Origin of the sequence: Moorena sp. SIO1G6, from assembly GCF_010672795.1 — a bacterium.
Classification (GTDB): Bacteria; Cyanobacteriota; Cyanobacteriia; order Cyanobacteriales; family Coleofasciculaceae; genus Moorena; species Moorena producens.
This window is the reverse complement of the sequence record NZ_JAAHFZ010000049.1, coordinates 1-45,031: the sequence shown is the minus strand read 5'-3', so window position 1 is coordinate 45,031 and position 45,031 is coordinate 1. Positions and strand designations below refer to the sequence as shown.

The 45,031-nt window shown below is 43.3% G+C and carries 40 protein-coding genes and 1 pseudogene; 30 read left to right on the top strand and 11 right to left on the bottom strand.

Features of this window, described 5'->3' with window-relative positions; translation table 11 throughout:
* Positions 1–231: 231 nt before the first annotated feature.
* Positions 232–768: a hypothetical protein gene (locus F6K63_RS28890; RefSeq protein ID WP_008189846.1), complete on the bottom strand. Its 537-nt coding sequence runs from the start codon at positions 766–768 to the stop codon at positions 232–234.
* A gap of 195 nt (positions 769–963) precedes the next feature.
* On the opposite strand from F6K63_RS28890, the gene F6K63_RS28885 reads away from it, so the two are divergent.
* The 16 genes from F6K63_RS28885 to F6K63_RS28810 all read left to right on the top strand — a co-directional run bounded on the left by F6K63_RS28885 (position 964) and on the right by F6K63_RS28810 (position 17,303).
* Complete coding sequence (locus tag F6K63_RS28885) at positions 964–1,923, top strand: YihY/virulence factor BrkB family protein (RefSeq protein ID WP_044495393.1); 960 nt, start codon at positions 964–966, stop codon at positions 1,921–1,923.
* A gap of 394 nt (positions 1,924–2,317) precedes the next feature.
* Positions 2,318–3,613 (top strand): RNA-guided endonuclease IscB, encoded by a 1,296-nt coding sequence (gene iscB, locus F6K63_RS28880; protein WP_071102596.1) that lies wholly within the window; start codon positions 2,318–2,320, stop codon positions 3,611–3,613.
* A gap of 93 nt (positions 3,614–3,706) precedes the next feature.
* Positions 3,707–4,183: a DUF4112 domain-containing protein gene (locus tag F6K63_RS28875; RefSeq protein ID WP_287252417.1), complete on the top strand. Its 477-nt coding sequence runs from the start codon at positions 3,707–3,709 to the stop codon at positions 4,181–4,183.
* Between the two features lie 199 nt (positions 4,184–4,382).
* The gene (locus F6K63_RS28870; RefSeq protein WP_071102597.1) at positions 4,383–4,715 is read left to right on the top strand and encodes a CU044_2847 family protein; all 333 of its coding nucleotides are present in this window, start codon (positions 4,383–4,385) and stop codon (positions 4,713–4,715) included.
* A 228-nt stretch (positions 4,716–4,943) separates the two neighbouring features.
* Positions 4,944–6,230 (top strand): RNA-guided endonuclease IscB, encoded by a 1,287-nt coding sequence (gene iscB / locus F6K63_RS28865; protein ID WP_287252415.1) that lies wholly within the window; start codon positions 4,944–4,946, stop codon positions 6,228–6,230.
* A gap of 222 nt (positions 6,231–6,452) precedes the next feature.
* Positions 6,453–7,313, top strand: coding sequence for a trypsin-like peptidase domain-containing protein (locus F6K63_RS28860; protein ID WP_287313851.1), 861 nt, complete (start codon positions 6,453–6,455; stop codon positions 7,311–7,313).
* Positions 7,314–7,337: 24 nt separating this feature from the next.
* The gene (locus tag F6K63_RS28855) at positions 7,338–8,330 is read left to right on the top strand and encodes a hypothetical protein (RefSeq protein ID WP_287313850.1); all 993 of its coding nucleotides are present in this window, start codon (positions 7,338–7,340) and stop codon (positions 8,328–8,330) included.
* A gap of 9 nt (positions 8,331–8,339) precedes the next feature.
* On the top strand, positions 8,340–9,305 hold the full coding sequence (locus F6K63_RS28850) for an AAA family ATPase (RefSeq protein WP_287313849.1): 966 nt from the start codon (positions 8,340–8,342) through the stop codon (positions 9,303–9,305).
* 303 nt (positions 9,306–9,608) lie between these two features.
* Complete coding sequence (locus F6K63_RS28845; RefSeq protein WP_287313848.1) at positions 9,609–10,661, top strand: VWA containing CoxE family protein; 1,053 nt, start codon at positions 9,609–9,611, stop codon at positions 10,659–10,661.
* A gap of 5 nt (positions 10,662–10,666) precedes the next feature.
* Complete coding sequence (locus F6K63_RS28840) at positions 10,667–12,337, top strand: formylglycine-generating enzyme family protein (RefSeq protein WP_287313847.1); 1,671 nt, start codon at positions 10,667–10,669, stop codon at positions 12,335–12,337.
* 854 nt (positions 12,338–13,191) lie between these two features.
* The gene (locus F6K63_RS28835) at positions 13,192–13,692 is read left to right on the top strand and encodes an REP-associated tyrosine transposase (RefSeq protein WP_502708090.1); all 501 of its coding nucleotides are present in this window, start codon (positions 13,192–13,194) and stop codon (positions 13,690–13,692) included.
* Between the two features lie 137 nt (positions 13,693–13,829).
* On the top strand, positions 13,830–14,012 hold the full coding sequence (locus F6K63_RS28830) for a hypothetical protein (protein ID WP_287255209.1): 183 nt from the start codon (positions 13,830–13,832) through the stop codon (positions 14,010–14,012).
* 141 nt (positions 14,013–14,153) lie between these two features.
* Positions 14,154–14,282 carry a hypothetical protein gene (locus F6K63_RS28825; RefSeq protein WP_287313846.1) on the top strand — a complete coding sequence of 43 codons (129 nt, stop codon included), beginning with the start codon at positions 14,154–14,156 and terminating at the stop codon, positions 14,280–14,282.
* Positions 14,260–15,153 (top strand): formylglycine-generating enzyme family protein, encoded by an 894-nt coding sequence (locus F6K63_RS28820; protein WP_287313844.1) that lies wholly within the window; start codon positions 14,260–14,262, stop codon positions 15,151–15,153. Before F6K63_RS28825 ends, F6K63_RS28820 begins: the two co-directional genes overlap by 23 nt.
* Positions 15,154–15,477: 324 nt before the next feature.
* Positions 15,478–16,584 carry an exostosin domain-containing protein gene (locus F6K63_RS28815; protein WP_287313843.1) on the top strand — a complete coding sequence of 369 codons (1,107 nt, stop codon included), beginning with the start codon at positions 15,478–15,480 and terminating at the stop codon, positions 16,582–16,584.
* A gap of 506 nt (positions 16,585–17,090) precedes the next feature.
* Positions 17,091–17,303 (top strand): hypothetical protein, encoded by a 213-nt coding sequence (locus F6K63_RS28810; protein ID WP_131826862.1) that lies wholly within the window; start codon positions 17,091–17,093, stop codon positions 17,301–17,303.
* Positions 17,304–17,499: 196 nt separating this feature from the next.
* On the opposite strand, the pseudogene F6K63_RS38065 reads toward F6K63_RS28810, so the two are convergent.
* The 5 genes and pseudogenes from F6K63_RS38065 to F6K63_RS28785 all read right to left on the bottom strand — a co-directional run bounded on the left by F6K63_RS38065 (position 17,500) and on the right by F6K63_RS28785 (position 20,772).
* Positions 17,500–17,811: pseudogene (locus tag F6K63_RS38065) on the bottom strand (type II toxin-antitoxin system RelE/ParE family toxin).
* Positions 17,808–18,038 (bottom strand): addiction module protein, encoded by a 231-nt coding sequence (locus F6K63_RS28800; protein WP_287313842.1) that lies wholly within the window; start codon positions 18,036–18,038, stop codon positions 17,808–17,810. Before F6K63_RS28800 ends, F6K63_RS38065 begins: the two are co-directional and overlap by 4 nt.
* Positions 18,039–18,450: 412 nt before the next feature.
* A complete protein-coding gene (locus tag F6K63_RS28795; RefSeq protein WP_008189890.1) occupies positions 18,451–18,840 on the bottom strand; it encodes a type II toxin-antitoxin system death-on-curing family toxin in 390 nt (129 codons plus the stop codon).
* The gene (locus F6K63_RS28790; protein WP_287313841.1) at positions 18,837–19,343 is read right to left on the bottom strand and encodes a hypothetical protein; all 507 of its coding nucleotides are present in this window, start codon (positions 19,341–19,343) and stop codon (positions 18,837–18,839) included. The genes F6K63_RS28795 and F6K63_RS28790 overlap by 4 nt, the downstream gene beginning before the upstream one ends.
* A 172-nt stretch (positions 19,344–19,515) precedes the next feature.
* Entirely contained in the window at positions 19,516–20,772 is a 1,257-nt protein-coding gene (locus F6K63_RS28785) for an ATP-binding protein (RefSeq protein ID WP_287313840.1), read from the bottom strand.
* Between the two features lie 202 nt (positions 20,773–20,974).
* Between F6K63_RS28785 and F6K63_RS28780 the strand changes: the two genes are divergently transcribed.
* From F6K63_RS28780 to F6K63_RS28725, 12 genes are all read left to right on the top strand, one after another.
* The gene (locus F6K63_RS28780) at positions 20,975–21,310 is read left to right on the top strand and encodes a cation:proton antiporter subunit C (protein ID WP_287313839.1); all 336 of its coding nucleotides are present in this window, start codon (positions 20,975–20,977) and stop codon (positions 21,308–21,310) included.
* Entirely contained in the window at positions 21,307–22,740 is a 1,434-nt protein-coding gene (locus F6K63_RS28775; protein WP_287313838.1) for a cation:proton antiporter, read from the top strand. Before F6K63_RS28780 ends, F6K63_RS28775 begins: the two co-directional genes overlap by 4 nt.
* Complete coding sequence (locus F6K63_RS28770) at positions 22,737–23,126, top strand: Na+/H+ antiporter subunit E (protein WP_287313837.1); 390 nt, start codon at positions 22,737–22,739, stop codon at positions 23,124–23,126. The genes F6K63_RS28775 and F6K63_RS28770 overlap by 4 nt, the downstream gene beginning before the upstream one ends.
* Positions 23,123–23,398 carry a hypothetical protein gene (locus F6K63_RS28765; protein ID WP_287313836.1) on the top strand — a complete coding sequence of 92 codons (276 nt, stop codon included), beginning with the start codon at positions 23,123–23,125 and terminating at the stop codon, positions 23,396–23,398. The genes F6K63_RS28770 and F6K63_RS28765 overlap by 4 nt, the downstream gene beginning before the upstream one ends.
* 206 nt (positions 23,399–23,604) lie before the next feature.
* Positions 23,605–24,681, top strand: a complete 1,077-nt coding sequence (locus F6K63_RS28760; RefSeq protein WP_287313835.1) for an RRXRR domain-containing protein — start codon at positions 23,605–23,607, stop codon at positions 24,679–24,681.
* Between the two features lie 408 nt (positions 24,682–25,089).
* Positions 25,090–25,368 carry a monovalent cation/H(+) antiporter subunit G gene (locus F6K63_RS28755; protein ID WP_008189907.1) on the top strand — a complete coding sequence of 93 codons (279 nt, stop codon included), beginning with the start codon at positions 25,090–25,092 and terminating at the stop codon, positions 25,366–25,368.
* The gene (locus F6K63_RS28750; RefSeq protein WP_008189909.1) at positions 25,361–26,035 is read left to right on the top strand and encodes a DUF4040 domain-containing protein; all 675 of its coding nucleotides are present in this window, start codon (positions 25,361–25,363) and stop codon (positions 26,033–26,035) included. The genes F6K63_RS28755 and F6K63_RS28750 overlap by 8 nt, the downstream gene beginning before the upstream one ends.
* Positions 26,035–26,697, top strand: a complete 663-nt coding sequence (locus F6K63_RS28745; protein ID WP_287313834.1) for a Na(+)/H(+) antiporter subunit B — start codon at positions 26,035–26,037, stop codon at positions 26,695–26,697. Before F6K63_RS28750 ends, F6K63_RS28745 begins: the two co-directional genes overlap by 1 nt.
* A 231-nt stretch (positions 26,698–26,928) precedes the next feature.
* The gene (locus F6K63_RS28740; protein WP_071102634.1) at positions 26,929–27,378 is read left to right on the top strand and encodes a DUF29 domain-containing protein; all 450 of its coding nucleotides are present in this window, start codon (positions 26,929–26,931) and stop codon (positions 27,376–27,378) included.
* 204 nt (positions 27,379–27,582) lie between these two features.
* The gene (locus tag F6K63_RS28735) at positions 27,583–28,962 is read left to right on the top strand and encodes an RNA-guided endonuclease InsQ/TnpB family protein (RefSeq protein WP_287253910.1); all 1,380 of its coding nucleotides are present in this window, start codon (positions 27,583–27,585) and stop codon (positions 28,960–28,962) included.
* Between the two features lie 524 nt (positions 28,963–29,486).
* Positions 29,487–30,863 (top strand): ATP-binding protein, encoded by a 1,377-nt coding sequence (locus tag F6K63_RS28730; protein ID WP_287313833.1) that lies wholly within the window; start codon positions 29,487–29,489, stop codon positions 30,861–30,863.
* A gap of 441 nt (positions 30,864–31,304) precedes the next feature.
* Positions 31,305–36,158: a WD40 domain-containing protein gene (locus F6K63_RS28725; RefSeq protein WP_287267389.1), complete on the top strand. Its 4,854-nt coding sequence runs from the start codon at positions 31,305–31,307 to the stop codon at positions 36,156–36,158.
* Positions 36,159–36,425: 267 nt separating this feature from the next.
* Here the strand turns inward: F6K63_RS28725 and F6K63_RS28720 are convergent, their stop codons facing one another.
* Both F6K63_RS28720 and F6K63_RS28715 read right to left on the bottom strand, forming a co-directional pair.
* A complete protein-coding gene (locus F6K63_RS28720) occupies positions 36,426–36,677 on the bottom strand; it encodes a hypothetical protein (protein WP_287267390.1) in 252 nt (83 codons plus the stop codon).
* A 452-nt stretch (positions 36,678–37,129) separates the two neighbouring features.
* Entirely contained in the window at positions 37,130–37,537 is a 408-nt protein-coding gene (locus tag F6K63_RS28715; RefSeq protein WP_287267393.1) for a hypothetical protein, read from the bottom strand.
* A 742-nt stretch (positions 37,538–38,279) separates the two neighbouring features.
* Here F6K63_RS28715 and F6K63_RS28710 point away from each other — a divergent pair.
* Positions 38,280–39,158, top strand: a complete 879-nt coding sequence (locus F6K63_RS28710) for a GNAT family N-acetyltransferase (protein WP_287313832.1) — start codon at positions 38,280–38,282, stop codon at positions 39,156–39,158.
* A 147-nt stretch (positions 39,159–39,305) separates the two neighbouring features.
* Here F6K63_RS28710 and F6K63_RS28705 read toward each other — a convergent pair whose 3' ends face one another.
* Positions 39,306–40,589 (bottom strand): glycosyltransferase, encoded by a 1,284-nt coding sequence (locus F6K63_RS28705; RefSeq protein WP_287313831.1) that lies wholly within the window; start codon positions 40,587–40,589, stop codon positions 39,306–39,308.
* 323 nt (positions 40,590–40,912) lie between these two features.
* On the opposite strand from F6K63_RS28705, the gene F6K63_RS28700 reads away from it, so the two are divergent.
* Positions 40,913–41,698 (top strand): Uma2 family endonuclease, encoded by a 786-nt coding sequence (locus tag F6K63_RS28700; protein ID WP_008189940.1) that lies wholly within the window; start codon positions 40,913–40,915, stop codon positions 41,696–41,698.
* A gap of 319 nt (positions 41,699–42,017) precedes the next feature.
* On the opposite strand, the gene F6K63_RS28695 is transcribed toward F6K63_RS28700, so the two are convergent.
* Together F6K63_RS28695 and F6K63_RS28690 are read right to left on the bottom strand one after the other, a co-directional pair.
* Positions 42,018–43,085 (bottom strand): M42 family metallopeptidase, encoded by a 1,068-nt coding sequence (locus F6K63_RS28695; protein WP_008189942.1) that lies wholly within the window; start codon positions 43,083–43,085, stop codon positions 42,018–42,020.
* A gap of 319 nt (positions 43,086–43,404) precedes the next feature.
* On the bottom strand, positions 43,405–44,475 hold the full coding sequence (locus F6K63_RS28690; protein ID WP_008189944.1) for an SGNH/GDSL hydrolase family protein: 1,071 nt from the start codon (positions 44,473–44,475) through the stop codon (positions 43,405–43,407).
* Positions 44,476–45,031: the final 556 nt, after the last annotated feature.

Below are 45,031 nucleotides of genomic sequence, written 5' to 3'. Positions count from 1 at the left end.
GCTATCAGCTATCAGCTATCAGCTATCAGCTATCAGCTATCAGCTATCAGCTATCAGCTATCAGCTATCAGCTATCAGCTATCAGCTATCAGCTATCAGCTATCAGCTATCAGCTATCAGCTATCAGTTTGTGAATGAAAGAGGTAACCATTTTTTGATCTGAGTGAAGTCACGAAGCTGACCGCTGACCGCTGACCGCACCTCAAGTAGCACCTCAAGTAGCGCATATACTTACCAACTATCTTCATTGTCGAAGCTGGGAAGATCGGGAGATGGGGAATACTCGCTGACGGTAACCTCCTCTACCTGGGACGGTTTACTCTTTCTTTCCTTAGCCAGTTGCTCAACAGTATCACTAATCACAACCGTTAAGTTTTCCCGGGTTTGAGCATGGTTGGCTTGCTCAGTCTTTAAGGCATCGATTAAGCGATCGCGTTCTGCCATGACTGACTTAAGGGTTGCCCTTAATTCCTCGACCGTTTGCAGTTGTTCCACATTCTGCTCAATACTCGAAACCGTCTCCAGTTGATCTGATTTGAGTTGAAATCCGTCTTGTTGTAATTGTTGCAGTTGAGCCTTGAGAGTTTCGATTTGCTCTTGAGCAAGTTGGCTTTCGATACGCCGTTGCTGAGCTTCAGTATTATATAACTGACGCCAATGAGCTGCACTTTTATCCGCAGCCTGGCACTCTTTAATGCTATCGGCCAGCTGCTGCTTCAGTTCCTTGATTTGGGCTAACCATTCGGTAAGCGACCCATTGTTGCTCATCAACAACTACTCCATCGGCTATAGCACTAATCAAATTTAATCAAATTTAATTATGGTTGAGGGGGTCGGGTTAACGGTAAACTGTCAATAAAATATTAAAGTGTGTCAATTGAACTACTGAACACTAGTAATGGGCAAACTACGGGTAAAATTGGCAAATTAATTTGTAGCAAGCCCCTGCTCACATCAGAACCTATGCTATCTAAGCGTTTTTTTCGTTTCTTCCGTTTCTTTGGTTACCTGAATCTGGTAACCCTCAGGAAGACTTTCAAGCGTGCGATGGAACGTCGCTTAATGGGTCTATCTGCTGAAATGGCATATAACGCCATGTTAGCGCTTTTTCCAGCAATTTTAGCAATTCTGACAGCGATTGGCTTGTTTGAATATTCCTTACAATTAACCTGGTACCACCACCCTCCCGAGCTGAGTGAAGTGGCACAGAATCAAGCTCTGAAAATGATGAAGGAAGTAGGTCCGGCTCAGGCGGTGCAGCCAATTCAGGAATTTACCGAGCAGATTCACCTCAGCACCAATAGCAGTCTATTTTCCCTGAGTTTTATCATAGCCATTTGGGTATCTTCTGGGGCACTGAGTGCAGCGATGAATGCCCTTGATCACATCCACCACATCCCCCGAGAGCAACAACGACCGTTTTGGAAAGCTAAGTTGATTTCTCTAGGCTTAACCATTGGTAGTATCATACTGCTAGTGATTGCATCTTTTTTGGTATTTATCAGTCACTGGGTGCTAAAAACAGTCGTTGATACGAGTGGAGCTTCCATCTTGTTGACACTCTGGAGTCTGTTGACCTGGCCCGTAGCCCTGAGTATGGTGGCAGCATCCTTTGCCTTTATCTATCGCTACGGACCAAGCCGTTGGCAGCTAGGCACACCGATATTGCCAGGAGCAGTTTTAGCAGCCATTTCCTGGGCAGTGGCTTCAGGCTTGTTTCGGCACTACGTTACTGCCAATTTCAGCAATTACAACAAAGTCTATGGTACCGTAACAGCCGTGATTATCTTACAGCTTTGGCTTTACATGACTTCTCTGCTACTGTTATTAGGGGATCAATTGAATGTGATAGTAGGAGAAGCAATGCAAGCATCCCATCGGAGACCTAGACCAAGAAAATTAGCCAAGGCAAAAAAAACATGATATGAGCTGAAACACTTTTGAGAATTGAGAATTGAGAATTGAGAATTGAGAATTGAGAATTTAGAACTCACCATTCTGCCTTCTGCCTTCTGCCTTCTACATTCTACATTCTGCCTTCAACCTTCAACCAAACAACCTATTTAAGCCCGTCACGAACCCACCGCCCACGCCTAACGGCTATAACGGGGGCTTGAAAAAGTCCATGACGTGACCAGCCTAAGACTATTGAGTCTACGTTTTTTGAGCTATCACACCTTTAGATGCGTCGCTAGTCTTCTGCTCTGTGGTTAATAGTTAAACAGTCATAAACGGGTTAAGACAGTGCTATTAACAAGACAAACTCAAAAAACATTGGCTAAGCGAACTCACCCTAGCAATAGGAGAAAACACAATTATGCGTGTATTTGTACTTGACAAAGACTTTAAACCATTAGACCCTTGCCGTCCGGCTAGAGCCAGACTATTGCTCAAGCAAGGTAGAGCCAAAGTGTTTAGAAGGTATCCATTTACAATTATCCTAAAAGATTTGGAGGTAGGAAACTGTACGACTCATAATCACCAGTTAAAAATTGACCCAGGCGCAAAAACAACAGGCTTAGCAATTCTACAAGACAACACTGTTATCTGGGGTGCTGAAATAATGCATCGTGGATTTAAAATTCGAGACGCTTTAACCTCAAGACGGCAATTAAGACGTTCTCGCCGTAACCGCAAAACTCGCTATAGAAAACCTCGTTTTCTTAATCGGAAACGTCCTTTGGAGTGGCTAGCACCCAGTTTAATGTCTAGAGTTCATAATATCCTGACTTGGGTTAAAAAGCTAATTCGGTTTTGTCCCATGACGGGTATTTCTCAAGAATTGGTACGGTTCGACACTCAAAAAATGGAAAACCCAGAAATCTCCGGTACTGAGTATCAACAAGGCACTTTGTACGGCTACGAAATTCGAGAGTACTTGCTTGAAAAATGGAACCGTAAATGCGCCTACTGTGGTGCAACAGATACCAGGCTAGAAGTCGAACATATTAAACCAAGATCTAATGGTGGTTCCGATAGGGTTAGTAACCTGGCAATAGCTTGTCACGATTGTAACCAAGCCAAAGGAAACCAGGATATCAAACAATTCTTATCAAGGAAGCCTGATGTATTGAAGCGAGTCCTGTCTCAATCTAAACGATCATTAGCTGATACCGCTGCGGTCAATTCGACTCGCTGGAAGCTGTACAAAGAACTCAAGTCTACTGGATTGCCAGTAGAAACGGGTTCGGGAGGCCAGACTAAATATAATCGACGTCGGTTTAACCTAGTTAAAACACATTGGCTTGATGCCGCTTGTGTGGGGAAGGTTGAAGCCATTTATGTCGAAAATTGCCAATTTTTATTAATTATGGCCAAAGGTCATGGAACTCGCCAAATCTGTCGAACAGATAAATTTGGGTTTCCGAAGCGTTATTGTTCAAGAACTAAGATCCACAAAGGTTTCCAGACCGGAGATATTGTCAAAGCAATTGTTACTAAAGGCAAAAAGATCGGAACTTATGTTGGACGTGTCGCCACTCGTAAAACTGGCTCGTTTAACATTTCGACTGCCAACGGATTGATTCAAGGAATCAGTTACAAGTACTGTACACCAATTCACAAAAAGGATGGATATTCATATCAAATTAATACCCTGTCCTCCCTTTCCTGAGTGCCTGTCACCTGGGGTTTCCCCAGGTGTTTATATGCCACGTCCTTTTGCTAACCTTTCAGGTATAGCGGGGGTCTCCAGGGAGGCGGAAAGATGAGGAATGATCGCAAAACATCTACCTTAAGGCGTGTACGTCGGGTAAGCTACCTACTGGACAATGCTATTCCTATCCCAGGAACAGGTTATCGGATTGGTTTAGATCCCATCATTGGTCTGTTACCAGGGGGTGGTGATTTTGTGGGAACTATCATTTCATCATACATTGTCGTAGAAGCAGCACGACTGGGAGTGTCTAGATCTACCTTGGTGGAGATGGTGCTGAATATCCTTCTTGAGACAGTTACTGGGTCTGTACCGGTGTTAGGGGATCTGGTGGATGCGGCCTGGAAGGCAAATGTCAAAAATGTTGAGCTGTTAGAGAAAGAATTAAATGTATCATCATCACCACCACAAAAATCCGATTGGTTGTTTCTTATCTTACTGTTGGCAGGGTTGGCTGTAGTGTTGGTAGTTGCGGTTGGAATTAGTCTTGCGATCGTAGCGTGGGTGATCACGGCTATAACTAGCTGAGCAACAATGTCTGGCATTTGTGAATGGGACTTGTGTAGGGTGGGACATGAAACTGGCAAGATGCCAGTTCCACAGGGTGGGAAATGAAACTGGCAAGATGCCAGTTCTACTAAGATGCCTATTCCAGCCACGGCTCAAACAGCTAAAATAAGATTCACCCTGTCTGGAATTGGTGAATGGGAGTAAAAAGACACAAACAATGGAAGAAAAAAAATTAGCGCAATTTTCTCTAGCGGATGGAACTACATTTCTGGTAGAAGTGGAAGAACCAGAAAGCCGTGGTATTGAGCGAGTCTCCCTGGGATCGGGAAAAAAAGTCCTCAAGGCACGGCAGACCTTTGAAGAAGCTCTAGATCAAATCAAACCGGTGGCTTCTGCGGTGATCACCAAATTGCGTGACCTCAACCAACCTGCTGATGAAGTGGAGGTAAAATTTGGTTTGAAATTGACGGCAGATGCGGGAGCCGTCTTTGCCTCTGTGGGTGGCGAAGTGAGCTATGAAATTACCTTAAAGTCAATAACTCACCGCTAAGTCCTATCGGACTATAGCGGGAGCTTGTAGAAGCTCATAGTTGACCAGACTGAGACTTAGATTAGGTCTACGTTATTTGAGTTATAACACCTGTAGGTGCGTGCCAGCCTTCAGCTCTGTTGTTAACAATTAAACATCTGTAGCGAGTTAAGGAAGTGTTGTTAACCTAAAAAGCTCTTATAACATTGTCGAGGCAAACTTTACCCACATCGTGGAGTGTTCAAAGTAATGCGAGTTTTCGTTTTAGATCAAAATAAAAAACCCCTGGATCCATGCCACCCGGCACGAGCTAGGGAACTACTTAAGAAAAGAAGGGCTAAAGTATTTAAGCGCTATCCATTCACTATTATCATGCAGGACAGGAGTGTTGATAATTCTGTAACTCATCCACACAGACTCAAAATAGATCCTGGTTCAAAAACAACCGGAATAGCTGTTATTCAAGAACAGACTGGACGAGTGACAAGTGCATTAGAAATTAACCATCGAGGACAGAGTATCAAGAATTCTTTAGAATCCAGAAGAGCCTTAAGGCGAGGTAGGCGAAACAGAAAAACTCGTTACCGCAAGCCTCGATTTCTTAATCGGAAGCGCCCAGAAGGGTGGTTACCTCCGTCACTAATGAGTCGAATATTTAACGTTGAGACTTGGGTAAGACGACTGAGGAAGTTGTGTCCAGTGACTGCAATATCTCAAGAGCTAGTGCGGTTTGATACTCAGAAGATGCAAAATCCAGAAGTATCAGGCGTTGAATATCAACATGGCGAGCTATACGGGTTTGAGGTTAAAGAGTACCTTCTTGCCAAATGGGGACACAGTTGTGTTTATTGTGGTGCTATGAATACGCCCTTAGAAGTTGAACACATTGTCCCAAAATCAAAAGGTGGCAGCAATCGGGTCAGCAACCTAACCCTTGCTTGTCGGTGTTGTAATCAGAAAAAAGGTAATGACCCCATTGAAAAATTTTTAAAGAAAAAACCAGCAATTCTCAAAAAAGTATTAGCTAAAGCAAAAATTCCTTTAAAAGATGCCGCAGTCGTCAACTCAACCCGTTGGGAATTATGGAGAAGACTAAAATCAACTGGATTACCCGTCGAAACAGGCTCGGGTGGATTGACTAAGTTTAATCGCAAGACTAGGGGTCTCGGAAAAACTCACTGGATCGATGCTGTTTGTGTTGGTAAAACCACCCCTGAGCAAATATTACTGAACGGAACAAAGCCACTAACAGTAACAGCTAAAGGTCATGGTATTCGTCAAAGGTGCCGACCTAATAAATACGGGTTTCCAAAGGCTCATGCTCCTTCTGCTAAGTCGTTTAAAGGCTTTCAGACAGGAGATATCGTCAAAGCTGACATAAAGAAAGGAAAATATGCCGGGCAGTATACAGGACGGATAGCTATTCGTTATCGTCCTTGTTTTGTACTTCAGACTCCCGAGAAGAAGTTCGATGTTCATCCAAAGTATCTGAGAATAATATTTAAAGCTGACGGATACGAATATGCGTCTAACTAGCAATGATTCGCGCTTCGCTGGCCGTAGGCCACGCTACGCGAACAATTTATTGACCTGCGGGAATTCCCCGGAGACGAAACCTGTTTATTGTGGAGCCTTTAGAGTCAGTGGGCTATGCAGATGCATGGTTAAATCTTTTTTAATAAGGCGACCCTATCTTACGGTAACTTTAAACCCGCTCAAACTAACGTTTATAACGGGAGTCCCCTTCCCGTATTTAAGATGGATTTTAATGCCCATAAGAGTTCAATTATTCGGCTCTTTAATCAAGACCAAGTAGTTGGTATTGGCTTTCTGGTATCCGAACACTATGCGTTAACCTGTGCTCATGTCGTAGCAGAGGCATTGTCAATTGATAGCACGATACAGAGCTGCCCTGAGGGAGAAATAAACGTTGATTTTCCTTTACTTAATGGGACAGATAAATTTTCGGCCAGGGTGGTTTGCTGGCATCCTGTATCTGATTTAGAAGATTCCGAGGAAGCCATAGAAGATATTGCTGTTTTGAAACTTGATAACCTTCCTGCTTCTGCTCACCAGACTCGCCTGCTGTTATCAGAAAATTTGGCAAATAATCGATTTAAAGTATTTGGCTGTCCTAGGAAAGTTCCGTTTGGAGTTTGGGCAACTGGGGTATTGTCAGATCAAAATGCTAAACAATGGTTTCAACTGGAAGATCCTAAGGTAACTGGATACGGGATTGAAGCAGGATTTAGTGGTTCTCCGGTTTGGGATGAAGAATTGCAGGGAGTGGTGGGGATGGTAGTTGCGGCAGATACCAAGCGACAAACGGCAAAAGTCGCGTTTATGATTCCGACACAAATTTTATTCAAAGCTTGGTCACAGTTGGAGTCAATTGTTATCCGAAGTAAGGCAAGAGAAAAGCAAATTAAACCTTTATCATCAGCCAAGAGAAAGTTCCTCGAACAAGAAAAAAAAGATTTGGAAGAAAAAATTAATGACATCCCCAATCAAATGAGATTCCTAGATCCTGCATCAAGTGACTATAAAAATCTCAAAAGAAGAAGTGATATATATTTTGAGGATCTTGAAAAAATTGAAAATCAATTATTTAGTTTTTAGGGATTTAGTAGTTGACAGTAAAAAATGAATCGCAGAGACTTTCTTGAAGAAGAAAAAAAAGATTTAGAAGAAAAAATTAGTGACATCCCCAGTCAAATGAGATTCCTTGACCCTGCGTCAAGTGACTATAAAAATCTCAAAAGAAGAAGTGATATATATTTTTCTAAACTTGAAGAAATTGAAATTGAACTTAGTTCATATCAACAATCATCATTAACCAAGAATCAAAGAGGCAATCGCTTTGACAAAAAGCTACGAAAGATTGATTTTAAAAAGCCGAGAAATCGAATAAATCAAATTCTCAAAAAATTTGCTAGTACTCGTAAGGGAGGATCGGCTTTTTTTTTAATTGAAAATATCAAAGAAACTAAGGGAGAATTATTGGTTTATGATATTCGAGATGATCTAACCAAAGAACGTGATGACTGGAGACATTACCCGATTAATGTGATAGCCAATAATATTGTAGATGAACAAAGTTTATTAAGGGCGATCGCAAAATTTATACCTAATTCTGATTCGGATACTCAAACAGTTGATAATACTCAACAGTATGCTATCAATATTATTGATAAGATTACGGCTGGTTTGCAAGTTGGGAGTCTTGTTTTTTTCGAATTGAATGATTGGGATGCTCTCGGGGAAAGTCAGGATTCATTATTATCCTGGTTTATGAAGTATTTTTGGATTCCTCTGACTAAAAAACAGTCTCAACTATCTCAGAATTCTGCAAATATTATAATTATCCTTTTTATGACCACTAGTTATTATTGTTTGTCAGAAAAATGTCAATGTTTACCTCATTTTAACCCACCCTCAAAATTTAATAAGCAAAAAATTTTCAAATTGGATTTACCAATAACATGGAGCGATAAAGATATTCGTGAATGGATTGAAGATACTTGTAAATATAATCGTCAACAAAGCTTGTTTGAATTAAACTACATCTTTAAGTATTCTAAAGGAAATCCAGAAAAAACCTGTTACATGTTGAAACAAAAATTTAATAAACTTTAGTTATAGCCTATGAATCCCCCTAAATACATCTTCCAGGGCAATTCAAAACATCGACCTAAAACATGTCATCCAGAGTCTCCCACAGAATTAGAACCCTATATTGCCGACAGCGAATTAATTGAAGCTGTGAATTTGGCAATTTTCCTGCAAAGACCCCTGTTAATTGAAGGAGAATCGGGATGTGGTAAAACCCGATTAGCAGTGGCAGTAGCTTATGAATTAGGGTTGCCCTTTTATCGTTGGGATATTCGCTCAACCACCAAAGTCCAAGAAGGATTATATGAATACGATGCGATTTTGCGGTTGCATGATGTCCAAACCCAAAACTTAACCCCGTCAATTAATCCGAAAACTGGACAACCGAGAAATCCTAAACAACCAAAAGATTACCGTGAACTAGGTCCCCTGGGAAAAGCCTTTCAATGTCATGACTATCCGGCAGTTTTGCTTATTGATGAAATTGACAAGGCTGATGTGGATTTTCCCAATGATTTACTGTCGATATTGGATAAACCTTGGAAATTTTTTATTCGGGAAACCGGAGAAACCATTGAGGCTAATCAAGAGCAACTACCAATTATCATTATTACCAGTAACAAAGAAAAAGGCAGTCTACCCTCTCCCTTTTTACGCCGCTGTTTATATCACTATGTGCGTTTCCCTAGTCAACCAGAAGAGTTAGAGAAAATTGTCGAGGTTCACTATCAACAGAAACAGAAACCAGAGACCATGGCAATGCCCAAATCTGATTTAGTGAAGACTGCGATCGCTAAATTTTTAGAGATACGAAAGGATAAAAGTCTATTTAAACTTCCGGGAACCAGTGAGTTTCTGGATTGGCTGGCTGCCTTACATCACTTTAAATCGGAACCCTATCCTGTGACTGAACTCCAGCAAGACAATACAATTCCCTATCGAGATTTAGTCTTTAAATTGCGGCAAGATTGGCAAAATCCTAATTATGCAGGTTCATGATACCAATTTCCTTTAATGAGGCTACAGATCAGATCCCCCCCTAGCCCCCCTTGAAAAAGGGGGGAACTGGAGTGAAAGTCCCCCTTGAAAAAGAGTGAAAGTCCCCCTTGTTAAGGGGGATTTAGGGGGATCTCCTCGGTGTTGCCCCTTGAAAAAGAGTGAAAGTCCCCCTTGTTAAGGGGGATTTAGGGGGATCTCCTCGGTGTTGCCCCTTGAAAAAGGGGGGAACTGGAGTTAAAGTCCCCCTTTTTAAGGGGGATTTAGGGGGATCTTCTACGTGTTACACTGTCTTATGAAATTGCTATGAGTAACTTTAATCCCCGCCCTCTCTTAACTCGCCTCTTTTACCGCTTGCGCCGGGATGGGTTTGCTTTGGGAATTAATGAATATTTAGCTGCCTTACAAGCTATGGAGGGCGGCTGGGGAGTGCAGGATGCCAATGCTCTCAAAAAACTTTTGCGGATGCTTTGGTGTCATTCCCCAGAGCAACAAGGCCATTTAGAAGTCATTTTTCGTTCCATTAGCGCAGAAGAAAGGCAAGAGCAGGCAAAACCAAGGGAATTTCCATCAGAATCACCCGAATCATCGTCCTCCCCTAAGAATCCTCCTGCTGTATCCTCTGGGGAACACGTTACCTCAAGGGTAGACTCTCCTACTCCAGTTCCTGAATTATCCTTACTGCCGGTCAAATCATCAATCAACTTATTAGAACACACAGAAGACAGGGATTTCCAAGGGTATTATCCCATTTCTCGCAGGTATATGGTTTATAGCTGGCGTTATTTGCGGCGGATGGTGGCAGATGGTAGAGAAGATGTTCTGGATGTGGAAGGGACAATTGCCAAGGTCTGCCAACAGGGATTTTTTTTAAAGCCCAAATACAGCCGAAGGGAGCAAAATCACGCTGATTTGCTCTTGTTGCTAGATCAGGAAGGCTCTATGACTCCCTTTCACCGCTTTACGCGAGATTTAGTGGAAACCGCCCAACACGACAGTAATATCGAACGGGTGCGGGTGGGCTATTTCCACAACGTTCCACCAGAGTATGTTTATAAAGACCCTTATCTAACCGAAAAGGTAAAGTTTAAGTCGATTTTGGCAGAGTCCGATGGGGATACCAGTGTTTTAATTGTCAGCGATGGGGGAGCAGCTCGTGGCGATCGCCGTTCCGAAAGATTTTCAGCAACCGCTGAAGTTTTGTGGCACATTAAACAGCATACCAAATTAATAGCCTGGTTGAATCCCGTTCCCTCTGAACGCTGGCAGGGAAGCACTGCCCAATTTATCGCTCATTTAGTACCAATGTACCCCCTCGATCCTCATGGGTTAAATCAAGCGATCGCACAGATTCGTTAAGATCTATGACAACTTCCTCATCTGACCAATTAACGGGAGAATTAGCCAGGCAACAAATTGAACGGTTTGTGGCCAGGTTTCAGCCCAACTATCGCTATCTAGCTTGTCATTGCGCCTTGCCCTTGGTTTTGACTCCGGAATTGGTCAATTATATCCGAGTGCAATTTTTACTGAACCAGGAAGTGCCTTGGATAGCAGAAGCGGATTTACTGTTATCGGAGTTATGCCGTCCAGTTGGTTATGAATTATATGCCATGACTCCGGCGGTACGGTCTAATTTATTGGCACAATTTGAAACACCAGAATTTCAGCATAAATTTGGCACAAATCGCCTCAAATCCGTCGCCCAATTGCTGATGGACTACGTGACTTATTTAATGGGAACCCATCCCCCTAGCCGACAGCGAGAATTCCAGGCACAACAATGGGCAGCCATGGTGTATTTAGATCAACATCGCACTGAAGCAGAACAGGAGATTGCCACAGCCCTACAAGGATTGGTTAACCGAGGAAAAAATGGACAGGCAGAATTAGCCCGATTACAGCGTTTAATTCAAGAATTTAGACCCCAGTTGAGTCAATATGACCGATTAATGAAATTTGCTCAATCCCTCGGAATCTGGCTCAAAGATCAAATTCCCCCTGATGCTGGTCAATCCTATGGTGTTCATGGGGTAAACCTTAGCCTTAATCAAGTCACTCAGCTTGAAGGTTTTCCACCTTTGCAAACCTTTGAATGTGAGGTGGTAACCATTGGGCTGGGAGCAGGGACAGAGATATCTCCAGAGATTGAGCTAGAACCTTTTGAGTTTGAAGTGGCAACTATTGAGTTGAAACCAACACGCAAGTGGTTCACAACAAAAATAGAACCAATCATCAAGCGTCATCAGCAACAAGCTGATGGTTTTACCGAAGACTTAGGGAATGGAGTTGAGTTAGATATGGTTGGCATTCGTGAAGGGAGCTTTATCATGGGTTCCCCAGAAACAGAACAGGGGCATAGAAACAGTGAAAGTCCCCAGCATCAAGTCACCGTTAAATCCTTCTTGATGGGCAAATACCCAGTCACCCAAGCTCAATGGCAAGCCGTTGCCGCCCTACCCCAAGTCAACAGAAAACTTAAACCCAATCCATCCTATTTTAAAGGGGAAGACCGACCTGTAGATACAGTCTCTTGGTATGATGCGGTGGAGTTTTGTGAGCGGCTGTCCCAACACACCAAACGCCCTTATAGCTTGCCCAGTGAAGCCGAGTGGGAGTATGCCTGTAGAGCAGGTAGAACGACTCCGTTTCATTTTGGTGAGACAATTACAACCGACCTAGCTAACTATAATGGCAAGTATACTTATGGCTCTGGTTCCAAAGGCAAATATGTTCAGGAAACAACCCCAGTGGGGAGTTTTAGGGTAGCCAATGAGTTTGGACTCTACGATATGCATGGAAATGTGTGGGAGTGGTGTGCAGACCATTGGCACTCAAACTATGAAGATGCACCAACGGATGGTAGTGCCTGGCTTTATGATAATGAAAATGATAATAAACAGCGGCTGTTGCGGGGCGGTTGTTGGGACAGCAATCCTGTGGTCTGCCGTTCTGGGTCTCGCATCCACTATTATCCGGCCCTCAGGCGCTACGACTACGGTTTGGGTTTTCGTGTGGTGTGTTGGAAGGAGTGAACTCCGTAACCCTTTTGCCCTTTTCCCTGTTTTTTTCTTCTTGTAGAACAGGCTTCTAGCCTGTTGCCGGAATAGGCTGCCTGTGTCAAGCTCAATCAATTAATCATATATCACGCGGCTTGATGCCAGTTCTACAACTAATAATATTTTACTGGCAAGATGCCAGTTCGACTTGTAGAATGACTGGCAAGATGCTAGTTTTACAATTAATAATATTTTACTGGCAAGATGCCAGTTCCACAATTAATCATATATCACGCGGCTTGATGTCAGTTCGACTTGTAGAATGACTGGCTTGATGCCAGTTCCACCTTTAGAATCACGCGGCTTGATGCCAGTTCCACAATTAATCATATATCACGCGGCTTGATGCTAGTTTTACAATTAATCATATATCACGCGGCTTGATGCTAGTTTTACAATTAATCATATATCACGCGGCTTGATGTCAGTTCGACTTGTAGAATGACTGGCTTGATGCCAGTTCCACCTTTAGAATTACGCGGCTTGATGCCAGTTCCACCTTTAGAATCACGCGGCTTGATGCCAGTTCCACAATTAGTAATATATCACGCGGCTTGATGTCAGTTCCACAATGGATATGTGAAGATAACTTAACTAAACCCAAGCCAGCTGATGAAGCACCAATCACCGGGAAGAGGCTTGGAGGCTGTCTTAACCCAATATTAATGATTCTAACTAGCAAGATGCTGGCAGTAACATACTCTGTAGAAATGTAACTAATGACTACCCCCAACCGTCCCTCCTCTGGGGCAAAGGCTTCGAGGCTGTCTCAATCCAATATTAATGATTATGACTGGTTTGATGCCAGTTCAATAAATTATACCAGTTATATCAGTTTCCTAAAGTCTCGAAATCTTAAAATTAGCCAAAGAAATCTTCCTCACTGGGAATTAGCAGGAGCAATTTACTTTGTGACTTTTAGTACTTGGGAAAAGCTAGAGTTGACCCCAGAAGCCAGACAAGTAGTGCTAGATTCCTGTTTATTCTTCAATAACCAAAGGTACAAAACCTATGCTGTTGTAATTATGCCGGATCATGTACATTGGTTAATGCAGCCTTTACCAAAATCAGCTCAGAAATATTGGACCTTAGCTAGTATTATCCACAGCATTAAAAGCTATAGTTCTAAACAAGTTACTAAAGTAATGAATCATATCGGTATTGTTTGGCAAGACGAGCGATATGATCGCATTATGCGAGATGAAAGAGAATTTTTAGAGACATGGAACTATATCAGAGAAAATCCTATAAAAGCTAATTTATCTGAGATTGCTGAAAGATATCCTTTCTTCTGGCAAATGGATAGTGTAGAGAAATATTCTGTAAAATAATCTATGGTGGAACAGGCTTCCAGCCTGTGTCAATAATTGTGTGGTGGAACAGGCTTCCAGCCTGTGTCAATGACTGTGTGGTGGAACAGGCTTCCAGCCTGTGTCAATAATTGTGTGGTGGAACAGGCTTCCAGCCTGTGTCAATAATTGTGTGGTGGAACAGGCTTCCAGCCTGTGTCAATAATTGTGTGGTGGAACAGGCTTCCAGCCTGTGTCAAGCTCAATCAACTAATAATATTGTTACTGGCTTGATGCCAGTTCTACACAAGATGCCAGTTCCACTTCTAGAACCACTGGCAAGATGCCAGTTCCACTTCTAGAACCACTGGCAAGATGCCAGTTCCACTTCTAGAACCACTGGCAAGATGCCAGTTCCACTTCTAGAACCACTGGCAAGATGCCAGTTCCACTTCTAGAACCACTGGCAAGATGCCAGTTCCACTTCTAGAACCACTGGCAAGATGCCAGTTCCACTTCTAGAACCACTGGCAAGATCTAATAATATTGGTCACTGGCAAGATGCCAGTTCTACACAAGATGCCAGTTCTACATCAGTAAAACCAAACAATGGTGATGGCACAAACAAGTAAAGAACAACAGCAATCAGAACTTATTATCAAACGCCATCGGCGACAAATTCAGTACTTCACTGAAGATTTGGGAAATGGTATCACCTTGGACATGGTTGCCATCCCCGGTGGCACTTTCGAGATGGGTTCCCCAGAAACCGAAGAGGGGCATAGAGACAGTGAAATTCCCCAGGATCAAGTCACGGTTAAATCCTTCTTCATGGGTAAATACCCAGTTACCCAAGCCCAATGGCAAGCCGTGGCCGCCCTACCCCAAGTCAACAGAGAACTTGAACCCGATCCATCCCATTTTAAAGGGGAAGACCGACCTGTAGATACAGTCTCTTGGTCTGATGCGGTAGAGTTTTGTGAGCGGCTGTCCGAGTATACCAAACGCCCTTATCGCTTGCCCAGTGAAGCCCAGTGGGAGTACGCCTGTAGAGCTGGAACAACCACCCCGTTTCATTTTGGAGAGACGATTACTACAGAGTTTGCTAATTACAATGGAACAGATGATCAACACGGTGGTTGGAAAGGGTCTTATGGTAATGGGCCATCAGGGATTTATCGTAGAGAAACCACCCCAGTGGGTAGTTTTGGGGTAGGCAATGATTTTGGACTCTACGATATGCATGGGAATGTGTGGGAGTGGTGTGCAGACCATTGGCACTCAAACTATAAAGGTGCGCCGACAGATGGCACTGCCTGGCAAGATGAACCGGATAGCAATAATGAAAATGATAATAAATATCGGGTGTGGCGGGGTGGTTCCTGCTACACCTTGCCTAAAAACTGCCGTTCTGGGTCTCGCGGCGTCTTTAATCCGGCCTGGAGGCACCTCGTCGGCAATATTGGTTTTCGTGTGGTGTGTGCCCAGGAGTGGACTCCGTAACCCTTTACCCTTTTCCCAATGTGGAACAGGCTTCCAGCCTGTGATAGGCGGGCAAAATTTTTGGTATGGCAGTTGTAGTAAAGGTTAAGATATATTTCTGCGTTGAAGCTTCCTACTCCCTAAGAATTTTTCAAACTAAATAATTTGGCAAAAAGGCATGGATATAGCCTAAAAGTGTGATTTAATGACGTCTAAAGTGTTAGAGGGTTTTTTTAGCTATTAGGTGAGCTTGACCTTGGCGAATTAAATTCACCACGGGTCGCACCTGAGGTACACAGGATTTTTTCCCTGTTCCCTATTCCCTGTTCCCTAGAGCCTAAAATTATGACTTTGAAAATTTTCTGTGACCAGAACTATCTGCCAGAGGGCATGACCTATGAGGCAATCCTATACCCCTTTTGGGGCAAGCCTCCCGAAAATCCTGAGGATCCCATTAGTAGTTGTTTTGACCACTATGTAGAGATTGGAAAGTCTCTATTTAAGATGTCGTCTCTGGAGGAAGCAGATTTTGCAATTGTACCAGTTAATTGGGCACTATGCAATTCTGAATTGGAACATAAAGCCAGACAATTAGCAGAAAACGTTAAATCAGCAGGCAAGCCCTTAATCAGTTTTTTTGGTGGAACTTCTTCCCATCTTAACTTACCGATTGAAAGTGATTTTGTATTCCGTAACTCCCTCTATCGATCCCTTAGAAAAAACAACGATTTTACCCTACCTCACTGGAGCGAAGACTTTGTTGAAAACTATCTGGACAACAAACTCAATATCCGCCAAAAATGCTTAAAACCGGTAGTTGGTTTCTGTGGTTATGCCGTCAGGAAAAATCCCAAAACCCACTTAAAATTTTTATGGTCTAGAGTCAAAAAGAATGTCTTGAACTTGACAACTACTATTCCTCCCTATAATTGGGGACATGTGTTAAGAGGTCGAGCCTTAGATATCTTAGCCAAAGACCCTAACATAATCACCAACTTTCTGATTAGAGAACGCCCAGTTTTCTTCAATCAACCGGACTTCAAGTTGAAGCAAAAGCATCGGCTGGAATTTGTGTATAACCTAATAGACAGTGACTATATCTTCTGTTGCCGTGGCTCAGGAAACAATTCCTTTCGTTTCTATGAAGCATTGTGTTGTGGCCGAATTCCAGTTCTTATAGATACCGATTGTGTGCTTCCCTACGACTTTGAGATTGATTGGAAGAAATACTGTGTTTGGATCAAGGAGAATGAACTTCATTTAATTGGCGATAAAATTGCTGAGTTTCACGACAATCTATCATCCCGGGAATTTGTAGATTTACAGTATGAATGTCGCCGGATTTGGAAAGAACGAGTATCCCCAGAAGGGTTCTTTCGTAATTTTCATCGTCATCTGCCTATAGCAAAGGGAACAGGGAACAGGGAACAGGCAACAGTAGGGTGCATCTGATATAGCGCTACGCGCAAGTCAGAAGTTAGAAGTCAGAAGTCAGAAGTAACCTAGGACTAGGTTTCGGAGTTTAGAAATGTCAAACATCTAAATGCGTAGTGCTATTTTTGTAAAAAAGAAGGGAAGTGTGGGGCGGGGGCGCGGGAATTTTATTAGAATTTTTGCCTAATTTCATAAACTAAAAAATATCAGGTCAGTTTGCACGATGAAAGTCACAACTAAACTAGCACAATTAAGGGCGTTGCTGAATTAAGGAATGAATGCGCGATAATCTGGTTTTATTAAAGCCCCCTAAATCCCCCAATTCTGGGGGACTTTGAGAGTTTTTCCCCCCAGAATTGGGGGGCTAGGGGGGCGAAACCATACTCAGAATCAGCAACGCCCAATTAAGAGCTAATTCCGGAAATATCAGTTACGAAGAAATTTCTGAATCTACGGGAATCGATCGGCAAGAATTAAGGGAACTTGAAAATGGGGAAGCGAATGCGATGAAGCGTTCGCAAAGCGTGGCCCAAAGGCCTCAGCTTCCGCTAAGAGCGATCGCTTTTACTACCCTCGCTCAACTCTGCGCCTTCTTTCACTGTAGTCCCAACGATTTATTGATTGTAGACTGGGAGGGGGAAGAAATAGAGAAAGCTTCACAGATAATGAAACAGACATTTACCAATGCTGAGGCGATGCCACCCCGTTATGCGGAGGAAATTTGGGATACTTTTTAAGGGACTATCTAGCTAGGGCAAACGCATCTAAATTCTAGAAGCCTTACTCAGAAGTGATGTAGTGCGGTCTTGGGGAAGCAGGGTCAAATAGCAAATATGAGATCCACCCACTTCGGATCAGTAAAATGTATTAACTTATAACCTTAGTGCTATAACAGCTTAGTTGTCCGAATGACGTACCAAACCTCAGATCATTTTATGCATCTGATGGTTTCTCCCTGACACGCTCTTTCCAATATCCTGGCTCACGACTACAGTGCATCACCGCCACAATTAAAATGTAATCTTCCTCAATAGTGTATAAAATCCCGTAGGGAAATTTACGTGTCAGACATCGACGAATATCTTCATCAATAACAGCCCAACGAGTTGGTGACGCAACAATTCAGAAAATTGCATCCTCAACTACATTGATAAATGCCTGTGCCAATTCAACTCTACGTTCTGCGTAAAACTCGACTGCTTCACCATATTCAGTCAAGGCTGCTGGGTGAAAGACATATTTCATGGCTCCAGAAGTCGCCTCACTCTAGCTAACCCTTCCTCTCCAGGAATAGGCTCAACCATACTACTTCGGATTTCATCTCGACGCTTCTTAGCTTCACTTACCCAAAGTGCTTGTAGGTTTTCGTCTACATCAAACTCAAGACTTTCAACCAGCTTCTGAGCCAACAATGCTCTCCATGCACTGGGCAAAGATAAAGCTTCTTTAATTACTTGCTCAACAGAGACCATAACATTCGGGCATCATAGATAATACCCAGAGTCTAGCAAAAAAGTAGTAAACATAACACAGAATCAAAATGCGATTGGCCGTAAGCCACGCTACGCAATTGACCTTAGGTCACGCTCCTTGAGGTGCATCTACTGAATTTGAGATCAACTCAATCGCTGGCAAAGCCACAAAGCAAAGACTGGAATTGTGCTTGGGGCTCAACCAATTCAAATGGCGCTGATAAATCCAAAAGATTCACGGGCTTTTGCATCCCAATCCCAAGTGTAGACATCTTGCGGTGGTACACCTTCACTGTTCATGTTTTCTACAGCGTACTAATTTAAGCTTGTACCCATTATCCCCTCAATCGACACAGCAAAGCGCTAGAGCATCGGTTTAGTAATCAAAATCAAAAAATATTGTTATTATTACTTACACTTCCTGGGAGTTACCTGCAATCCAAGTAGCTATAGACTCTTGATTTTCTATTCCTTCTACTAAATTATTAATCTTGATCACGGCTTCTTCTTCTGCGGCCACTAACTCATATCCGTTTAAACGTAAAAAAACGTCGATGACAGCAAGGGCAATTCGCTTGTTACCATCGACGAAAGGATGATTTTTTGCCAAACTAAAAGCGTAGGCTGCTGTCAGATCAAACAGACTAGCACTATCACTGTAAGCAAATAAATGTTTAGGTCTAGCTAAACTACTGGAAAGTAAATTCGGATCTCTTAATCCAAAACATCCGCCATGCTCTAGGATTAACTCGTCATGGATAGCTATTACTGCTTGCTCTGGCACCCAGCGAGGCTCTTTCACTTAGCTAATTCCCGAAAAGCATTGCGATAGTTTTTGCGAGTTATCGCGAAAGCTTCCATTGCTGCCTCGAATTCAGAATTATCTGGAATACTAGCAGGATTTGACACTGTAATACTCATTTCCTTTTGAAGCTGAACCAGAAGTTGCTGAATTGGGACTGATTCTTGAGCTATTTCCTTAGCTGAAGCTACAGAGTCTGAGGCATTTAACACCGTAATAAAATTCCGAAGGTCTTCTTGATAACTTTGGGCTGCATCTTCAACATCAGACCCAGCGCAATTGAGGCGTTCTCCTGGGTCAGCTTGCAAAATACCACGAGCCTTCTTGTAAGCCTGTTCCAAAGGAGCCAAACCCTTAGCCAAGACATGAAGATTGGAAACACCGGAGGGAAACTCCTTCCCAAGAGCATTTAACTCACCCTGAAGTTCCGCTGAGAGTGAATCCTCTAGCTGAGTTAGGGCGACCAAGAAGGCTTTGAGGGTGATTGCATCTAGGGAGTTCATGGCTTGAAGTGTGCGTTTATTAGCTCAGGCAAGTCAAAAAGGATAAAGCGTCTTTCATTGGGCATCATAGATAATACCCAGAGTGTAGCAAAAAAGTAGTAAACATAACACAGAATAAAAATGCGATTGACCTACAGTCACGCTACTTGAGGTGCATCTACTGAATTTGATATCAACTCAAACGCTGGCAAAGCCACAAAGCGAACAGAGGTAAAGCCATTCGGTAGCCTTGCTCGGAGCCATAAATCAAACCTTTGTGCTGCAATCCAGCGATCGCTCCTTGGAGAGAACCCCCTCTTGATAGGTAATGCTTCTGAATATAATCTCGACTTTGTGGCTTGTCGGTAGGGTCTAGGGCCAGGGATTCTAAAAGATGGGCTTGATTAGCTGGAAGCAGCATCAGTAATGACTCGAAGACCATGGATAAGTCCGCTAGCAGTTCTTGGATGGCCTGCTGAACATGGCCATCACGAATTAGTCCATCAGAAACTCGTACTGACTTGAGGCGTCGCACCAGTGCCGAAGCATCACCGAAGTGTCCTTGGACGGCATTGACAAAGATTTCCAGTGCTTGCGATCGCGGATCGAAGGTCAGCCGTTGCGTATGCAAAACTTCAGTTACCCAAGCCGCAACCACATCATTAGCTAAAGGAGCCAGCTGCACGATTTCCAAATTATTCCCCGGTTCATGGGGATAAATGCTGGTTTCTGCAATCGTTGCCACCAGCACATAACTTACCTGAGTCTGACCCTCGATCTGTTCCCTCAAAAATTTTTCCCACACCCCATGACGATCCCAAGAGCGGATGTGGGGGAAGCTTTCCAAAATCAACACTACCCGTTCCCCCTCAGATTCAGCTAACCTTTGCAGGAGATCGAGTAATACTTCAAATGCTTTCCGTTGCAGCTCTTTGCTCTGGATCCGAACCGGTTTAAGTCCCTCTGTGCTACTGCCTTCATCCTTCAGGACAAATAATTCCGCTGCCTTACCTTCAATCCAATCTGCCATTAGACCTTGAACCGTTGCCATTGGAAAGGTCTGGTTTATGCTCTCCCACAGCAGTTGCACAAAGCGCTGACCATCCGTAACCCGGATGCAGTCAACCTCCAGGATTTTAACTCCAACTTCCCGTGCGGCCCGCCTTACCAAAGTCCGCCGTCCGCTTCCGGGCACTCCCACAATCAGCAGATTGCCATCACGGGCTAAAACTTGAGTGATGCGCTGGAATTGTGCTTGCCGCCCAACCAATTCAAATGGTACTGATAAATCCAAAAGATTCACGGCTAATGCATCCCGATCCCAAGTGTAGACATCCTTCGGCGGCACACCTTCACTAGTTGGCAACCCCCCAATTGTATCGCTAACTGTATCGCTGACATCCTCAGGGCTGAGGTTAACCATTGATTTGCCATCAGTCGATTCTGTCATCTGCTATTGCCCGTGTTTTTCCCAATTCCAAGCTCAAACCAAAACCTTGGTGTGGCATGAGTCTATAGTTTACCTTTGCACTTTTCAATAGTGTCAATCGTTCCTAGCACTATTAAAACGTGCTATATATTTTATAGCACTGTTCGACAGTATCATTGTATAAAGATAATTACCACCAACCCTTACCCAATAGGCAATTCCCGTGTTAGAAGCATTCATATTTGCCACAATATTGTGCGGATTTTTCGGCATCATCCTTAAAAAGAACCTGGTTATGAAAATCATCTCTATGGATATCATGAGCACAGGGGTGATTGCCTATTACGTGTTGGTTGCATCCCGAGATGGTTTATTCACACCCATTCTTTCAAGCGTCGAAAATAGGGCTTACGCAGATCCAGTTCCCCAGGCAGTGATCTTGACAGCGATTGTGATCGGCTTTTCGATTCAAGCCTTAATGCTAGTAGGTGTTATGAAACTGGCACGGGACAATCCCACCCTGGAAAGCAACGAGATCGAGAAGAATAACATGCCATGAGTACCATTACCATTGCCTGGATTGCCCTACCGCTATTTGTGGGATTCAGCATTTATCTACTCCCCAAACTTGACCGATACCTCGCCCTAGGCGTTGCCATGGTTTCGGTGGAATATGGGACACAGCTATTTCTCACAAAATCGCCATTAACCCTACAGCTGCTGGATAATTTCGGTGTCACATTACTAGTTGATCAATTAAGCGCGTTTTTTATCTTGACCAATGGGCTGGTAACCGCAGCAGTCATCCTTTACTGTTGGCAAAGTGGTAAAACAGCTTTTTTCTATACCCAAACCATTATCTTACATGGCAGTGTCAATGCCGTATTTATCTGTGCAGATTTCATCAGTTTATACGTAGCATTAGAGGTAATTAGTATTGCTGCGTTTCTGTTGATTGCCTATCCCCGAACCGATAGATCAATTTGGGTAGCCTTGCGCTATCTTTTTGTCAGCAATACAGCCATGCTATTTTATCTAGTTGGCGCGGTTTTAGTCTATCAGGCACATCATTCCTTTGCCTTTGAAGGGTTGCGCGGAGCACCTCCAGAAGCCCTTGCCCTGATCTTTCTGGGACTATTAGTCAAGGGGGGAATATTTGTATCGGGATTGTGGTTACCCTTAACCCACTCCGAATCTCAGAGCCCAGTGTCGGCCTTGCTATCGGGAGTTGTGGTCAAAACGGGAGTCTTTCCACTGTTGCGTTGTGCTCTGATTGTGGAGGAACTTGCTCCCATCGTCAGGATATTTGGAGTGGGGACAGCGCTTCTGGGAGTAGGCTATGCCGTCTTTGAAAAAGATACCAAGCGTATGCTGGCTTTTCATACCATTTCCCAGTTAGGCTTTATCCTCGCCGCACCAGAAGTCGGGGGCTTTTATGCCCTGACCCACGGCCTGGTGAAAGGGGCGCTCTTTTTAATCGCGGGTGTTTTGCCCAGCCGCAACCTCAAGGAACTGCAACATCAGCCGATTAATACCCAAATCTGGATTGCCCTGGCTATAGCTAGCTTCTCAATTTCCGGCTTTCCCTTGTTGTCTGGTTTTGGGGCGAAGGTGTTGACCATGAAGAATCTAGTGCCCTGGCAAGTTATCGGTATGAATATTGCTGCCGTAGGAACAGCCATATCCTTTGCTAAATTCATCTTTCTGCCCCATGGGGATGGCAGCCAAGGGCAGGTAAAGGTCGGTTTTTGGTTAGCGATGATACTGCTGCTCGGTGGGCTGATTGCTGCCAATGGTGTGTACTACCAAGCATATAATTTTGCCAATATTATCAAACCCCTGGCAACCATTGGTCTGGGGTGGTTGGCATATTTTTTGATTTTCAAACGATCTGTAATCAAGCTGCCCCGTGTGCTTGAGGAATTTGACCATCTCATTGGGGTGATGAGTTTAATGTTAGTCTTATTGTTCTGGATGGTGTTTGCATGATTGGGCATCTAAATCTAATCTTACGACTGGTTATCTGGTTTTTGCTCACTGCCAATCTGAGTCCGTCAAATATCATGATTGGGATTGCGATCGCATTTTTATTACCAGGACGCCCCAAAACCCCAGAAGCCTTAAAGGATTGGCTGCGGGTGCTCGGTGAAGTGATAGTGGCGATTCCCCAGGCATATATTGAGGCATTTGAAATCATGCTCCGTCCCCATAAGCACGAAGATGTGATCATGGAAGGAGTCAAACCTCAACGGACCCCTGGGCTAATATTCCTGGATATATTCCTGATCACCTTTACACCAAAAACCATTGTGTTGAAATACCACAAAGATGGCAGGTACGAAGTACACCGGGTTCGACGGAGGAGAAAGCGATGACACTGATCCTGATTGCCATGATTCTGGCTCTGCTCATCCCCATTTATGAGGCTTGGCAAGATGATGATATTTGGCAAAAAATGTTGGCATTTGCCAGTATTGCCACCAAGACATCCATCATGATTCTGATGGTATCTGTTTTGCGCGATGATTGGATGATCGGTGTTGTCGGGGTGATCATCCTGAGTGTGGGGAATGCTGGATTAATGCTACTGGCACATGTAATTAAACGAGTCAATAACCCCAACCTAAGAGGATGGGGCGAGGGATGACGACCAACTGTCCGTGTTTGACTAGACCATTGAGCCGAATTTTGGTACGAACATCCGGATGCTTCCCCAGTCCGGATCTCTTCAAAACTGTGTCGTCAGTTGCTCTTAGACAGGACATCTTAGATTCGGTGGTCGTTCGCGAAGCGTGGCCTACGGCCAGGGGACGGGTAATCAACCCAAATACTTTTCTCGTGAGGTTTATCACCATGCTACGAGTTCCAGTTATTTCACCTGATGGCAAACCATTGATGCCTACAAAAGCCTCTCGTGCTCGGCGTTGGCTTAATCAAGGTTTAGCTGTTATTTACCAAAACGATCTAAATGTTTTTGCTGTTCAGTTAGTCAACCAACCGTCTGGAGAACAAACTCAGGACATTGCTATTGGGATTGATCCTGGAAAGATGTTTTCTGGTATTGCTGTTCAGTCAAATAATGCCACTCTTTGGACAGGGCATTTAGTGTTGCCGTACAAAAAAGTCCGCGTACGCATGGATACTCGACAAATGATGCGAAGAACTCGTAGAAGCCGTCGAATAAACCGCAAGGTACCTTACTCGCAAAGGTCTCATAGACAAAAACGATTCTCAAATAGAGTAAGCAAAAAGGTACCTCCTTCAATTCGAGCAAACCGCCAGTTAGAGCAAAGAGTAGCCAAAGAACTTAGCCTTTTGTACCCAGTAAAAGCCATCGTTTATGAAATAGTCAAGGCTAGAGGAAACAAGGGTTTTTCTCCTGTTATGGTAGGCCAATCTTGGTCAATATCTCAGCTAGAAAAAATAGCCCCAGTCACTCAAAAACAAGGCTGGGAGACTGCTCTAAAAAGGGAAGCGTTAGGACTAGTCAAGGACAAAACCGACAAAAGTCGGCAGTCAGTCAACACTCATGCGGTAGATGGGATAGCTTTAGCTGCTACTCATTTCTTCCGGCGCAAGAATTACTATCACAGCAAAGGCAAATTGAGTGTTCCAGAAAACTGCAATATAACTAACACTTTGATCTTTGTGATTAGACGTGCTCCTATAAGTCGTCGTCAATTACACCTGTTGCAATTTTCTAAAGGTGGAAAACGGCGCAAATACGGTGGAACAACTACTAGTCATGGTTTTCGCAAAGGAGATTATGTTGAAGCTGTTAAAGCCGGAAAAGTAACCCGTGGTTGGGTAAGCGGTGAAACAGCAAGACAGGTTTCTGTGAGCGATATCGATTGGAAGCGGATAGGACAATTCACCGCCCGGAAAGTCCGACTCCTAAAACGTTCAACGGGCTTAATTGTAAACTACTAATTGGAGGCGCGGCTTTCCTCCCCACCCTGTAGAGGGATGGGGTATCCAGCCGCGAAGACTGATGAGTGATGTATAGACTTCTTTCAGAAGTAGGGAACAGGGAACAGGGAACAGGGAACAGTGGACAAGAATTCACGAAAAGCGATGCAGTCGGCCAAAGGGGGTTACCCCCACTCGCGCTTTGCATCAAGAACAGTATCAGAAAACTACTTTTTCAAGAGGTCTTATAGCAATTTGCATATAAGTTAATGATGAAAATGGGGCAAACACAATAAAATTTACTTCTTAATTGGCAATAATAAATAACTTATGTTGGATGCAAAATGCTCTATTTACTGTTCCCTATTCCCTGTTCCCTGTTCCCTAAAAAACTATAAATATGTACTTAACAAAGTCGCAAAACGCTATATGATTAATGCACTGAGTTACACTTGCATAGGTGTCGGAATCCTATTCTGGTTTTGGGGAACCTTTCCCCTAATCGGTCACCGATCAGTATTATTCAAGCTGCATAGTCTTTCAGTGGCAGATACCCTGGGATCGATGAGTATCATCGTCGGGCTGCTCCTGAAGATACCCAGTGAATGGCCGCTGCTGATTCTCGCCATTATCTCCTTGGCGATCTGGAATACAGTGTTGGGATATGTGTTGGCTTACTGTTCCAGTAGTGGGGGTGACAATGACTGATAGCTATATTTATGTCATAACCGCCCTACTGCCTTTGTCCGCCTGCATGCTGGTATTTCAGGTCAATCCATACCATGCTCTGGTGATCCGAGGCATACTGGGAGCGGTGGCGGCTTTGGTCTATGCAATGTTTGGGGCAGCGGATGTGGCTTTGACTGAAGCGTTGGTGGGTACAATGCTAGCCATTACCCTCTATGCGGTTGCGGTGCGTTCATCCTTAACCATGCGTCTGGGAGTAATCCAAGACTGGGAAGAAGTTGAGGCAGATGGGGAGTCTTTAGCAGAGGGCAAGACCAAACCGGATTTTGGGGAACTGATGGATGACTTACGGACAATTCTGAGCAAACACTATATGCGCCTTGAGCTGGTAACCTACACAGATAGGGAGACCTTGCACCGGGCGCTGATAGAAAAAGAAGTCCATGGGACCTGTACCGAAGATGAGGGATGGCTCTTTGAGCAAGACCAGAGGGGATTAGCTCCAGGAGCTACCCAGAAGGCATCACCACAGGATGATCAAGACCAGGTAGGGCAAGAGTATGAAACCCTACCTTATCACACCCAGACCAGGGTTCAACGCCTCTATGAGATCATGCAAAGTGAACTTTCATTATCGGCGACAAGCTTGACTTATTTAAATGTACCAGAGGCAGGGGGAGATCATTAATGAAATGGATTTACATTGCAGCAGGGATAGCGCTGTACGTCAAATTTATGGTTTTGCCCAATCCGGCGGCAGACTTATCAGATATGTCTATCGTCGAATCCGTTGTACAAGATAGTGGGGTGCCCAATGCGGTTTCGGGTATCATTTTCCGGAATCGGCTCTATGACACCATCTTTGAAGTGGTGGTATTTTCGATCGCGATCATGGGAGCTAAATTTCTACTGGCCGATGAAAAGCCCTTCTGCACGATCTACCAATTTACCGATAAACCATCCATTGTTCTAGCCCGTCTGGGAGCGACGATTGCTGCCTTGGTAGGTATAGAGTTGGCGATTCGGGGGCATCTGAGTCCAGGGGGTGGTTTTGCGGCTGGGGTGGCGGGGGGAACCGCAATCGGTCTAGTTGCCATTACCTCATCATTCCAGTGGATGCAGGGGTTCTACAAGCGTTGGCAAGCTGCTAGGTGGGAGAAGATTTCAGTTTTGATTTTTATTGTACTAGCGGTTATAACCTTGACGGGAGTAGAATTACCCCACGGGGAGTTGCAGACACTTGTCAGCGCTGCCGTCATCCCCATACTCAACATCTTGGTTGCAGTAAAAGTTGCTTTGGGTTCGTGGGCAGTTATTTTGGTTTTTATTCATCATCGGGGATTGCTATGATCGATTACAGCGGTTTTCAATTCAGGGAACAGGGAACAGCGGATCACTGGAACAGAACAAAAATTATGTGTACCTTATAGTTATGAAAAACGGTGCGCTTGACCCGTAATTAAATTCGCCACGGGTCGCACCTCTGCATCGCTTTCTTATCCCCCACACCCCACACCCCACACCCCACACCCTACTCCCTACTCCCTACTCCCTACTCCCTACTCCCTATTCCCTTTGCTGATGAAATCTCAGATACGTGACTTAAAACAACTTTATGAAACTGAGTACGATCAGTGGTTAACTGAAACAGTTAAGCGACTGAAAAATCGTCAATTAGAAGAATTAGATTATGACAACTTAATCGAGGAATTAGAAGCCTTGGGACGCAGCGAACGAAATGCTGTTAAAAGTTTACTGTTGCAGATAATCATTCATCTAATGCTGTACCAATTTTGGGAAGCAGAGAGGGGTAGAAATGCTAATCACTGGGCGGGGGAAATTATTACCTTTCGAGTTCAACTAGAGGATAAACTTACCACTAATTTACGAAATTACTTAGCCGAGGAATTACCCAAGATCTACCAAAATGCTTTATTGATTGTCCAGAAGAAAACTCAGCTTAAGTCTCTACCAGAACAATGTCCTTATTCCTTTGAGGAATTACTGGATAAGGATTGGTTTCCCAAGTGATATAGCAGTCTCCAATCTTGTTCCTCAACGACGGGACTGACCAAATCCCCCAAAGTTCTACCAAAATATCCAGAAATGTGAGAGCCCTGCGTCTTTAGACCGGGGATGAAACAGAGCGACGGGATTAATCCCGTCGTATCCATAAACTTGGGAACTCTTTTAGTTTTAAATATGTCATAATATGTATAAGGAGGTGATAGCAAAATGTATAGGACAATTCCAGTAAAAGCAATATTCACAGATGAAGAAAAAGCTTTTTGGCTATTTCAAGGCGAACAAGCGAATAGCTTATGGAATTGTGCTACCTATTACTCCAAGCAAAAACATTATACTTGGCTAAAACAGCAACCAGAAGCTTTTACTACTTACTGGAAAGAAGATGTGCTGCGTTATGGTTGGAAGACGTATAAGTGTAATGTTAATTACGCGGAACTTTGTAAAGAGCTAAAAGATAATCCTCATTACAAAGCGATGGCGGCTCAATCAGCACAGCAAACTTTAAAGTCTGTGGCTGAATCAATTACAGGTTATAACCAATTAGTCGGACTTTATTATAAAGGCCAGGTAGATAGACCAAGACTTCTTAGATATCGCCAAAAAGGCGGGTTGACTGGTGTGACTTTCCCGAGACAAGCTCTTACCTATAAAAAAGGCTTATTTTATCCCTCTGTCAGCAAAGAGAGTAAACCAGAACTGCTAACAGAAATTGTACTAGAAGCTCCAGATTTTATAGATCCAGATTGGGTCAAAGAGGTGACAATTCGCCCGTACCTGGGAGAATTATGGATTGATTGGGTGATCGACGACGGGAAGCAACCAGTCGAGAACAACCCCAATCTTGATTATTCACAGGCTTGGAGCTTCGATCATGGTGGGGATAATTGGCTAACCGGAGTTTCGACCCATGGAAAGAGCCTGATTATTGATGGTCGGAAACTCAAATCCATGAATCAGGGGTACGCCAGATTGGTTGCCAAATATAAAGCCGGTAAATCAGATTTTTACTGGGATAGCAACCTGGATCGTGTCCAACGGAAACGCAACAATCAGATGCGAGATGCGATCAACAAGGCAGCCAGATTTATAATTAACAGATGCCTCAATGATCGTATTGGAAACTTGATAGTTGGATGGAATGAACGTCAAAAAGATTCATCAAAGATGGGGAAACGGGGAAATCAGAACTTTGTAGTTATTCCCACTAAGAGGTTAATCGAAAGACTAAAGCAACTAGCCTGCGAATATGGAATAAAACTAACGATTACCGAGGAAGCGTACACCAGTAAAGCGTCTTACCTTGACGACGACAGCCTCCCAAAACATGGCGAAAAACCCAAAGGATGGACACCGTCGGGCAAAAGGGTAAAACGTGGATTATACAAGTCTTCTGAAGGGCACCTAATCAATGCTGACTGTAACGGGGCAGGCAATATTGCTAGGAAAGTAGCTGCACAGTTAGGAATTGACTTAACCAAGGCAGGTAGGGGATCAATGACAGTCCCACACCGGTACGATCTGTTTAACTCTCTTTCTAGATCGTACAGGACAAGAAGTGAAGTGGCACGGGTTCACCCTGCCACGTAACAACATTGTAGAATCCCCCGTGCTTTAGCCGGGGGAGATGTCAACTTTACCCGCAATCGACGCAAGGGGAGTCCGGCGCAATACTTTTGGTTCAGTATCGGAAATATAGCGATTTCTATCCTAATGAGGTAAACAAGATTTTTCCCTGTTCCCAGATCCGCTGTTCCCTGCTCCGAAGTCCCTGCTCCCTGCTCCCTAAAACCAAGGTACCCGATCGGGTACTGCTTCTAGTCTGACTGATGAGCCACACTAGGAGTAGGGAGTGTGAAGGGAGGATAGCATTTATGAAATTTCAGGCAACTTTCTGCGCAGCTACGGCATCATATACCATCAGGATTGAGAATAATGTTACGTTTTATTGCAGTTAATGGAAAATGTCAATTGCATAATGTGTAGCTATTAAGCCGATAAATTATATAGGCGCTATATATCCGTTTGCAGCGTAAATTGGTCAGCGATGTCGATCTGGCAGATATCGGGGTGTAATCTGACAATAGTCAATTCGTCTACCGGGGGGAATTTTAATGACAGTCAATTTCCGCAGATTTTTTCGGGTCTGTAATCCTAGTAAAACCCTGAATGTGGGGAGGGCTGAAGACCAACAATATTACATTGATTTTTCCAAGGTGCGGGGCAGCAATATTATTAGAGAACTCAGACGCACCATTACCTTCTCAGAAGACGAACCCACCTGTCAGTTGTTTACCGGACACATGGGCTGTGGCAAGTCTACCGAGTTATCGCGATTGAAACGGGAATTAGAACAACAGGGATTTCATGTCGTCTATTTTGAGTCCTCTAATGACTTGGACCTCGCAGATGTAGAGATCAGTGATATTTTGCTGACCATTGCTCGTCAGGTGATTCAAAGTCTGGAGGACGCTAAAATTAGACTCCAACCCACCCGCTTCCGAGGGTTAGTGCAAGGGGCGGCTAAGTTGTTAAACTCCGAGGTGACCGGGTTGAAATTCAAAGTTCCTGAGTTTCAGGCCGCTGGTGTAAGGGTTAACATACCTGATGAGATTGGCATCAGCTCACAAGAGGGGGAGTATTCCCTAGCCTTTGGGATTGGGGAAATTACCACCAAAGCTAAGAATTCTAAGGACATTCGCTCCCTATTGCGACAACATCTAGAGCCACGGGTCAACAATATTGTAGAAGCGATTAATACAGAACTGATTGAACCAGCTCAACAGCAGCTGCAACAGCAGGGTAAAGCTGGACTAGTGGTGATTGTGGATAATCTTGACCGGATCCATAATAAACCTAAGTCAGGGCAACGCAATCAGCCAGAATATTTGTTTGTAGACCAGGGGGAGTATCTTAATCAACTCAAATGCCATGTGGTCTACACCATTCCCCTGATTTTGGCATTTTCCAATGACCAAGAAAACCTCAGGAATCGCTTTGGTTGTGAGCATTTACTGTTACCGATGGTACAGGTACAAGAACCAGATGGTAGTCCCAGTGATGCCGGAATTGCTTTGCTGCGAGAGATGGTCTTAGCCAGAGCCTTCCCAGATGTGGAGCCAGAGCAACGGATCGGTTTAATTACAAAAGTGTTTGATAGCCCACAGACCTTGGATCGGCTGTGTCTAGTTAGTGGGGGTCATGTCAGGAATTTGTTGGTGCTGCTCCGTAACTGCCTCAGGAAAGACGAACCGCCTTTATCTCGTAACTTGGTAGACAGTGTGATTAGTCAGCGTCGCAATGAATTGAGCAGGGCAATTACACCAGATGAGTGGGCATTGCTCAGACATGTGGCTGAACACAAAACTGTCAGGGGTGAGGAGGAATACCAAATCCTGTTGAAGAGTTTGTTTGTGTTTGAGTATTGTAATGGTCACGGATGTTGGTATGATATCAATCCGGTGTTAGCTGATGCCAAAGAGTTGAATTAAAGCTAAATATAATATCAGCTATCAGCCGTCAGCTGTCAGCTATCAGCTATCAGCCGTAAGCTATCAGCTATCAGCATTCAGCATTAACCTCTACCTGAAATTACTCAGTTCCATGACTCCCTGTGTAAGCATTCAGCTATCAGCTATCAGCTATCAGCTTTTAAATAACACAATTAAGCATTCGTTTAATCTTTGTTACGTCAGCTGAATGCTGACGGCTGACGGCTGACGGCTGAATGCTGAATGCTGAATGCTGAATACTTACCTCCCTGTCCGGTTAAAGGGCGTAAATGAAGTCATAAAAATATCAGGCTCATGATGTACACATAGTTGTTTAACACTCCCTCCCTTACCTGCGTCCAGTTTACGACCTAATCCCTGCTCCCTGCTCCCTAAAACCCAAAACTTTGTGCCTCACCCAATTGAGAAATACTATAAGTCATGCTAGATACAACCGCAAATCACAACCAAGATTCCTTGAGAGAACTAATCAGACTGATTACTTTTTCTCAGGGAGAATTTTCGTTGATTTTAGCGGTTGGTAACTATGGGGTATTGAGGACACAAATTATTGAGCAGTTGCAGGAGCAATGTTCTATTCCGATCAGGGAGCTGGTCTTAGAGCAATCGGTTAAAACTCTCTATACCACTATTGTGGAAGAGCTAGGTCCGGAACAGCCAGAGGCGTTGATGGTATCTGGGATAGACTCAGTAAGTTGCATAGAGGAAGTGCTGACAGCAACTAACCAGATTCGGGAAGAGTTTCGGAACTTTCGGTTTCCACTGGTGTTGTGGGTGACGGATAAGTTGCTGCAAATGCTAATTCGGTCAGTGCCAGATTTCCACAGTTGGTCAAGCTGTGTTGAGTTTGTGATTAGCAGCGGTCAATTAATTCAGTTTATTGAGCAAACCACTGATCAGGTGTTTGCCAAGATGGTAGCTTCCCGTGAAACTGAGTTTTTGCAGAGTTGTACTCTTAATTTAAACAAAGACTCTGGATCCTATGTGGAATTACACTCAGCACGACAGGACCTGGAAAAGCGGGGAGTGGCCTTAGCCCCTGAGTTAGAAGCAAGTTTGGAATTTGTGCTTGGTCGAGTGGCTGATAATTCTCAAGAAGAGTCTCGACAGCATTATGAGCGCAGTTTAGCTCTGTGGAAACAAACCGATAACCTGGAACGCCGTGGACATGTACTATTCTGTTTAGGCTTGTGGTGGGCTGGTTATGCACTGTGGCATCAAGCTGAGAAGGAGCAAGCTTGTGAACAAGCAAAAGTTTATTTTCAGGAATCGGTTGAGGGTCTTGAGCAGGCTAACCGCCTCGACTTAGCTGCCAAATATATTAATTTTTGGGCAGAGGCACTTCGGCACCAGTCAAATTGGGAGGAGTTAGAGAAAGTTGCCAACAAAGCCTTGGCGCTCCATCAAACCTATTCTGATCCGTTCAGAATGGCACAAGCTTATGGCTTTTTGGCTGAAGTAGCCCTAGCCAAATCAGCCTTTAAAAAAGCGCAACAGTATTCCAAACAAGCGCTTTTTCTGCAATCAACGGCATCAGCTAAGATAGTCAATCCCTCACCGGAACAAGAAACTTTTTTAGACTGGAACAAGTCTTTTGCCAAGGGTTGGTATTTATTTTCCTTGGGGCGAGCACTGCTTGGGGCTATGCGATCGCAAAAACATGTTGGTCAATTACAAGCAGCACTTTATAACTTGGAAACCGCGAGAGCAGAAACCAAACCCCACTATGATCCAGAACTTTATATTGGTATCTTGAAGGAATTACATCAGGCCTATTGCCAACAAGGGCACTATCTCACTGCCTTTAAGATTAAACAAGACCAACAGGGGATTGAGAGCCGGTTTGGGTTTCGGGCATTCATTGGTGCTGGTCGATTGCAGCCTAAGCAGCAGGTAACTAACCCAGTTTTAGCAACGGTTGAGTGCTCAGAAAGGATAGCGCCAGAAATTGCGGCTTCTGGCAGGGAACACCATGTTAATCGTCTGATTGAGCGCATGGAACAGGAGCGCTCTAGACTAACTGTGATTCATGGACAGTCCGGGGCGGGGAAAAGTTCGATGATTGAGGCGGGATTAATACCAGCATTAGAACGGAAAACCATTAATACCCGTTGGGTATTGCCGGTTTTGCAGCGAGTTTATAGGAATTGGATTCAAGCACTAGGCAAATCCTTAAAAAAGACGCTGAAGAAGAGACTAAATTTAGCATCTGTATCTACTAAGCTTGATTCAACCGCCCTCATTCTTGAGCAGTTGCACAATAATGCTAGGCAAAATTTGCTTACTGTTTTAATATTTGACCAGTTTGAAGAGTTTTTATTGGTTTGCTCAAACCCCAAGCAGAGGCGAGGTTTTTATGAATTTTTGCGAGACTGTCTGAATATTCCTTATGTAAAGGTAATCTTGTCTGTGCGAGAGGATTATTTACATTGCCTGTTGGAATGTAATAAGTTTGGAATCGATTTAGAGGTTATTAATAACAATATTTTAGATAAAAGGATTCTGTTTGACTTGGGGAATCTTACCCCACCAGATGCCAAATTATATCTTGAAGGCTTAACGGAGCAAACTCAGTTTCCCCTAGAGCAAGCACTGATTGATAAATTAGTGGAGGATTTAGGCAAAGAATTAGGGGAGATTCGACCAATTGAGTTGCAAGTGGTAGGGGCGCAACTGGAACGAAACCAAATTACCACCCTACAACAGTATCAACATCTAGGAAATCACCCAAAAGCTGAATTAGTCAACCAATACTTAGAAGAAGTAGTGGAAGCCTGTGGTGCTGAGAACAAACGGGCGGCTGAATTAGTGTTGTACTTACTAACGGATGAAAACAACACCCGCCCTCTCAAAACTCGCCATGATTTGGAAAAAGAATTAAAAGCCTTGGCAGCTGATGTAGACACAGAGCTAAAACGATTAGATTTAGTGTTGGAAATTTTTGTTAAATCTGGCTTAGTGCTGCTGTTACGAGAGATTTATAGCGATCGCTATCAATTAGTCCATGATTATTTAGTAGATTTCATTCGACAACGACAAGGGGCTGATATGAGAGCAGAACTTGAAAAAGAGCGAGAAGCCCGACAACGGCTTCGGAAACGGTTGCTGATGGGGTTAGGGGGATTTAGCCTGGTGATGACTATATTAGCAGCTATCGCCATCGGGCTGTGGCAATCGGCAGAATTCCACGAAAAACGGGCAACCCTTGCTAAACTAAACGCTAAATATCAGCTATCTCTTCTTGTAAATAAAAATCAGCTTGATGCCCTTTTAAGCAGTATCAAGGGAGGGAAAGGATTAAACCATAAAATAGCCAAATCAGAAATTGGAAAAGAGACTGTATCTAACCTCTGGGAAGCAGTCAACTTAACCCAAGAACGCCATCGTTTAGATGGACATCAAGGTAGTGTCTTGAGTGTTAGCGTCAGTCCTGATAATCAGCTAATTGCTTCAGCTAGCTCTGATCAAACCATCAAACTGTGGAGTCGTGATGGCAAATTCATTAAAGACTTAAAAGGACATGAGGATAGAGTGTGGTGCGTCAGTTTCAGCCCTGATAATCAAATCATTGCCTCTGCCAGTAAAGACAAAACCGTTAAACTTTGGGGTCGGGATGGAAGGTTAATTAACACCTTGACAGGACATGATAAGGGGGTGAAGTGGGTAAGTTTTAGCCCGGATGGTAAGACCATTGCTTCAGCCAGTGGTGATCAAACTATTAAACTCTGGAACCGTGATGGGACTTTGCTCAAAACCTTGAGAGGACATCAAGATGCTGTATTGAGCGTTAGTTTTAGCAATGACGCAGAGTTAATTGCTTCAGCTAGTAAGGACAAAACGGTAAAACTCTGGAGTAGTGACGGTACATTCATCAAAACTATAGAAGGGCATAACAAGGCTGTTTGGAGTGTAATTTTCAGTCCGGATAGTCAGACCATTGCTTCAGCTAGTGATGATCAGACCGTGAACCTTTGGAACCGTGATGGAACGTTAGACAAAACCTTGGCAGGACATGATCATCCTATCAACAGCGTCAGCTTTAGTCCTGATGGTGAGTGGATTGCCTCAGGGAGTAGTGACGGAAAAATAAAACTCTGGACTAGTAATGGTACACCAATTTCAACCCTTCCTGGTCATAAAGATATTGTCAATCAGGTTAGTTTCACTCCGGACAGTAAGATGCTAGCCTCAGCTAGTGTTGATTTCACTGTCAAACTTTGGAGTCTTGACCAAACCTTGCCTAAGGTTTTCCAACCTACCTATAAAGTATATGGTTATGGTGCTAGTTTTAGCCCGGATGGTGAAATAATTGCTTCTGGTAGTCGGGATGATAACACGGTCAAACTCTGGAACCCCAAGAAGCAGATTAGAGAACTCACCCTCGAGGGACATCAGGGTTTTGTGAAGGGGGTTGATTTCAGTCCCGATGGTCAGTTAATTGCCACCGCCAGTGATGACCAGACGGTGAAACTCTGGAATGGCCAGGGGAAAGTGCTACATACTCTAGAGGAGCATAGCGCTCCAGTTAATAGCGTTAGTTTCAGTCCTGATAGTCAAATCATTGCCTCTGCGAGTGAGGATAGCACAGTGAAACTCTGGACCAGGGAAGGGAAATTGCTACGTACTTTAGCGGGAGATAAAGGACATACAGATGCGATTAATCGGGTTAGTTTCAGCCCCGATGGTCAGTTAATTGCCTCTGCCAGTAATGACAAGACAGTGAAACTCTGGAAGCAAGACGGAACTTTCATGACTACCCTTAATGGGCCTAGCCAGTTGTCCTCCCTTAGTTTCAGCCCCGATGGTAAGCGCATTGTGGCAGGTGCTGCCCGTGGTTTTATCGTAATTTGGAGTCGTAACGACATCTCCTGGCAGCAATTCGAGCCTAAAGAAGGAGTAGGGGATAAAAAAATTGTTGTAGGGCATACAAAAACTGTTCATGATGTCAGTTTCCACCCCAAAGGAGACATTATTGCTTCTGCTAGTGCGGACGGCACAGTTAAACTATGGGACCCCAATGGAATTTTAATCGCAACGTTAACCCAGGGTTCTAAACGTGTGGAGTTTGTGAATTTCAGTCCAGACGGTGAAACCCTAGTCTCGATTAACGCACCTAATCGAGTGAGTATTTGGAATTTAGATTACAGTCAATTCAACGATGTGAATTCTTTACTGAAGCGTGCTTGTGATCAGATCGGTAATTATTTGAACAATAATCCGAATGTGAAGACAGAAGACAAAAAAATATGTCAGGGAATAGAGGAGCAAGAGTAAATTAGCTTTTAAGGCAAAAGGCAAAAGGTATGCATACTAAAGGCAATACTAAAGAAGGTTTTATAGCAATGTTTATCCTTAATAAGGGGCAGGGGAATAGGGAACAGAAATATGTTTTAACCTTTACTTCGACTGCTATAAGGAAAGCATCGCTAGTTGATTAACTCTTGCCTCTTGCCTCTTGCCTCTTGCCTTTCCTTAAGGGAGTACCTTCACCTATCAAATAAGAATGCTATGGATATGATCAATCTCTAGCTGGAGCGGACTCTACTGAATTCCCGATTGTGGGCTGTCGTAGCGTGGCGGGATAGGATCTTGATCTCCGGGCTCTCTAGCGCTAGCAGCGGTATCAAATATAGTGTATTTAAGGAATGAAACATCCTCCAATAGACTATTGCCAGTAGAGTCAGGTTCGGTGATTAAGTTCCAGGAAGCTGTATCCATAGCTAAAACCTGAGTAGCAGTGATTGTCGATACTGCTGTTATCCCTAGTAGGGAAAGAATTTTGTAACGTTTCATAAGTGGACTCCGTGGGTTCTCTGCTAATTCCAACTAGATTAATATATACATTTTTCCCAGATTGATGGCTCAGATCAGGATATTTTCCAGGTTTATGGATCAGATCAGGAAAGTCTCTGAGTGTAGAATATCGTAGCTTTGGCGGCTTTGACGAATCTGCGGATAAAAAGTTCCCCATGAAGAATTTAGAATGTAGAATTAAGAATTTAGAATGTAGAATTAAGAATTTAGAATGGTGAATTAAGAATTTAGAATTGATAAGTCTATATTAGGTATTATTCTTTATACATTATACATTATACATTATACATTATACCTTCAGCCTTCAGCCTTCAGCCTTCAGCCTTCAGCCTTCAACCTTCAGCCTTCAGCCTTCAGCCTTCAGCCTTCTACATTCTCAATTCTACATTCTTAATTCTACATTCTTAATTCTACATTCTACATTCTTAATTCTAACAACTTTTAACCTTAGAGCAGAGCTGATTTAATAACTCCTTTGGAATGGCCTCGAAATTTTCTAGCAGGAAATCCATTAAGGCCAGATGATGCAAAGAATCGGAAGAGGGAGTTTTATAGCGAGCACCTTGAGCCAGCCAGCTGTTGACAGCGTAAGTTGAGCGGCAGCAGATGTTAGCGATGTCTTCTTGGTTAACTTGCCATTTCCAGTAAAACTCCTGGGGGGTCATGGATAGTCGGCAGTTGCTGTATAGGTAGATCAAGATTTCTTCTCGCTCGGTGATGGGACCAGGAATTGAATGTGGCTGTGTGGATTGGCTCCTGGCAATTTGGGCAAGGCGGTCTAGGGCTCGCTGACAGTTAATCAGATGATTCAGATGGTCATTTGAGCGATTTGTTGGCATGATGTAATTACCTCACACATAGCTTGTGACTGGGGACATAAGCCGCGCTTCTTGGTTGACGTGAAAAGCGCGGCTTTTTGTCCATAAATATTATGGAAATATCGGACATTTTCATTATTACTAATATTTTGGCAAATGTCAAGGATCTTTTTAGATTTTTGCAACATTTTTTTACAAATTTAAAAATTGATTAGCTTGGGGGTTTGATATATAACAAATATCAATTTTATGATGTATTTTTGGATTATATTTTAGGGAGCAGGGAGCAAGGAGCAGGGAGCAGTAGGAAAGAGCTTGGAGGATTGTTTGATGTTATGTTAAATTAACAAGATTGTTAATAACCTATTGATAAAGCGGCTTTGATATTAATCAACTTACAGATTTACCGCCAACAAACACACAGAGAAGCACGCTAGCACTAAGGTATTTGTTGGTGGGTATCTGCTCAAAATGCGATCGCATTTCCCTAGGTTTAAATTGTAAATTAATTATAAATAGTCAGTTTACGGACCTGGGACTAGGGCGTGTTGTCAAACTGGTTGTATCCTAAACAATAAGCGATGGCAGAGTGCATTAATGAATCGAGTCAACTTAAGTAATCAGCCCTGGGAGAGGTGACCAGAACACTATGGAAAGTGGGTGCATCGTGGGAACATGGTTTTATCGGTGGCAAAAAGCCGGGATAGCGATCGCTCCAGCGTAACGCACCGAACCTGTAAAGACACCCACAGCATAAGGATAGATGACTGAATTCCAGATTCGCTTAGCTCAAATTTCAGATGTAGAACCTATCTTGGCATTCTGTCAATATACCTGGGAACATCAAAAAGATTACATGCACTTAGTGTTGGATAAACGGATTAACAATCCTGAAAATAAAGTTTTTGTAGTTACTCTTGATGATATCCCTGTGGCAATGCAGCAAGTAGTTATTTTGTCAAAACAGGAAGCTTGGCTAAGTTCCTTAAGAGTAGATCGTCGCTATCGACGGCGAGGTTTATCTAAATTATTAGATTCCTATACAAATAAGTATTTATCTCAATTAAATGTTCCTATATTACGTTACTGTGTCTTGTCTGACAATGAAATAATGTTGAAAATTGTCTCTGGCCGAGGAGATAAAAAAATCGCTAATTATAGTATCTATAAAGCTAATATTTTGGCTTCACAAATCAACAAATTGTTTAAATTAGAATTGAAAAATTTTGATGATATTTGGTCTTTGATAGTTAGAGAAAATTTATTAGATCATAAACAAAGTTTTTGCACAGAAAATATTGGTAAATGTCAAACCCTTACTCCTGAGTTATTAAAAGACTGTCTGGTTGGGGGAAAAGTTTTCGGATTAAGACAAAATGAACGTTTACGAGGTATAGCTATTCAAAGTTACTCGGAAATTTCAGAGGAAGATTTTTATATTGGTTATCTTCATGGAGAGCCAGAAATATTGACAGAGCTTCTGTGTGAATTATGTAAATTAGCCTATTCTTTAGGTAAGTCAGTGGTTAAAGGTCTTTTTCCGTTGAATGATAGTTTCGGCGATGCTCTTTCCCAAGCTGCTTTTCAAAAAATAAATCAAGCAGAAATAGGGATATATCGCTCTTCTTTCAAACCGGGTTGATTCCTTGGGTGCATCTCATTGTTGCTGTTTGAACCGGTGGGTGGAATGGGCATCAGGCGTGGAACGGGCATCAGGCCTGGAATGGGCATCTTGCCCGTTACAATGTGAGCACCATAAGACATAAAATTATTCCTTGTAATAATTCTATTATTGTTTTGTTGAAGCCAAAACTGGTTTACCTGTATCCACCACTTGTTCTACAATATCAGCCGCTCGACTCACTCCCCCTGCTCGTTTAATTGCCTCTTGTAGCCTCAAGGCATTCTTTTTATAGGAATCTTCCGTTAAGACCAGTTTGATAGCCTTTTGTAGCTTATCCACGCTCAATTTTTTCAAAGGTATGACTTCTCCTGTTCCTGTCCAAGCGATCCGGGCTGCTATTCCAGGTTGCTCGTTGGTAATGGGAATAGCTACCATTGGTACTCCATTACTTAAAGAGTGTAAAGTCGTATTCATTCCGGCATGAGTGATAGTCATAGTCGCTTTTTGTAATAGTTCTAACTGAGGTGCATAGCCAACAACTATGGGATTGCCTGGAAAGTCTGGCAAATAGTCTGGATTAACTCCCCAACCTAAAGTTATTACTAATTGAGCATCCAATCCCACACAAGCGTCTGCAATCATTTGGAAAATCCACAGAAGCCGATTTTGTAACGTTCCCATAGAAGCATAAATCAGTGGTTGTCCAGTTAATTTTTCATAAGGGAAAGGTGCAGCTTCTCGACTCGCTGGGTTACTATAAGATCCTGTGAAATGAAAACAAGACGGTAGTTCTTTTCTAGGAAATTCTAATTCAGCAGGCTGTTGACTAATTTGAGCCAACTGTGAAGAGTATTGATTGGCATTATTATAGGTAGATAAATTCCAATGCTTACGATGATAATTAATAACTTTTTTCAGGGATTCACCTATAATATTAAACAGTTCATAACCCACTCGGTTGCGTAGAACTCCCCGCCATGAAGGGTCATAATTCCAGGACATGCTAAAGGGAGGAACGCTCATTTCCCGATTGAACATTAAGGCACTGCATACAGTTACAAAAGGAATGTCTAGATACTCAGCGATAGTTCCTCCTGCTGGAGAAGCTTGATCTACTAATAACAGCTCTATATCTGCTGCTTTAATTACGTCTGGAGCATCCCGAAGAGACATTTTTGCTACATTGACAATCCAATTGATTGTATACTGGAATGCCTTAAATCCACTGAGATTACCTAGTTGAGTAAATAAGTCTTTTGTGGCTCCTTTGGGAAAATCCGACTTGCCAATCAGCTGAAATTCTAATCCTGCAGCTAGAGCTTTTGGTTGAGCGTCTTCAATGCCGAATACAGTGACGCGATGACCACGCTGTTTCAGTTCGTAACCTAACGTAGTCATAGGGTTAAGATGACCAGAAGCAGCAGGACAAATGATGCCAAAATGAGTCATGATAGTTGCTCAGTAAAAGACGTTACCCCGATTTAATGGGACTTAAGCCAAAAGTCAACTCAAATTTAACATAAACTGGCTTGCTAAGGGATGAATAGGTACCGAGACTTGTCTAAGCAGTAGAATGTAGAATGTAGAATGTAGAATGTAGAAGGTAGAAGGTAGAAGGTAGAAGGTAGAAGGTAGAAGGTAGAAGGTAGAAGGTAGAAGGTAGAAGGTAGAATTTAGGATACAGACTTCAATTATAAATTCTAAATTCTAAATTCTAAATTCTAAATTAGTAAGATAGAATAGGATGATCAGCTCTGGTAACAGTATTTCCTATGGTTCAGCAGCTTACTCCCAGCACCGATGACATCTTATATCCCGAAAGTGACGGCAAACCCTTGGCGGACAATACCCTTCAATTTGAACTAATTACTACCATTAAGTATGGCCTGGAAGCCCTATTCAAAGATGACCCCAATGTATTCGTTGCCGGGGATTTGTTGTGGTATCCAGAACTTGGAAAACCCAAAATCAATCAAGCCCCGGATGTGATGGTGGTTGTGGGTAGACCGAAAGGGCATCGGCGTTCCTACAAAACCTGGGTTGAAGATAACATGAATCCCCAGGTAGTATTTGAAATAGCCTCATTAACGAATACCATCAAGGAATTAGAAGAGGATAAACTCAAGTTTTACCAGAACCATCAAGTAGAAGAGTACTATCTTTTTGATCCAAATCGGACAAAACTAAAAGGCTGGTTGCGTTCAGCCGAAAAACTAGAACCAATCCCCCAGATGCTGGGTTGGGTTAGTCCCCGTTTAGGAATTACCTTTGAGTTAGTAGGCTCGGACTTGGTGCTGTATTATCCCAATGGCGAGCCTTTTGCTACGTATTTGGAAATTATTGAGCTCAAAGAACTTGCTCAACAACAGGCAGAGCTCGAAAGGCTAGCAAAAGAACAAGAACGCCAACGGGCAGACCAAGCGGAGGAAGCTTTAGAGCTTGAAAGACTCGAAAAAGAACAGGAACGTCAACGGGCAGAGCAAGCAGAAGCTTCCTTGCAAGCCTTGCTAGAGCAATTAAAAGCAAAGGGCATAGATCCAGAACAGTTCGAGCTATGAACCCCACCATTTGGATATAACCCTACTAAGAATGTAGAAGGTAGAAGGTAGAATGAAGAATGAAGAATGTAGAAGGTAGAAGGTAGAAGGTAGAAGGTAGAAGGTAGAAGGTAGAAGGTAGAAGGTAGAAGGTAGAAGGAAGAATGTAGAAGGAAGAATGTAGAATGTAGAATGTAGAATGTAGAATGTAGAAGGAAGAAGGTAGAAGGTAGAAGGTAGAAGGTAGAAGGCAGAAGGTAGAAGGCAGAAGGTAGAATTCAATTCTAAATTCTAAATTCTAAATTCTAAATTCTAAATTCTAAATTCTAAATTCTAAATTCTAAATTCTAAATTCTTCATTCTTGATCACTGAGGAAATATAGGTTTCAAGAATCTCGATACAATTTGCGATCGCACCCAAATGAGAAATTTCAAAACCATGGGTATTTTGGGTAGGAAAACTCAAGCAAGCAGCGCGAGCAACATGACCAAACTTCATGGCGATGGAAGCATCAGAGCCAAAACCATCAATAACAGCTAACTGAATCGGGACCTCACAACTGTCTGCCGCTTGTTGCAATTCCCGATTTAGCCCTTCATCGTAGATGCCATAATTATCTTGAGAGAGCAACACTGGTGCTGGTCCATCTTCGATGGGATACTCCGCAGACAACGGACAAATTTCCAGAGCAATCAAAGCATCTAGAGATTGATTCTGAGTAAAATACAAAGCCCCAATTGCCCCTACTTCCTCCTTTGCTGATGCCACCAAATAAGTATCAACTGCGGGAGTTTTCAACCGTTGGGCTAAGGTTAGCAAAATCGCGATGGATGCTTTATTATCCAGAGTATAGCTAGCAATATAATCCTTAAGCCGCACAGGTCTCTTACGATGTTTACCAACCACCATACGAGTCCCTGGACGCACCCCAGCCTCTGCCAATTCTGTAGCACTACATTTCGTTTCAATCCAGGCATCTTGCCAACGTAGAGGAGCATCATCCTGCAACGCTTTTTGGGGAGATTCATGGGAAACATGACGTGAGCCAAAAGATAGAATACCACTAATGGTATAGTTATCCCCCAACAGATCCACCACACCCTCACCATAAACCCAAGGAAAAGAACCCCCCAACCGGCGCACTTCCACCCGTCCTGCTTCAGCAATCCGTTTAACAATGGCACCAATTTCATCTTTATGAGCAGTAATCGCAATGGGACTAGCACCAGCATCCTTACCAGGGATTTTCGCAATGACATTTCCAGCCCGATCCTGCCAAGTTTCCACCCCTAAAGCTTGAAACCGATGCAGTAACAATTGGTCAATTTCCTCTTCCGCACCACTGGGGGAATGGTGCATAACTAACTCTTCTATGGTTTTGAACAGTTGGTCGTAATTGTTAGTCATTGTTGGGAATAGGGAACAGGGAACAGGGAACAGGGAACAGGGAAGAAGAATTGACGAAAAGCGATGCAGAGGTGCGACCCGTGGCGAATTTAATTACGGGTCAAGCGCACCTAAGCTGTCTTGGGGAGCCAGTTGCTCATCTGATATCATATCGAGATAATTACCCTTAATAACAAACTCCCCAAACTCCCCACACTTCCCACACCTCCCACACTCCCCTGTCTTTCCCGATTCCCGATTCCCGATTCCCGATTCCCAATTCCCGATTCCCGATTCTAAATTCTAAATTCTAAATTCCCTATTCCCGATTCCCTATCCCCTATTCCTTCTTCCTGATTCCCTTAGAACCTATCCCTAAAGCCCCCAAGGCGAATAGACCTAAAGCCGTTGCTGGTTCAGGAACATTAGCTGGGTGTGAATTGTTATTATCTGGGTTTGGATCGTTCAATGCTGACAGGGCTAAATCCGCAATGATTCGATAAACACCAGTAGTTGGATGTTGTAAATCCCAGAAGAAAAACTCCTCGGGATTCTCACATACAAATTGTGCTGGTATATTCAAACAAGGACTAGTTACATTGGTGAAACCAAATTCCGTCGGCTGAGCCAGAATTTCCCTAAATATAGAATTAACATCAACCGGGATGATATTGACATCTGAGTCGGGAGTCTGACTGAATTGATCGAGTAGTTCAGACAAACCAGAGTTATGGTCTTCTGTCAAAGTGTTGAGGGCATCGCTAGTACCAGGAACACGCCCATCAACTCCCAGAGCAATGGGCGTATTGCCCAAATCTGGCAAGTTAACTACCATAATATTCTTAGCCCCAACCTCAGTCAGGTCTTGCAGTGCATCTGACAAATTTGCCAGAGTGGTGTCAGTTTCTGTAAATGGTTCAAAACTGCCTTGGTTGGGTAGATAATCATTAGCACCAGCCCACACTATATACAGAGCATCTGGGTCAGCCGACTGACCGGCTTGTATCAGGGGAACAGTAAAGGCATCAATCTGTGGTTGCAATCCTGGTAAAACTACCAATCCAGAGGAGGTAACAGGGGCAGTTTGTCCAGTGCCTGTAGTAGAACCACCAAAAGCGAAGTTAATGCCAACAGTCGGGATAGCACCTGAGCCAATAGTGGTAAACAGAGTGGGGTTTAATTCCAAATCCCCTGCGAGATAATCCACCCAGTTGGGACCATTGGAAAAACGTCCCTCAAAATAAGGTGGACTGGGGGGAATTCGCTCTGCGGTGGCATTGAATAAATTGCCTTGATCAGAGAGGCTGTCTCCAAAGATATACATCTTGCTAAACAACTCGATAGCATTTGCCTTGAGGGGCAACATTAAAGAGAAAAAGACTAATCCTGTAGCAGCAATTTGTGTCTTCATGATAGTTTTTTACCTTAATTGCAGATAATTATCTCAGATCATGTCCGATTTAATACTTATCCTTCTTGGTTGATAGTAAATTGAACCTTGAAAATTAACTAACCATAAGCAATTAGCAATTCAAAATTCAAAATTCAAAATTCAAAATTCACAGGCATCGGATCAACCATTTTAGACGTGATTAACCGGACTTGATATCATGTCTGGCATTGACACACTTTACCAATCACCACTAATTACTAACCAATGACAATACCTGTTAGGAATTGTGCTTAAGCACAACTAAAAGCTGTTTTCAACTGTTTTTTAGTGAGCATTCAGCCCTCAGCGGTCAGCTATCAGCTTATTTTATTCAAAGGTGCGCACCTAAAAGCACCGATTGCGCTACGCACAAGCTGCGCGAACAGTAGCACCTCAAGTAACCCATAAGCTGATAGCTGATAGCTGATAGCTGATAGCTGATAGCTGATAGCTGATAGCTGATAGCTGATAGCTGATAGCTGATAGCTGATAGCTGATAGCTGATAGCTGATAGCTGATAGCTGATAGCTGATAG

What these genes read in the sequence shown, in the direction of transcription:
- F6K63_RS28690 (WP_008189944.1), bottom strand. Translation starts at nt 44,475, where the DNA reads ATGAAGACACAAATTGCTGCTACAGGATTAGTCTTTTTCTCTTTAATG.
- F6K63_RS28790 (WP_287313841.1), bottom strand. Translation starts at nt 19,343, where the DNA reads ATGAACTCCCTAGATGCAATCACCCTCAAAGCCTTCTTGGTCGCCCTA.
- F6K63_RS28875 (WP_287252417.1), top strand. Translation starts at nt 3,707, where the DNA reads ATGAGGAATGATCGCAAAACATCTACCTTAAGGCGTGTACGTCGGGTA.
- F6K63_RS28820 (WP_287313844.1), top strand. Translation starts at nt 14,260, where the DNA reads ATGGTGATGGCACAAACAAGTAAAGAACAACAGCAATCAGAACTTATT.
- F6K63_RS28825 (WP_287313846.1), top strand. Translation starts at nt 14,154, where the DNA reads ATGCCAGTTCCACTTCTAGAACCACTGGCAAGATCTAATAATATTGGT.
- F6K63_RS28785 (WP_287313840.1), bottom strand. Translation starts at nt 20,772, where the DNA reads ATGACAGAATCGACTGATGGCAAATCAATGGTTAACCTCAGCCCTGAG.
- F6K63_RS28750 (WP_008189909.1), top strand. Translation starts at nt 25,361, where the DNA reads ATGACTGATAGCTATATTTATGTCATAACCGCCCTACTGCCTTTGTCC.
- F6K63_RS28695 (WP_008189942.1), bottom strand. Translation starts at nt 43,085, where the DNA reads ATGACTAACAATTACGACCAACTGTTCAAAACCATAGAAGAGTTAGTT.
- F6K63_RS28705 (WP_287313831.1), bottom strand. Translation starts at nt 40,589, where the DNA reads ATGACTCATTTTGGCATCATTTGTCCTGCTGCTTCTGGTCATCTTAAC.
- F6K63_RS28715 (WP_287267393.1), bottom strand. Translation starts at nt 37,537, where the DNA reads ATGCCAACAAATCGCTCAAATGACCATCTGAATCATCTGATTAACTGT.
- F6K63_RS28740 (WP_071102634.1), top strand. Translation starts at nt 26,929, where the DNA reads ATGAAATCTCAGATACGTGACTTAAAACAACTTTATGAAACTGAGTAC.
- F6K63_RS28815 (WP_287313843.1), top strand. Translation starts at nt 15,478, where the DNA reads ATGACTTTGAAAATTTTCTGTGACCAGAACTATCTGCCAGAGGGCATG.
- F6K63_RS28800 (WP_287313842.1), bottom strand. Translation starts at nt 18,038, where the DNA reads ATGGTCTCTGTTGAGCAAGTAATTAAAGAAGCTTTATCTTTGCCCAGT.
- F6K63_RS28840 (WP_287313847.1), top strand. Translation starts at nt 10,667, where the DNA reads ATGACAACTTCCTCATCTGACCAATTAACGGGAGAATTAGCCAGGCAA.
- F6K63_RS28700 (WP_008189940.1), top strand. Translation starts at nt 40,913, where the DNA reads ATGGTTCAGCAGCTTACTCCCAGCACCGATGACATCTTATATCCCGAA.
- F6K63_RS28860 (WP_287313851.1), top strand. Translation starts at nt 6,453, where the DNA reads ATGGATTTTAATGCCCATAAGAGTTCAATTATTCGGCTCTTTAATCAA.
- F6K63_RS28770 (WP_287313837.1), top strand. Translation starts at nt 22,737, where the DNA reads ATGATTGGGCATCTAAATCTAATCTTACGACTGGTTATCTGGTTTTTG.
- F6K63_RS28845 (WP_287313848.1), top strand. Translation starts at nt 9,609, where the DNA reads ATGAGTAACTTTAATCCCCGCCCTCTCTTAACTCGCCTCTTTTACCGC.
- F6K63_RS28890 (WP_008189846.1), bottom strand. Translation starts at nt 768, where the DNA reads ATGAGCAACAATGGGTCGCTTACCGAATGGTTAGCCCAAATCAAGGAA.
- F6K63_RS28870 (WP_071102597.1), top strand. Translation starts at nt 4,383, where the DNA reads ATGGAAGAAAAAAAATTAGCGCAATTTTCTCTAGCGGATGGAACTACA.
- F6K63_RS28745 (WP_287313834.1), top strand. Translation starts at nt 26,035, where the DNA reads ATGAAATGGATTTACATTGCAGCAGGGATAGCGCTGTACGTCAAATTT.
- iscB (WP_287252415.1), top strand. Translation starts at nt 4,944, where the DNA reads ATGCGAGTTTTCGTTTTAGATCAAAATAAAAAACCCCTGGATCCATGC.
- F6K63_RS28720 (WP_287267390.1), bottom strand. Translation starts at nt 36,677, where the DNA reads ATGAAACGTTACAAAATTCTTTCCCTACTAGGGATAACAGCAGTATCG.
- F6K63_RS28735 (WP_287253910.1), top strand. Translation starts at nt 27,583, where the DNA reads ATGTATAGGACAATTCCAGTAAAAGCAATATTCACAGATGAAGAAAAA.
- F6K63_RS28755 (WP_008189907.1), top strand. Translation starts at nt 25,090, where the DNA reads ATGATTAATGCACTGAGTTACACTTGCATAGGTGTCGGAATCCTATTC.
- F6K63_RS28775 (WP_287313838.1), top strand. Translation starts at nt 21,307, where the DNA reads ATGAGTACCATTACCATTGCCTGGATTGCCCTACCGCTATTTGTGGGA.
- iscB (WP_071102596.1), top strand. Translation starts at nt 2,318, where the DNA reads ATGCGTGTATTTGTACTTGACAAAGACTTTAAACCATTAGACCCTTGC.
- F6K63_RS28885 (WP_044495393.1), top strand. Translation starts at nt 964, where the DNA reads ATGCTATCTAAGCGTTTTTTTCGTTTCTTCCGTTTCTTTGGTTACCTG.
- F6K63_RS28730 (WP_287313833.1), top strand. Translation starts at nt 29,487, where the DNA reads ATGACAGTCAATTTCCGCAGATTTTTTCGGGTCTGTAATCCTAGTAAA.
- F6K63_RS28725 (WP_287267389.1), top strand. Translation starts at nt 31,305, where the DNA reads ATGCTAGATACAACCGCAAATCACAACCAAGATTCCTTGAGAGAACTA.
- F6K63_RS28765 (WP_287313836.1), top strand. Translation starts at nt 23,123, where the DNA reads ATGACACTGATCCTGATTGCCATGATTCTGGCTCTGCTCATCCCCATT.
- F6K63_RS28760 (WP_287313835.1), top strand. Translation starts at nt 23,605, where the DNA reads ATGCTACGAGTTCCAGTTATTTCACCTGATGGCAAACCATTGATGCCT.
- F6K63_RS28850 (WP_287313849.1), top strand. Translation starts at nt 8,340, where the DNA reads ATGAATCCCCCTAAATACATCTTCCAGGGCAATTCAAAACATCGACCT.
- F6K63_RS28855 (WP_287313850.1), top strand. Translation starts at nt 7,338, where the DNA reads ATGAATCGCAGAGACTTTCTTGAAGAAGAAAAAAAAGATTTAGAAGAA.
- F6K63_RS28710 (WP_287313832.1), top strand. Translation starts at nt 38,280, where the DNA reads ATGACTGAATTCCAGATTCGCTTAGCTCAAATTTCAGATGTAGAACCT.